Annotated in this window: 22 protein-coding genes (1 of these 22 only partly in view); 20 read left to right on the top strand and 2 right to left on the bottom strand. The window is 60.6% G+C overall.

Translation table 11 applies throughout. The annotated features are described in order from the left end of the window. Positions 1-9,046, bottom strand: a 9,046-nt coding sequence (locus FHT97_RS23990) for a peroxidase family protein (protein WP_183864479.1), incomplete at its 3' end; no start/stop codon positions are given. Between the two features lie 377 nt (positions 9,047-9,423). On the opposite strand from FHT97_RS23990, the gene FHT97_RS23985 reads away from it, so the two are divergent. The 15 genes from FHT97_RS23985 (at position 9,424) to FHT97_RS23915 (ending at position 33,636) form a co-directional block, all read left to right on the top strand. After that, positions 9,424-10,848, top strand: coding sequence for a histidine kinase (locus tag FHT97_RS23985; protein ID WP_183757396.1), 1,425 nt, complete (start codon positions 9,424-9,426; stop codon positions 10,846-10,848). Between the two features lie 124 nt (positions 10,849-10,972). Next, positions 10,973-11,722, top strand: coding sequence for a GntR family transcriptional regulator (locus FHT97_RS23980; RefSeq protein ID WP_183864478.1), 750 nt, complete (start codon positions 10,973-10,975; stop codon positions 11,720-11,722). Positions 11,723-11,790: 68 nt separating this feature from the next. Beyond that, positions 11,791-13,335, top strand: a complete 1,545-nt coding sequence (locus tag FHT97_RS23975; RefSeq protein ID WP_183864477.1) for a putative N-acetylmannosamine-6-phosphate 2-epimerase — start codon at positions 11,791-11,793, stop codon at positions 13,333-13,335. Positions 13,336-13,367: 32 nt separating this feature from the next. After that, positions 13,368-14,699, top strand: coding sequence for an extracellular solute-binding protein (locus FHT97_RS23970; RefSeq protein ID WP_183864484.1), 1,332 nt, complete (start codon positions 13,368-13,370; stop codon positions 14,697-14,699). A gap of 53 nt (positions 14,700-14,752) precedes the next feature. Next, positions 14,753-15,619, top strand: a complete 867-nt coding sequence (locus FHT97_RS23965; protein ID WP_183864476.1) for a sugar ABC transporter permease — start codon at positions 14,753-14,755, stop codon at positions 15,617-15,619. Positions 15,620-15,622: 3 nt separating this feature from the next. Beyond that, the gene (locus FHT97_RS23960) at positions 15,623-16,444 is read left to right on the top strand and encodes a carbohydrate ABC transporter permease (protein ID WP_183864475.1); all 822 of its coding nucleotides are present in this window, start codon (positions 15,623-15,625) and stop codon (positions 16,442-16,444) included. Between the two features lie 474 nt (positions 16,445-16,918). After that, positions 16,919-18,310 (top strand): nucleotide sugar dehydrogenase, encoded by a 1,392-nt coding sequence (locus tag FHT97_RS23955; protein WP_183757390.1) that lies wholly within the window; start codon positions 16,919-16,921, stop codon positions 18,308-18,310. 118 nt (positions 18,311-18,428) lie between these two features. Continuing rightward, complete coding sequence (locus FHT97_RS23950; protein WP_183864474.1) at positions 18,429-20,084, top strand: glycosyltransferase; 1,656 nt, start codon at positions 18,429-18,431, stop codon at positions 20,082-20,084. A 10-nt stretch (positions 20,085-20,094) separates the two neighbouring features. Continuing rightward, positions 20,095-21,225, top strand: a complete 1,131-nt coding sequence (locus tag FHT97_RS23945) for a PilZ domain-containing protein (protein WP_183864485.1) — start codon at positions 20,095-20,097, stop codon at positions 21,223-21,225. 78 nt (positions 21,226-21,303) lie between these two features. Beyond that, on the top strand, positions 21,304-25,035 hold the full coding sequence (locus tag FHT97_RS23940; protein WP_183864473.1) for a right-handed parallel beta-helix repeat-containing protein: 3,732 nt from the start codon (positions 21,304-21,306) through the stop codon (positions 25,033-25,035). Next, on the top strand, positions 25,032-26,204 hold the full coding sequence (locus FHT97_RS23935; protein WP_183864472.1) for an alginate lyase family protein: 1,173 nt from the start codon (positions 25,032-25,034) through the stop codon (positions 26,202-26,204). The genes FHT97_RS23940 and FHT97_RS23935 overlap by 4 nt, the downstream gene beginning before the upstream one ends. After that, complete coding sequence (locus FHT97_RS23930; RefSeq protein ID WP_183864471.1) at positions 26,201-29,176, top strand: SEL1-like repeat protein; 2,976 nt, start codon at positions 26,201-26,203, stop codon at positions 29,174-29,176. Before FHT97_RS23935 ends, FHT97_RS23930 begins: the two co-directional genes overlap by 4 nt. Beyond that, positions 29,160-29,438, top strand: coding sequence for a hypothetical protein (locus FHT97_RS23925; RefSeq protein ID WP_183757385.1), 279 nt, complete (start codon positions 29,160-29,162; stop codon positions 29,436-29,438). The genes FHT97_RS23930 and FHT97_RS23925 overlap by 17 nt, the downstream gene beginning before the upstream one ends. Positions 29,439-29,450: 12 nt before the next feature. Next, on the top strand, positions 29,451-32,321 hold the full coding sequence (locus FHT97_RS23920; protein ID WP_183864470.1) for an SEL1-like repeat protein: 2,871 nt from the start codon (positions 29,451-29,453) through the stop codon (positions 32,319-32,321). A 25-nt stretch (positions 32,322-32,346) separates the two neighbouring features. Beyond that, positions 32,347-33,636, top strand: coding sequence for an SEL1-like repeat protein (locus tag FHT97_RS23915; protein WP_183864469.1), 1,290 nt, complete (start codon positions 32,347-32,349; stop codon positions 33,634-33,636). A 32-nt stretch (positions 33,637-33,668) separates the two neighbouring features. On the opposite strand, the gene FHT97_RS23910 is transcribed toward FHT97_RS23915, so the two are convergent. Next, positions 33,669-34,709, bottom strand: coding sequence for a NosD domain-containing protein (locus FHT97_RS23910; protein WP_246712752.1), 1,041 nt, complete (start codon positions 34,707-34,709; stop codon positions 33,669-33,671). Between the two features lie 231 nt (positions 34,710-34,940). On the opposite strand from FHT97_RS23910, the gene FHT97_RS23905 reads away from it, so the two are divergent. The 5 genes from FHT97_RS23905 to rfbD form a co-directional block, all read left to right on the top strand. After that, a complete protein-coding gene (locus tag FHT97_RS23905) occupies positions 34,941-35,312 on the top strand; it encodes a hypothetical protein (protein WP_183864468.1) in 372 nt (123 codons plus the stop codon). Between the two features lie 512 nt (positions 35,313-35,824). Next, positions 35,825-38,215, top strand: a complete 2,391-nt coding sequence (locus FHT97_RS23900) for an arylsulfatase (RefSeq protein ID WP_183864467.1) — start codon at positions 35,825-35,827, stop codon at positions 38,213-38,215. Between the two features lie 457 nt (positions 38,216-38,672). Then, positions 38,673-40,109 (top strand): undecaprenyl-phosphate glucose phosphotransferase, encoded by a 1,437-nt coding sequence (locus FHT97_RS23895; protein WP_183757381.1) that lies wholly within the window; start codon positions 38,673-38,675, stop codon positions 40,107-40,109. A 47-nt stretch (positions 40,110-40,156) separates the two neighbouring features. Further along, positions 40,157-41,206, top strand: coding sequence for a dTDP-glucose 4,6-dehydratase (gene rfbB / locus FHT97_RS23890; protein ID WP_183757380.1), 1,050 nt, complete (start codon positions 40,157-40,159; stop codon positions 41,204-41,206). A gap of 52 nt (positions 41,207-41,258) precedes the next feature. Beyond that, positions 41,259-41,883: the 5' portion of a dTDP-4-dehydrorhamnose reductase gene (gene rfbD / locus FHT97_RS23885; protein WP_246712751.1), read on the top strand. It continues 215 nt past the right edge of the window; 625 of the gene's 840 nt are visible here — the first part of the coding sequence; the start codon lies at positions 41,259-41,261; the stop codon falls past the right edge of the window.

Genomic DNA, 41,883 nt, shown 5'->3' with positions numbered 1-41,883 from the left:
ACTGGTCGTCGCCGTCACCGGCAGAGGCGATCACCGTGTCGTCGCCGTCACCAGCCCAGACCTGATCCTCGCCGGCCCCGCCCTCGATGAAGTCGAAGCCCGCTTCGCCATGGATCATGTCCTTGCCGGCATTGCCGAACAGCATGTCGTCGCCGGCCCCGCCATGCAGCTCGTCGTCGCCGGCTCCACCAGTGACGCTGTCATTGCCGTCGCCGGCCGTCACCACGTCGTCGCCGTCCTCGCCGCGCAGGATGTCATTGCCCGCATCGCCGGCAACGATATCCCCACCACCACCGGCAAGGATCGTATCGGCACCAGCCGCGCCAATCAGAACATCCCCAGCAACAGTCCCGATCAACGTCCGTGCCGCGACAGGAAGCGGATCCGTGCCGCCGTCACCGTCGTCCCCGCCCGACGAGGAGTCATCGTCGTCGTCATCACCTCCCGAAGACGTGCCGTCATCATCATCGCCGCCTGATGGCGAATCATCGTCATCGTCGTCATCATCGTTGTCGTCGCCACCTCCAGGGCCGCTGTTGTCATCATCATCATCATGATCACCATCGTCGTCGTCGCCGCCCTGATCGTCATCGTCATCGTCAAGCGGCTCGGTTTCGAAGATGCTTTCGGAGAGGCTCGTTAGTCCGGTGTTGCGCGCCACGATGTCGGCGAACTCCTGCCCGTCGATGAAGTCCTCATAGAAGTCGAAGTTGTCGAAGCGGTTGAGGTAGTAGAAACGGTCGGCCTCCTGCAGGCGGTCAAACTGCTCCTGCAGCACGACCCAGAAGGTCTGACCCACCATGCCGCCATTGATGTGCTTCTCGGCAAGGCCGCCGACCCAGAGGTCGACACGGTCGATGCCCTTGACAAGGCCTGTACCATCGGCCTGGATCGCAACCTGAATGTCAGGGTTGATCGCCTGGAAGCTTGCTATGTCCCCGGCCTGCAGCACGAGGTCCGGATAGGCCTGACGGAATTGGTTGATCACTATGTCCGACAGGCCGTTGCGAGCCTGGAAGTCCTCCCAGGAGGTATAGGCCGAGAGGTTGCCGGCATAGCCGAGAGCCTCCCTGACATAGGGATCGGTTGATGCAGCCAGATCCATGCGCACCTGGTTCAGCGTACCGAGCCCGACATCCCAGGCGCGGGCAACGTTGAAGGAGAACAGGTCGGCATTGATGCGGACGAGATCGTTGCGCACCGCATCGACGATGTTGAAGTCCACTTCCTCCGCACTCTGGGTGACGATACCGCCAAGGATCGAATTGACCCCGAGCTGCCCGTATCCGGGTTGCGGCACATAGCCGGGAGGTAACGGACCCTTGAAGACACCGGGATCATTGCTCGGATTGAGGAAGGCGTCGTAGAGCGCCACCTGCCTCGGCTCGCCATCCGGCCCGATCACTGTCATCGTCTGGCCAATCAGAGAATGGCCAACGCGATAGACCGCTGCGGCAAACTCATGGGAGATCGCGGCCGTTGCATTGGGGTTGTATTCCTCGAAGCCATGATCGCCATCGCCCCTGATGCCGCCAATCAACATGTCGGCGAACTCGGTGAACACAACGCGCTGGTATTCCGCTTCATTCACCATCTTGGCGGCCTGGAACAGCTCCTCGGCCGTTCCCTGGAAGCCGGACTGCTCCAGAAGTTCCACGTGGTAGTTGTGATTGCGTGCCCAGATCGTGTGGATCGAGGTCAGCGCAAAGTTCTCGTTGCCGCGTCCATCGCCGACGACATAGTGATCGAGTGCGCTGATGAACGGGTTGGCGTCGAGAAGCAGCGCATGGCCACTGCCCATGAAGTTGGAGGTCATCTGAGGCAGCATCGTTTCATTGATATGACCGGTCGCATCGACCAGACCGGCGTAGTAATCACGGAAGCTGATCTGTCCGCCTGGCAACTCGGCATCACGGAAGATCGTGTTGGCCTGCCAGTGATGCGTGATCAGTTCACGCAGCGTCGGCAGTAACCGGAACTCCGTATTGGACGGATCCACCGCACCCTGAAGCAGGTGCGAACCGAAGCCCTGGTTTCCATCGCTTTCGCGGAGGAACTGACCGACCAGTTCATGCGAACCGTATGACTGGTTCTGGTCGACGAAAGGCGAGGTCTTGTTGAGATGCTGCGACACGCCATTCTCGTCGATGTCGTGGACGGTACCGCGCGTCAGATCCGCGGGATTGCCCGAACCGGGTGCACCGCTGCCGGGTGCGCCGATCTGGATCGTTCCGTTGCCACCCTTCGGCAGGAAGTCGAGCCCATGGTCGAAGTACTGACCGAACGCCATGAAGAAGATGTTGGCGTTGGACGCGTTCTTCGCGAGGTTGGCTTCTTGGGCGCCGAGCACGTTGCTGATGTTGCGTGGATTGAGCCCTTCGAAAATCGGGTTGATCTGGTTGTTGCCTGATCCGGCGTCGTATTCGCCATAGTGCGCATTGGTAATCCGGATGAACGGCTCGTCGGCGGCACCCCAGTCGGCATGCTGCTCGTTATTGCCGTGGCCGGACAGGCTGCGCACGCCACCGAAGCCTTCCGTATCGTCGTCATCCTCGAAGGCAGCAAGACCGTTCACGAGGTTCTTGAGGCCGGCGAGGTCAGCTGCGGTATAGGCGAACGGTCCCGAATTCGGGTCGTCGTCTTGAGGTACGAACTGCGGCGGAACGACACCCGTAAAGGTGATCGAATGCGTGCCGTTCGAGAGCGTCCGTGTGCCGTTTGTATTGTCGCTGAGCGTGTAGCCCGTGATCACGGATCCCGGGGCCAGTTCGACGACATCCTGTGGGCGCAGCGTGCCGACGATGGTGTCGTCGCCGCCATTGGAGCGGAAGACGATACGGTGCTGCGAGTCGAGGCCGGTGATGTCGACGGTGTCATCGCCGCTTGTGCCGTCGATGGTGATTGTGCTCGGATCGAGATCCGTGCCTGCGAAATCGCCCGAAACGACAAAGGTGTCGTTGCCGCCGCCGCCGTTGATATCGATCTCATCCATACCGGCCAGCTCTGCCACCACGATCGACGCCCCGGCACCGACGCTGCGGGAGACGACGATTTCGGTCGTCGCCTGGAGCGGGTCTGCCAGAAGACCGGTCCTTGCCAGATAGTCGGCTACATCCTCGACGAAGAACGTCTCGTCATTGTTGTCACCGCGTATGCGCAAACGATCCGTGCCGACTCCGCCGTCGATGATATCGCGTCCATCGCCGACCTCCCAGGCAATCGTGTCGTCGCCGGCGCCAGCATTGATCACGTCATTTCCGAGACCGCCGACGAGGTCATCGTCGCCACCAAGCGCGTTGATCGTGTCATTGCCGCCAAGCGCATCGATGGCGTCGGCGCCTTCGGTCCCGGTGATGGTGTCGGGGCCGTCTGTCGGGATGACATCCGGCAAGCCCGCCTGCACTTCGGCGAGCGTCACCGTCCCATCGTTGAACTGAAAGTTCTCGATGCTTATGACGGCATCTTCCTCATTCGTGCCAACCACCTCCAGCTGGCCTTCGGCATTGATCTCGAAGACGAAGTCGGCCAGGTTGCCGGCGAAGACAGCGGTATCGTCGCCGTCGCCGCCATCGAGAATGTCGTTGCCGTCACCGCCTGCGAGCGTATCGTCACCAAGCCCGCCGAAGATTTCGTCGTCGCCGGTTCCGCCTGTCAGGTCGTCATCGCCGGCAAGTCCGAAGATGATGTCATTACCACCAAGGCCATCGATGGTGTCATCACCGGGCGTTCCGACAAGGACGTCGTCACCTTCCGTTGCAACGAGGTTCGTTGCGGGAACGAGCGGATCTGTCGGCAGCGAAGCGACAGCATAGGGAATGCCGTTGGCGTCGGTATAGCGGACGATGGCGCGAACGCGGACATCTGCGCCGACTTCGAATTCGCCGTCCGTTGCCGGCGTAAACGACGGACCACGGAAGCCGGTATCGACGAAGACGCCGGGATCCGTTTCGATCTGCCATTCGATGATCAGCGGCGGGAAGATCTTTCCGCCATTCGGATTGTCCGCATCCGTTACGCCCGCGAGCGAGCCGTCGGAGGCCATCTGCACCTTGAGCAGCTGACCGATCTGCGCGAAGCCTTCTACCACCGGATTGCCGACCGGTGCTGCGTCATCGACCTCGACGAGCTCCACCGTCTGATCGGCGAATTGCAGGCGCTCGATGTTGCTGACCTTGTCGACGCCATCGTTGACCGCAACGCCGCCGACTGCCGTATTGACCAGGTGCCTAACGATCGTCTGTTCGTCGCCGTCATCGTCGAAATCAATGCCTTCGATCTCGTATTCACTGCGACTGCCGCGGAAGACCGCCGTGTCGATGTCACCGTCACCGTCGGCTGTGAGGACTTCACGCACGATGTGCATCTGATCCGGTCGGACAGTGCGGTCGACCAGAAGCTCGAAAAGCGATCTTCCGATCCAGGACGGCGCGGGGGCTTCGGCTGCGGTGAACACGTGCCGCATGCTGTCGACTGTTGCGATCTGATTGGCAGCTGAATTTTCCGAGCCGGATGTTATCCGGATCCGGACGTTGAGCCACCGGTCGCCGTCGATGATGTCGTCGCCGCCATTGCCTTGCAGCAGGTCGTGGCCGCCGCCACCAAGCAGGACGTTGCCGCTCTGGTAAAAACCCGAGGCATCGAGATCGACGATCTGATTGAGCCCGGCGATGCGGGCAAGCCCTTCGGCATCGAGACCGTCATTGAAGAAGATATTCTCCGTCGTTGCGACCGTGTCTCCGGGCGCAATTTCGCCAAAGGTGCGCTCATCACCAATGAGCGTGTCGTTGTGATCCCATCCTGAGAGAGCCTCAACCTTGTCGAACCGGTTGCGAAGAATGTCTTCCTGTTCGGTGGTGAAGATCGGAATGTTCATGTCGGCGTGCGCATCGCGTGCGACGCCCTTGAAGATTGCCCAGTCGAAACCGAACATGCCTTCATTGCGCATGACGCTTTCGCCCTGCACCATGATGTCGTCACCGGACTCGCCGTCGAAGTCGTTCTCTTCGTTGCCGGCGAACATCACGTCATGGCCCTTGATGACACTGTTGAAGAACAGCTCCGAATTGTCACCCGCCGTGGTGTCGAAACCGCCACCGCCTTCGATCCAGTCATCCCCTTCATTACCCATCAGCAGATCGACACCTTCGCCGCCGACGATAAAGTCATCGCCTTCGCCGCCGAAGACCTCCGTGTCATCGACACCGACAAAGATCGCGTCCTTGCCGATCCCACCCATCAGAATGTCGAGACCGTTTGAGTTGGCGATAACGTCGTTGCCCTCGTCACCCTTGATGAAGTCGCCGCTATCCCCACTGTCGGTGAGAATGTCGTCGCCCGCGCCGCCGTTGACGAGATCGACGCCGGCACCCGATTCGATCCGGTCATCGCCGGCATCGCCCCAGATTCCGTCATCGCCGAAATCCGTGATGATCGTATCGTTGCCACTCGTGCCGCCGGCAACGATGTGCTCGCCGCCGGTAAAGCGTAGATAGTTCACGTCCACACCCGGTGTACCGGGGTCGTCACGCGCAACCTTGCCGAGGCCCATGGCTTCAAGCGCTGCGTCGGTTCCCAGCGGATCAACGCCTGCCGCAGTACCGTTGTAGTCGGCCTGGTTGGCAGCGTTGACTTCGAGGACGAAGTCATAGTTGCCGAACGAATCCACGCCCATGTGGCGGTTGACGATGTCGTCTGCGGTGCCCCGGATACCGTCCGGGCCGGGCTGTGCGATATCGGTGTTCGCCATGATCATCTTGGCGAACGAGTTCTGTTCCAGCATGTTCAGGAAGTTCTGCCCCTGTGTGCGGGTCAGATAGTAAAGGCGATCGCCATCCTGCAGGTTCTCAAGTTGGGCTTCGAAGATCGCATTGAACGTCGAGCCGAGGAAGCCGCCAAAAGGCATCTTCTTTTCTGCAAGCCCGCCAATCCAGAGGTCGATCGCATTGAGGCCGCTGTTGGCCGCAGTCCATGTGCCGGTGCTGTTCAGGAAGGCCAACCTGTCCGCGTTGAACGCGTCAGCAGCTGCGCCCGTCAGGCTGTCGTCACCGAACACCAGGGCCCAGGCTGCATCCCGCTTGCCTGCCACGGTCGTTTGCCCGGTGATCGAAGTGTGGGTGCCGTAGGCGGCGATGAAGTTCACGACAGAGATCGGATTCTTCAGATTGGCCGCGAAATCGGTCCAGCTGTCATAGGGCGTCAGGAAGCTCGAGCCGGTTGCCGCATAGAGCTGTGTGCGCGCGTCGTTCAGTGTCGGAATACCGGTATCCCGACCTCTCGCGATGTTGATGGATGCGAGGTCGAGCGGCAGGCCGAGCAAGCTGTTTCGAAGCGCGCCGGTAATGAATTCGTCGATCTCGTTGCCGCGCTCGATGGTCATGCCGCGAACGATGGCGCCGGCGGCCTGATCCGCTGTCACCGTACCATCATTGTCGAAGGCGACCGGATTGAGGAAGGCCGTGATCAGCCCCATGTTGTCGGTGCTTGTCACAGCACCATTCGCGTCGATGAAGACGCGCGGCATGTTCTCCGTCAGCATCGAATGACCGAAGCGGTAGACGGTGTTGGCGAACTCCGAGAAGATCGACGGATTGATGTCGGTAATGTTGTTGAAGACAAATGGGTCGATCGCCGGCTGAATCTTGCGGGCAAACTCCTCGAAGACCAGATGCTGATATTGCATCTCCGTTGCAAACCGCGCACCCTGGAACAGGCGTTCACCGTCCCAATCGAGCGTATCGGCAACGGCGAGTTGCTGCAGTGCCGTCATGGAGGCAAAGCCGGCTGGCAGACCGGTGATGCCCTCGCCAACCAGCCATTCGTTGATGAAGTCAAGGTCGCCACTGTTCAGAATGGTCAGCTTCTGCGAGTCGATCTGGCGATTGTGTTCCGAGTGGAAGATATGGTGGACAGCGGTCAGACCGATGTTCTCGTTGCCGCGGCCATCGCCCGTAATGAAATGACGATCAAGGAGCTCGTCGTCGTATTGCGCGATGTTCGAGGTAAGCCTGACATCGTCGATGAGGATCTGCTGGCCCGTCCCACCACCATGGGTCACGACAATTCGAAGCTCCTGGCCGGCAGCACCGGCCGGAACAACACCTGAACTCAGGGTTACCGGCAGCCAGCCGCCCTCTCCAGGGATCGGCAGCACAAGGCTCGACAGGATCGCGCCACCTGCGGCAACGAGCTGAACCGTGCCTCCACCGAATGTCTGGTCGGTCCGGTCGCCGACATTGAGCGTCAGTGAATAGGTCCGACCGCCCTGCAAAAGGACACCCGTGTCATGCGTCAGGACAGCTGCGGAATCGAGGAACACGACATTGCCGCCCCCGTGTCCGGTTTCGGCGATAACAGTGGCCGTCGGGTCATAGACGCCACCGAAGCCTCCTGTGATGTCCCAGCCGGGAGGAGGTGTTTCGGTCCAGTTGCCGAGCGCGGCATCGACATTGACGCCAGGCGTACCATCCGTAAGGACGACCGCATCGAAGCCGTCAAGGACCGGCGGTGGCGTGCCGATACCGTCATCAGCATCCGCAGCCTTGAACTGGCCGGTCTGGCTGTCGAACGGGTTGGCCTGGTGGGCGATGTCATCAAGGAAGGCATGGCCGGTGCGAAGGGCACCGACACTGAACGTGTTCACAGGCGTGGCGAGATTGCCCTCAACAACGCTGTCGTCTTCGGTATTCGGAATATTGTCGGCCCCGATGCCGGTTATGATCAGGGGCAAGCCGTTGTCGCCGCGAATGAACTCGCCGTAGGCGTCGGTGCGTAGCAGCGGAAGGTTGATGACGTCACGATCGCTCAGCTCGATTCCGAGCAGCTCACGCGCCTGATCCTTGATGTCCTTCCAGGTCGGAAGTCCGTTTGCCGCACCGTCCAGCAGCTTTCCGGTGGCCACCGGCACATCGACCAGCTCGTCGTTGGGCCTCATGACATATTCACGCAGGAAGACCTGGTGGGAGGCGTGTGACGTATAGGTCTGGTTCTGGTCGACAAAGGATGTCGTCGTATTGGTCTGCGACCCGTCCGGCGTGGGTGCTGCGCGCGTCAGGACCATGAAATTTGTACTGCCTCCCGGCACGTAGAGCGGATCGTCGGGTTGCAGCGGAATGAAGACGGTGCCGTTGTTGCCTTTCGAGATGAGATCGAGGCCGTGGTCGAAGAACTGCCCGAAGAACGTCATCCAGGCATTGAAGGGAGCAGACAGGCCTTCATCCGGGGCAATGTTGGGGATAACGAGGGTACCTTGATCATTGACCGTCAGGCCGAGTTCTTCGGCGAACGCAACGAAAGCCGCGCTGGGATTGGCAGCAACAGCTGTCGCATGAGCGTGTGTTTCTTCGGCCACCGTGAGCGCTTCAGCCGCAGTCTGGATCGCGTCCAGTAATAGCGGATCCCCCGGCACATAAGCTGCGACCGCAGCATTGACCGCCGCCTCCGCAGTCGCAACTGCCGTCTGCGCCGTCGCAAGCGCGGCATCTGCCTCTGCCTGCGTGACCCGTGCGGCAAGCAACCGCTCGAGATCCGCTTGCGGATCCTCTGAGCCTGCATATGTCAGCGCCGCAAAAATCGCCGCCGGATTGTTGATGCTCATGTCAACGACGAGATTGGAAATAATGCGAGGATCGGCGTCAGCGACGTTGCCTGTATGTCCGCCGTTGACCGAAGGCAGGCTCGGCGAACCGACAACGCCATAGTCGTTGTTGGTGACAGCCGGCGATCCCGGAGGACCAAATGGCATTGTGTCGCCATCGGCGTCGTTGACGAAGCTGCCGTCCAGCAGCCTCGGCATCGACTGGTCGGCCGCACCCCAGGTCTCCCGGCCAGGCACAACGTTGTTGTAGGTCCCGTCGACCGTCCGAAGACCAGCCGGAACATGAGGATCTGGAATCGCAAGCAAGGCGCCCGGTGTCCCCGCGGGAACGACATTGCCCTCGGCATCGACATAGATTTCGGTCAGAGCCGTTCCGGCAGCATGTGCTTCGGCAATCTTGATCTGACGCAGAATGAAGATCATGTCCTGCAGATTCAGTGTAAATGCGGTCATTTCCCTCTCCCCTTAGAGCGCAAAATTCCCACCCGGCAGACAAGCGTGTATAGCCGGCCAGAATTTGTGTTATTGTCTGATTTTCTAGTTATATATTTTGGTTGACTATGCCGTCAGAGAACAAGGTCGAGCAAAAATCCAGACTATAGTATTCCAGTGAAAGCAACGAAGGTCGCACCATCACGATATACTCAGGGCCAGCAGAAGCTGTCCCATGGGACAGTCATCGCCCGTTCGCGAGGACAGTCGGGGCGCTTTTGTTTGATCGTCAGCTGGAATGATCGAAAGTGTGTTGCCAGCAGGAAAAATATTCGCAAACATGAATATAATCATCGGCGTCGAGTTTCGGGGGGAGCATGGCGTTTGCGCAGAGCGAAATGACAAAACGGGTATGGCCCGAGCGCCTGGCCGTCACATGGCGATGGATGAAGGACCGGGTGCGCAAGGCGCGCCTCGAGGTGAAATTCATTCTCATCGCGTCGCTGATCGTCCTTGCCCTGATGTTCCTGCTTGGACTCTGGACGACGAAAAGCATCGAGAGGGCGATCATGCAGGGGGCGGGCAGCGTCGGAGCGGCCTACCTCCAGACTTTCGTCGAGCCGCTTATTTCTGAACAGGATATCCGCTCCAAGAGCCTGTCACCCGAGGTCAAGGCCAAACTCGATCAGCTTCTCGGCGACAGCCCGCTTGGCCAGCATGTGCGTGAGATCAAGATCTGGAACACCGATGGCAGCCTATTCTATTCGACGGCGGGGCAGAAGTTCGACAGGGAAGAGGTCTTTGACGAGCTGAGGCGTGCGACGAAGGGCGAAGTCGTCGTATCGCGCACCATGATCGCAAAACACCACTACTCCGGAGACGAGCGAAAGTCCGAATACATCGAGGTCTATGCACCATTGGTGCAGGACGCGTCCGGCAAGACGATCCTCGTCGGCGAATTCTACGAACGACCCAACTATCTGCTTGCAGAAATTGCCGGCGCATGGCGCTCGACGCTGATGATCGTGCTCCTCGTTTCCGTTCCCATGCTCGCTCTTCTCTACATGATCGTCCGCAGCGGCAGCCGCACGATCGACGACCAGCACACGGCGCTGCGCGCAAGCCTCAGGCACGCGTTGGAGCTGTCGAACCAGAACCGGCGTCTGCGGCTCGAGGCCGAACGCGCAAGACGGGAGGCCGGCAAGCTCAACGAGAAGATCCTCGACCAGATCGGTGCAGACCTTCACGACGGCCCAATACAGGTACTGACCCTCATCAAGCTCAGATTGAGCGACATGAGGCCATCCCCCGCAGAGAGCGACGGCGTGGTGGTTTCTGCCGAAAGCATGGGCAAGCTGCAGCACTTCGTCTCGGCCGTGCTGGAAGACATCAGAAACATATCCTCCGGCCTCGTCCTGCCTGAGCTCGACAACCTTTCGCTCAACGAAACCATTCTGCTTGCCGTTCGCCGTCACACGGACCTGACCGGCAATCGTGTCGCTCTGAAGGGTAAGCTCGATGTCGATCCGAGCCGGGGACATCTGAATATCTGCGTCTATCGCTTCATCCAGGAAGCGCTGATGAATGCACACCGGCACGCGCCAGGAAACGTCCAGCAGCTGCGCTATGGCATGCGGCGCAATCGCATTGTCATTGCCATCGCCGATATCGGCAGTCCACCGAAGGCGCAGGCCATAGCCCCGCAGCGCATTCGCCTGGGCAAGCTGATGCAGAAGCGTCGCATCCGTGCCTTCGGCGGCAAACTCCGTACGATCCGCCGCAGCAATGGCACGCTCGTCATCGTCCTGCTGCCACTGGAGTAATTCTGATGCCGCGGTCCGCGGAACCGGGGCCTGTCATCGGCAATTGCGCGAAGATGATAATACCAGTATAGCTCCAGATACCGATTTTCAGGATCGTCGGGATCGATCCGTCGAAAGGAGCGCCATGTCCGAAATCAGCTTGATCGAACGTGTTGGCAGGGAGCTCGGCCAGAGCGCGCCCGACGTGCCCCTCTACAAACGGCTCAAGTCGGCGATCGAGACTGCCATTCGCTCCAACGCGGTGAAGCCCGGCGGCATGCTGCCGGGGGAACGGGTTCTGGCAGAGAACCTGTCGCTGTCACGCGTAACGGTTCGAAAGGCGCTGGCGTTGCTCGAGGAGGAAGGGCTCCTCAACCGGCGCCATGGCTTCAGGACGGAGGTCGGATCGCGTGTCGAAAAGTCGCTTGCGACGCTGACAAGCTTTTCTGAGGACATTCGCGCGCGCGGGATGGAACCTGGATGCGTCTGGCTTTCCAAACAGATAAGCCGACCATCACCAGCCGAAATGATGGCCCTTGGTCTTTCCGCCAGCGCCATGGTCGTCCGTATGAAACGCGTCCGCACGGCAGACGGGCAGCCGATTGCGGTCGAGAGTTCAACGGTGCCGACGCGCTTTGTTCCTTCACCGGATCTCGTTCGCGACTCGCTCTACGAGGCGCTTGCCGCGCGCGGTTTCATGCCACAGCGGGCGATCCAGCGGATGCGATCGAGAGCCGCCTCCAGCGAGGATGCCGCGCATCTCCATTGCGAGGCCGGCGCGCCATTGCTGGTGACCGAAAGACGCTGCTTCCTGCCCGACGAACAGATCGTCGAATATTGTGAGACCCGCTACAAGGGCGAGGTCTACGACTTCGTGTTCGAACTGCAGCGATAAGACCAGTTATAAACTGGTTGTATTCTGGTATTTTCCATCTATCGTGATGCCGAAATGGAGTGTCGCGGGTGCAACGGGAAGACATCAGGAATAGCCTCATCGTATCCTGCCAGCCGGTTCCGGATGGACCGATGGACGAGGCCGCGTTCGTCACGGGCTTCGCAAGAGCGGCTCTGAGTGCCGGGGCGAGCGCACTGCGGATCGAATCGGTTGCCTATGTCAAAGCCGTGCGGGCCGCCGTCACCGCCCCGATCGTCGGGATCGTCAAACGCGATCTTAGAGACAGTCCGGTGCGCATCACTCCGTTCCTGTCCGATGCGGAAGCGCTCGCCGATGCCGGAGCCGATATCGTCGCCTTCGATGCCACTGATCGCGTCCGCCCGGCATCCGTGGAAGCGCTGGTGCGCGCGATAAAGGCCAAGGGCAAGCTGACAATGGCGGACTGCTCTTCGCTTGAGGATGCAGGGCGCGCCCTTGCTGCCGGCGTCGATTTTGTCGGCACCACGCTCTCCGGCTATGTTGGCGGCCCGGAACCCGTCGACCCTGACATCGAGCTGATATCAGCCATGCGTCGGCTCACACCTTTCGTCATTGCCGAGGGACGTATCCGCTTTCCCGAGCAGGCGGTATCAGCGGCAAGGGCCGGGGCATTTGCCGTGGTCGTCGGCTCCGCGATTACCCGCACCGAGCACGTGACAGGCTGGTTCAGCCAAGCGATCGGCGAAGCCTATCGGGCACCGTCTTCAACGGGAGACGGCACTGTCCTTTCGATCGACATCGGCGGCACCAAGACAATGGCAGCGCTTGTCAGCGGCGACAGGGTTGTCGAGGAGGTCGTGGTTGCGACCGAACGCGGCGCCGGACCTGATGCCTGGCTCTCGACTGTGTTTCAATCGACCGCCGGCTGGGCGGACCGCTATGCCAGGATCGGTATCGCCGTCACCGGCGTGATCGAGGATGGATCCTGGTCGGCCCTCAATCCGGCAACGCTTCAAATCCCTGACCGCTACCCTCTCATCGACCGTGTCACGCGGATGTTCGGCAAGCCGGCTACTGCCGTCAACGATGCGCAGGCTGCGGCCTGGGGCGAGTACCGGTTCGGGGCAGGAGCGGGCGCCCGGCGCCTCGTCTTTCTCACGATCTCGACCGGCATTGGCGGCGGGGTCGTCATCGACGGCAGGCCGCTTCTCGGTCTTGCCGGACATTTCGGGCTGATCCGCTCACCTTCCGAGGGACAGTCACCGTTCGAGGACCAGACATCGGGCCGGTGGATTGCCAGCGAAGCCTCGCAGAACGGCCACCCGGTCGATGCCGTCGAAGTCTTCGAGCGCGCCAGAAACGGCGAAAGCTGGGCGGCAGACATCGTCTCCGGCTCTGCCTTTCGCGCAGCAACGCTCTGCCGGGACATCCAGCTGATGCTCGATCCCGACGGGATCGTCATCGGCGGCGGCATCGGCCTCGCTCAGGGCTATATCGACCTCATGGAAAACCATTTCAAGGGATTGTCGCCGAGGCTTGCACCACGTCTCGTGGCGGCAAGGCTCGGCCGGCATGCCGGTATCATCGGCGCTGCGGATCTTGCTGGAGGAAGCCCGGCTGCAGCGGGGAAATAACGACGTAAAACCAAACAAGAAAGGGAACGATGATGACATACAAAAACACGTCACTTGCACTTGCGGCAACGCTTCTTGCGGGCGTCGCCCTGCCTGGCATCGCAAATGCCACCGTCACGGTGCTTGGCTGGCCGGGCGGCTCGGAGGAAACGGCGCTGCGCGCCACGGTCGAAGCCTATAATGGCCAGGCCGGTATCAGCGATGCCGACAAGGTCGAGCTGCTGTTCTTCAACCGCGACGGCTTCTTCGACAAGCTGCAGGCCGACATGGCCGCCGGCTCCAATGCGTTCGACGTCAATCTTGTCGCCACCTATTCGATCGGTCGTTACGCATCCTACATGGATCCCATCGACCTTGGTCCGGATGCCGCGAAGGTCTTTGGCGAATCCGTCCTCAAGACGATGCAGTTCAACGGCAAGCAATATGGTGTCCCAACCGACCTTTCCCTGCATTTCATGTACTACCGCAAGGACCTGGTGGATGCGCTTCTGAAGGACGATGCGGCAAAGAAGACCTACGGGGAGATCGCCAAGAAATTCCTCGGCAAGGAGCTCCAACCGAAGGATCCCGACAGCTGGACCTGGGACGACTGGGCGGCAACGTCCCTCTACTTCAGCAAGCAGGCAAATTCGGCAAGCCCCGTGCGTTACGGCACCGTCCTGCAGATGAAGAACCTTCTCTTCAACATGATGGTCTTCCAGTCGCTGCCGCGATCCTACGGCGGTGAATGGATGGACAAGGACGGCAAGATCACCGTCGACTCCAACGCCTACAGAACGGGTCTCGAGCTCTACAAGAAGCTCTATGACGCCGGCGCCTCGCCAAAGGACTCGCTGAGCTACGAATACGCCGAAACCAACGCCGCCTTCGGCTCGGGCCAGGCCGCGACAGCACTGCAGTGGAACGCCGCAGCGGCAGACCTGACCAATGCCGAAAAAACTCCGGCTGTCGCGGAGGTGACCGGCATCGTTGCTCCCCCCGCCGGTCCGGACGGACGCGCCGACCACATTCACGGCCTTGGCCTTGGCCTCAACAAGAATGCCAAGAACAAGGAAGGCGCGGTCAAGTTCCTGAAGTGGCTGGCGAGTGAAGATGCGGCATTGCTCTATGCCAAGAGCGGCGGCTCCCCGGCACTATCGCCTGATGTCGTCGCCAAGGTCGCCAAGGAACGTCCCGATCTCGTCAAGCTTGGCGAATTTGCCAGCAAGTATGGCTACGTCATGAATGGCGCAACCTCCGCCAACGCGCTTTCGGTCTACGAGCTGCAGGCGAAGGAATTCACCGGATACTGGTCCGGCCAGCAGGGGCTCGACGACGCGCTTGCCCATGTGCAGACCGGCATGCAGGATCTCCTGAAGAAATAGGACAAAGCCGGCGTCAGCCCTTTGGCTGTCGCCGGCATTCCCGGCGGATGATGATGGCTACCGTAAAACATGCCGAGGGCAGGGCCTACCTGACGCCGCTTGTGGCGTTCCTGCTTCTGTTTCTCGGCTTTCCCTCTCTCGTCAACCTGATCTATTCGGTCTCGACGGTCAGTTTCGAAAACCTGCGCAGTCCAAGCCTCACCGGTCTTGGCAATTACACCTCGGTGCTGGCCGATGGGGAGTTCTGGCAGGCCGTATCCTTTTCCATGCGGTTCGGCACCCTGACCGCACTGATGGAATGCCTGATCGGGCTGTTCCTCGCGATCTTCCTTGCGCCGCTTCTGGCCAGGCGGTCCTTCCTGATGGCACCATTGATGCTGCCGTTGATGGTTGCACCGGCGATGGTCGGCCTGATGTACCGTCTCGTCCTGCACGAGTTTGCCGGACCGGTGCCCTATTATCTGTTCCTGTGGTTCGGGGACAGCCCGGCATTCCTCGATGTGACCAACGCCTTCCGCACACTTGTCGTCGTCGAGACGCTGCAATGGACGCCCTTCGCCTTCCTGCTCTTCTACATGGCCTACGTGGCGATCCCGCGTGATGTCCGGGAGGCCGCCGCACTCGACGGAGCACCCTGGTACAAGATCCTCTGGTGGATCGAGCTTCCGCTGATGGCGCCGACCCTCGTCATCGCCTTCTTCATCCGCTTCATCGATGGCTTTCGCGTCTTCGACAACGTCTATGCGCTGACCGGAAGCGGCGCCGGCGGATCGACGACATCGCTCTCGATCTACATCTACCAGGCATTTTTCAAGCAGGGGGCAATCGGAAAGGCCGTCGCGGCGTCGGTCGTGCTGTTCATCGCATCACTGGCCGTGCTCTACGGCCTGAACTGGCTTGCCGCCCGCAGGAGGACTTAGGCGATGCTCAATGCTGCTCGCTGGATCGTTTTTGCTGTCGCCGCCTTTGCCATGAACTTCCCGGTGATCGTCACGCTCGTCACCTCGCTGAAGAGCACGCGGGAACTGTCGATGAATGCCGGCCTGCTCGTCAGCCAACCGACGCTCGAGAACTACCTTCGCGTCCTGACAAACACGGATCGTTTCAACATCTACTCCTATCTTTTCAACAGCACGATCGCATCCCTGATCGGCACGGGCCTTGCCATCGTGCTGGCGTTTCCGGCTGCCTACGCCATTGCCCGAAGCGAGGCAGGCAAACGAACACTCCTGCCTGTCATCATCAACCTGCGGGCCGTGCCGCTGATCATCTTCGCCATCCCGCTCTACATGATGTATCAATGGCTGGGGCTTCTCGACACGCAGCTCGGGCTCGGGCTCATCCTGACGATCGTCAATACGCCGCTCGCACTCGTCATCATGGTCAACGCGATTTCCGACGTCCCGCTGGAGCTCGACGAGGCTGCGAAGGTTGATGGTGCGACCTCCCTTGAGATCATGCTCCTGATCATTCGGCCGGTCGTGCGGCCGGCACTCGTGACCACGTTCATCTTCGGCTTCATCACCGCCTGGAACGAGTTCCTGTTCGGCCTTATGTTGACAACCAGTCGAGCCGTTCCGATGACGGTCGGCGCTTCGTTTTTCTTTGCAGCCAGTGGCGGCGGTGTCCAGTGGGGAACGGCTTCGGCCGTGATGATACTTGGCGCATTGCCGCCGGCCGTGCTTGGACTTCTCATGTACAGGCAGATTTCCGGCTCGATGACCGCCGGCGCCGTCAAGGGATAGGTCTTCCGGCGGCCTCTCGGGTGGCCTTGACCGGTCTCTTGCGCGCTCCGGGCCTCGAAGATCCAGTTTTCCGGACAGCGAGAAAAACGGCCGGATCGCTACTTGGCATCGAAAGTATAAAACATGCTTCCGCAATATTTACGCATCTTGCCTCAATATACATTCTACCGAGCCAAATCCTGCCCCAATGCTTGCATGATATACTTTTTGTTTCGACTGAACAAATTCGATCACAGGGACTTAATTGCCTGATTTTCCTGATTTAATTCAATATAGGATTTGGCCGCAAAAAATTATATTATCGCAAATATGTTTTTACTGTTGCATGCGGAGTTATTTGCGCCTAGCATGTAATGACCGCGATACCAAGGACGATCAATAATACGTCCGGGTGGGGTTTCCTTAAACTGCAAGAATTCATTCCGTAGAAGTCATTCCTCGGAAGGTTTAACTACGCGCAGACAGAGGTCGCCCATGGAACTTGATCTTCATTCCATTCACCATGCCTCCACGCAAAAAGTTGCTCTTCTCGACGCCTACTATCCGGGCACGGAGACGCGCACCCATCGGGTCAGTGTCTTCGGTGCCGGCTATGTTGGTTGCGTATCTTCCGCATGTCTCTGCAATGACGGTTTCCCCGTCGTCGCAGTCGATCCCGATCCCTTCAAGGTCGACCATCTCGCCGACGGTCAGGCTCCGATCGTGGAGCCGGGTCTGGACGAGTTGCTTCACAACGCCCATGACGGCGCACTGCTAAATGCCACGCAATCGGCAGCCGATGCCATCAACGACACGGATATCTCGTTCTGCTGTGTCGGTACGCCAAGTCTTCCCGATGGAACGCTCGATACCAGCCATGTGCGGCAGGTTTGCGAGGATATCGGCAAGGCACTTCGGCACAAGAACGAGTTCCACATCGTCGTCATGCGGTCGACCATCCTGCCCGGTACGATGGAAGAGATCGTCATCCCGACACTGGAGACTGCTTCCGGCAAGGTTGCTGGACGTGATTTCGGCATTGCCTACTATCCGGAGTTTCTTCGTGAAAGCACGGCGATTGCTGACTACTACAAACCAGGCGCGATCGTGTTTGGACAGTATGGGGACGATACCCGTTCGATCGACGCCCTCAGGGACCTTGTCAGCGGCATCGACGTGACACCGCACGTCATCCCGATGCGAAGCGCCGAAATCGTCAAATACGCCAACAACTGCTGGCATGCCGTGAAAATCAGCTTCTCCAACGAGATCGGCAACATCTGCAAGGCCAAGGATATCGACAGCCATGTGGTGATGGACGTGCTCTGCTCGGACACCCGCCTGAATATTTCCCGGGCCTACATGAAGCCCGGTTTTGCCTTTGGCGGCTCCTGCCTTCCCAAGGATCTCAGGGCATTGACGGCACTCGGCCGGTCGATGAACGTTCCGACACCGCTTCTGGATGCGGCCAGGCTTGCCAACACCGTCCAGATCGATCACGCGCGTTCGCTCGTCGATGCGGCACCGCACGAAAAAATCGGCTTCATCGGCGTGACCTTCAAGGCAGACACCGATGATCTCAGGGAAAGCCCGCTCCTCGAACTGGTCGAGGGTTTCCTTGGCAAGGGCAAGGAGGTGACGATCTACGATCCACACGTTGCCAGGGATGCCAGCCAGGGCCGCAACTACCTCAGGCATATCGCCGTCCATTTGCGCGACAGCATGGACGAGGTCATTGCGTCCTCCGAGGTCATCGTCGTCGGCAACAAGTATCCCGGCCTGAAGGATGCACTCGAAGCCGCCGGCATGCCGGTTACGGTGATCGATCTCGCCCGCATCGAACGGCCGCAGAACGGGAACGTCACCTACCACGGTTTGTGCTGGTGATTGTTCTGCGCCGGCCGCGGCAGGTGGCCGGCGCATCCATCCGGTGCGGGTGGAGGGAAAGCCCGGGGGCTTCCCGATTTCTGTCAGCTCTTTGTTCATGATCAATAAGGCAGGAACCATGGCGGGGATACCGTACGCCGATCACGCAAGACCTGTTGCGACACCAGTGGACCGTCTGCCTGCTGTGTCGACGTTCGGCCGCGAGGGTCGTGCCGCCGCGCGCTTTGTTGCCTGGAGCGAGACATTCGAGGCGCATCTGGCCTATATCGTCCTTGTCGTCGGCATCGCCTGCATCACCCCGATCGACAGTCTTGCAAGCGCCCACTCGGGAGCGCTGTTCGGCCTCGGCCTACTTGCGATCTGGCGCTATGGCTGGGGACTGACACATTTCGTGCGGTCCAACATCTATCGCTTTCTTGTCTTTCCAAAAATGCGCAAGGTCGCCGATGACTGCATGCGCGCCAGTGATGGCAGCGCGAGCAAACAGCGTGCCTTTCTGCTCGTGACCAGCTACCGCATCGACAGCGATACGACGGCCGCCGTCTATCGCGCCGCATTCGAGGCGGCAAAACGCGCGCCCTGCGAAACAACAGTCGTGGCATCCATTGTCGAGCTCGGCGACCAGCGGCTGATCAAGCTGGTTCATCGGCTGATCTGTGGCAATAACACGAAGGTGTCGCTGATCATCACCCGCATTGCCGGCAGTGGAAAACGCGACGCGCTCGCCTATGCCTTCCGGGCAATCTCCCGGCAGGACCCAGGAGAGGACGACGTCGTCGCCGTCATCGACGGAGATTCGATCGTACCACCCGATCTCATCGGCAGATGCCTCGGCTTTTTCCGTGCCAGCAGCCGGGTCGGGGCGCTGACGACCGACGAGGTTTCCCGGGTGCACGGCAAGGCGAAGTTCCATATCTGGTACAGCCTGCGTTTTGCCCAGCGGCACATTCTCATGTCGTCGAACGGGCTGTCCCGCAAGGTGCTCACCCTGACGGGGCGCATGTCGATGTTCCGGGCATCGATCGTCTGCAATCCCGACTTCGTAAGACAGGTCGAGTCTGATTACGTCGATCACTGGCGCTTCGGCCGCCTGAAATTCCTAACTGGTGACGACAAGTCGAGCTGGTTCTGGCTTCTGCGCAACGGCTACCAGATGCTCTACGTTCCCGATGTCGTCGTCGCAACCGTTGAGGAACCTCCGTCGAAACGGTTTTTCCCGGCGGCGACGCAGTTGATGGTGCGCTGGTTCGGCAACATGCTGCGCACCAATTCGCGGGCACTGAGGCTCGGACCGCGCAAGGTCGGCTACTTCACCTGGTGGACAATCTTCGATCAGCGCGTGTCGATGTGGACCTCCCTTGCCGGACTGGCAATGGTGTGTCTGGTCGGGCTGTTCGAAACGCCATTCGCGTTCCTGATCTACGTTCTCTGGGTTCTGGTTACCCGCTACGTATTGACGCTGATGCTGTTCAATTCCAGACCGCGGGTGTCTGCCCTCTATCCGTTTTTCATCTACTTCAACCAGATCTACGGATCGATCATCAAGACCTACATCTTCTTCCATCTCAACAAGCAGCGCTGGACCCGCCAGAAGACAACGCTTGCAGATGGTCGTACCCGTTTCGCCGGGCGGCTTCGCGAAGCGTCCTCCGCTTTCGTGCAGGTCACCGCGGTCATGGTTTTCATCACACTCGTCGCTCTCGTGCTGGGGCAATTGGCTGTCCCGGACGCATCCATACTTGCAATGGCCTACGGACTGGACCCGATAGATTGAGGAAGCGGATATGAACGTCGTCAAATTCGAAGCCGATGTACAGCGCCAGCATCCACGTTTTAAGCTTCCCTTGAAATGCATCATCGAGGGCTACCGCTATGAGTGCCTCGACTGGTCGGTCGGCGGTATCGGCGTCGCGACCGGCAAGACCCGATTACAGGAGTTCGGGACGTTTCCGGTCGACCTGGAATTCCCCTTCGACGGCTTTGTCTTCACCCTGAGAGTGACCGCGCAGGTTCGCTACAACGATCCGGTCAAGGGACGTACCGGATTCCAGTACATGTCCCTGACCGAAGAACAACTTCGCTTCCTCCGTTATGTCAGGGATGCGCATCTGACCGGTGAGGTTGTCACCCTCAACGACCTTCTCGATCTAACGAGCCGGTCGATCGAGCACCACACCCGCAAGAAGGAAGCCGAACCTCTGGAACCCTCGGGACGCCATCGCTATGCGGCGCTCGCCGAGCGGTCGCTTCGCATTGGGTTGCTCGGAACTCTCTGCCTGGCGGTCGTCCTGTTCCTGTGGGGCGCGCTCTATCAGAAACTCTGGACCTTCCGCGCTGACGAGTCGCTCGTGACGATCGATTCAGCGCCCGTGATTGCGCCGTCCGACGGGGTCCTCACCAACGTCGTGACTGAAGGGGCGGTCAAGGCGGGCGATCCGGTAGCGACGATATTGCCGACGGCCAACAACAAGAGCATCAGCGTGCTCGCCCGCTGTGACTGCATTGTCCAGGACGTTCAGGTGGAACTGGACAGCCAGGTGAGGGCAGGTCAGCGGCTTCTTTCCCTGCGTATGGCCAATGCCAAGCCGCATGTCGTGGCGATGGTCGACTACACCGAGGCGCAGCGCCTCTTCAGGGGCGCGCGGGTGCTCGTCGATCTTCCGCATGGAGCGCGGATCCCGAACGCATCGATCCGGGACCTGCCGAAGCTGACAACCACCGACCTTGAATCCGGCGACCGGATCCCGATCAACATCGACGTCGGCGATGCCGACCTGTCGTCCTTCGTCGGAACGCCCGTGACCGTCCGCTTCGTGCAACTGCCTTGGACGGGGCTTCCGCTCACCGAAGCCGTAAGCGAGGCGGTCGGGGCAATCGATACCGGGAGCACGCCACCTGCACAGCCGAAAGGGTGAGACGCGCCCCGCGTGCAACAGCACGTCAAGCGAGTTCGACAGTCTGCAATGACGAGGAAACGGACGGAGTCCATGCGTATGACCTGCACAAAGCGATCCCTCGCAGAATTGACGGCCCCGGTTCTGGCTGTCGTCGTCCTCGCCATCGGCCTGGCCCCGGCATGCGCGCGGGCCGCTGATAGCGCCGACGAGATCATCGACAGGATCCACCAGTCCATCCTTGACGTCGACAAGGCCAAGGCGCCAGCCGATCGCGTCAAGGCCTATGACCGCGCCCGCGACGAGCTGACCGCATTGAAACAGGCGGCAGAGAGCGGTGACGAGGCAGCGCGAACGGGCATAGACGGATTGAAGACGGATGGCATCACGCCCGATGTCGTGACGTCCGGATCGCTGAGCGCGATCTTGTCCAGCCTGACGGACAAGGGCGTCGATCCCGACGAGCGCATCGCCACGCGGGTGAAGATCGACGAGCTGATTGAAGAACTCTCGGCGCCGGCGCTGAAGGTCTCCGCTCTCGCCTATTATGCCCGCCAGATCGCAAGCGATCACGATGCGGCTCTTGCCCTTCTCGAGCGGGCCATCGGCGAGACCGCCAAATTGACCTCGGCCCAGGAAAAGAACGCAGCGCTGAACGACATCGCCCAAGTCGGCGCATATGTCGAACCGATGCTGACCTCGAAGATCATCAACAGGGCGGTCAGCAGCATGTGGCCGACACGGATGCGAGGGTTTGCGCGCTACGACGTTGCCCTTCGTATCCTCGGCGATCGGAAAGTCGGCAAGACGGATGTCAGGGACGCCAAGTTCGACGATCTCTCCGCCGCAATCGAAACCGAACTCTCCGCCGGCCGGATCGAGCAGGCCCTGCTTCTCGCCCTCGCGGTCGATCCGGAATCGTCGAAACATCGCGCGCAAGCGATGAATGAGGTGCTCGATGCCGCGCTCAAGGCAAATGCCGTAAACCTGTTTCCGGTGCTGTCCACGAGCCTGGCCGACAGGAGCGACCAGGAAGACCTGATCGTCCGCATCGTGAAGAACCGTGTCGATGCCAATCGCCTGATCGACGCGACCGCAATGACCGAAGCGATGGAGACCGGTCCGGGACTTGCGGAGATCGACTTCATCCTGGCGACCGAACTTGACGATCGCGGCCTGACCAAGATGGCCCTCGAACAATATCAGCGAGGCACGACCATCGCCAAGGCGTTGAGCGGCGAGGCGAAGGAAGCAGCCCTTATTGCGGCGATCAGCGGTGCTACCGATCTGAAGCGCTTTGACGATGCCAGCGCCTTTGCAGGCCAGCTGACGGACATGGCGGGAGCGTCAAGTGCGCTTGGCAATCTTGCAAAGGCATTCGCAGACAGCGACGACCTCACCAAGGCTGAAGCGCTTCTGCCGAAAATTGCCGAACAGAAGGACCGCGAACAGGCCCTTTCAGGCATTGGTCGTGCGAAGGCAAGGGCAGGCGATCTCAATGCGGCAGCGAGCATTGCAAACGAGATCGCAAACGATGAGGACAAGGGTCGCGTGCAGTCGGAAATCGTCCGGGTCTTTGCCCGCAGCGGCAGGATCGACGATGCGCTCGGCCTTGCAACGTCGATCAAGGAGCCGGAGTATCGCGTTGAAGCCCTGCTGCGCCTCGCCAAGGAAATGTCCGGAAAGAGCGGGGCTGACCGCGCCCGCGATGTCGTCGGTCAGGCCATCAGCTTCACCGGCGGCATAGGCAAGGCGCAACAGCGTGACGACCTCTATTTGGACATCATCGACTACCTGTCAAAGTCCAATCAGATCGACCTTGCCAAATCGCTCGTCGGAAAGATTTCAGACGAGAAGCTGAAGGCCAAGGCAGCCGGACGCATCGCAAGCCGCGCCGCCCTGTCCGGCGATGCCAAGAGTGCGTTTGCCTATCTCGACAGCCAGCTCTCGGCGGGCGAGGAGGCCATCAGGGCCGAGGTGCTTGTCGCAGCCGCGAGCGATCCGGCCTATGTCAAGACAGCTGTCCTTTCCACCCGTGACATTCGCGATCCGATGTTGCGCGTGAAGACGTTTCGGGCCATCGCTGAAGTGCAACTCTCCCATCTCGACCGCCTCGGTTTCGGGATGGGCAGGGGCGAGCCTGCGGACTACGTGATGCCAGTGAGCGGGGCGCAGGACAAGGACCAAACCACCGCAGGCGTGTCCAAGTCGATCTTCAGCGACGGCAGGATGTCGATCCATACGACGTCGATGTCGACGCCGCCGCTTGCCCAGGGCTATCCAGATATCAGCAAGACCGCAGCGACCACGCGCGCGATGATTCCGCTGCCTGTCGCGGGGCGTGTCTCGATAACGCTTGGAAACCTCAGTCCCTATGAGAGCAAGTTCATGGAAGATCTCGCCGGCGGATCGACCGGCCTCTCCCATGCGGCACGGGCGCAGGGCCTGCTTTACCCGCGGATCATTGTTGTCCAGAGCGGCATCTATACGCTTGGCAGTCTGGCGATGCAGCTCGGCAGCGTCGGCGACACGCCGCTCATCGAACGGGACGGTGATGTCGTGACCCTTCGCGCTCCCTTGCTCGTCGGCGAGGAAGCAAGCCTGATTCTGTCCGGCCAGGAGGCCTCCGTCTATCGCCTGTCGGCAACCGGCGGTGCCTTCATGGCGATTGCCGGCAAACTCTACATCCAGGACACGACGGTGACATCGTGGGACGAGACGCTGAACGAGCCGAGGAGCTCCAGCAAGGCCACGCGCGGATCCTTCCGCCCGTTCATTGTCGGCTGGAGCAATTCAGAAATGTATATTGGCGGATCGGTCATGGATTCGCTGGGCTATGCAGCCTCGAAGTCATTCGGGCTGACTTTTTCGGCCGGTCCGAAGGCCATCGCCAAGGCCCGCGATGCCTTGAAAAACCCGACCGGCATTGTCGTCGAGAACTACTTCCACAATTTCGAATACGGCTTCTACTCCTATGAAGCCGATGACATCTCCCTTGTTGGCAACGAGTACGCGAACAATGTTCTGTACGCGGTCGATCCGCACGACCGCTCGCAGCGGCTGCTGATCGCGCTCAACACCGCCCACGACACCATCGTGAAGCATGGGATCATCATCTCGCGCGGCGTCGACGCCAGCTGGAAGGTCGGCAACGTCGTTTTCCACAACAAGGGCTCCGGCCTCATGCTGGACCGCGACAGCGTCGACAACCTTCTCTATGGCAACTTCTCCTTCGAAAACGACCAGGACGGACTGACCTTCTTCGAAAGCAGTTGCAATCTTGCGGTCGCAAATGCCTTCATCGACAACGGCCGGTCCGGGATCAGGCTTCGCAACAGCTGGGATGTCGCCGTCAGGGACAATACGATCGTTCGCAACAAGCTCGAGGCGATCAGCGGTTACATCAGCGACCTGTCTTCCGCGCAAGACGAGCACAGGCGCGATCTTGTCATGGATCCCTATGTGCCGCTGACAACCTTCACAGCGACGGGCAACCTGATTTCCGCCAACGGCAAGGGCATCAAGGCGGACGGTGCTTCCGGCGTGACGCTTGCGCAAAACGAATTCCAGAGCCAGGAAGGACGCCTGCTCGACGGCGACGCCCGTCCCTTCGAGGGACATGTCCTGCGCTTCAACGGGCATGAACCTGTCGCAATCGCCTCCACATGCCGGCCGCTGCGCCCGGTCAACTATGAATGTGCGTTCCGCAAGGCCGGACTGGTCGGGGAAAACGATGCCCTCTTCTTCGACAGCAAAGCAGAAGGCAACTGCACGGACACGCATGGCTCGGTCCAGTTCGATGGCTTCCACGCAAAAGGAGACAGCACGTGAAAAAAGCGGCTCCCATGTTCATGGCCGTGCGCCACGGGCTCGCCTTCCTGGCCCTCCTATCAACTGTGGCAGTATCGCCCCTTGAGACGCTGGCGGCGGCTTCAGAGACGACCGACAGCGCTTCCTATCAGGGCCTCTTCGACGTCGCAGCCCGCAGGGCATTCCTCGCGCAGAAATCATCGTCCGACGCACGCAAGGCATGCCTGTCGGTCGACGCCGATCCAAAGTGGATGGACATCGAGATTGTCAAGGGCCTGACGACCACCGAAGGCTACGGAACCGACGGGTCCGGCAACCAGTATGCGTTTGCTGTCATGGTGCTCTCTGGCCGCGCACTCGCGGGCGACAAGCGTGCGGAGGACATGCTGAAGCGGTTCCTGCTGAAATGGGCGGACGCCGGCGCATTTTCTAAGACCGAGAAAATCCACGACGCCTATTACGCCCTGAAGCGGCTGATGCTGCCGACCGTTGTTGCCTTTTCGATCATTCGCGACGGGCTCAGCGATGAAGACAAGCAGAAGCTCACTGCCTGGATCGATCCGCTGGTTCGGCGCACCGACCAGATGTTCGAGGGAAGTGTCGACTACAACAATCACCGGTATCTCGCCGACAGCGTGCTGATGGCCTGGGGCAGCCTGACCGGCGACCGGGCGCTCTATCAGAAGGGTATCGACCGCTTCCGCGTCATCCTTGACGATGCGCGCGCCGACGGCAGCCTGCCTCTCGAAACCCGCCGCGGTGCGCGCTCCCTCTGGTACATGCGCCAGTCGCTGACGAGCATGACCGTCATGGCTGAAATCGCCAGGGGCGCAGGCGACGATCTGTTCGACGCCACGGCCACATCAGACGGTGCCAAAAAATCGATGTGGACGGTGCTGTCCTACTGGATGAACGGCATGACCAACCCGATCCTGGTCAACGCCTACGCGGCGGAGAACTATATTCCAGGTCCGGAGGAGGATTTCATGAAGCCCGATTTCGGCTTCCTGGAAAACCGCGGCAACGGACGGCACTATCTCGCCTTCCTCGAAGCCATCGCAGTGCGCGAGCCGGAGAACTTCCCGGGCAGGCGGGCAGGGGCCCTCCTCGAGCGGGAAGGTGCGAACGAACGTCCTCTCATCGATGAGTTCGCCGGTGGCAACGCCACCTGCTTCTGGAGGCAAGGATGACCCGTTGCCGGAACCGCCGCCACTCTGTTCTTGTCGCAGCCATGTGCCTCGCTTTGTCGACGCCTGTCCTGGCAGCCGACGAAGCGGCGTCAGAACTGGTGGTAGAACCGGCACAGCAGGTCGATCTCCTCATTCAGCGCCACGACAGCGACGGTCTGGTCAAGCTCGCCAGACAATTGCAAGGTGGGGATGCGGTCTCGGTCGACAATCCGCTGCGGGTTCCGGATTTTCCAAAGGCGCGCCAGGCGTTTGAAGCTGCCGTGACGATTCCGGGTCCAAGACAGGGCGAAGCAAAGCTCTTTCTCGCCAAGATGATGCTGAGCGGGGAGGGGGGACCGGTCGATGTCGACCGCGCGCTGTCCCTGCTTGAGGATGTCATCAAGGCAGGCAACGCCGAAGCCGCATTTCTTCGCGGGCAAAGGCTGGCATCGCGTCCAGACCGGATCGCGCAGGCGCGTGATGACCTCAATCTTGCCCTTCGCCTTGGCGACGCGGCGGCAGCATTCGAGCTTGCCAAGCTTCCCGGCTCGACCCCTGAACAGGCGGCCGCCATGACGCAATTCGGCATCAACCTCCTTGGCCAGCGAGCCGCGCGCGGCGACGCCAACGCCGCATTCGATCTTGGTGGCTACTATCGCAGGCTATCGGCCAAACCGGAGGATCAGGAAAAGGCACTCTCCTGGTACCGCAAGTCGGCGGAACTCGGACAGGCGACGGCCACCTTGTGGGTCGCCCGCCTGCTCGCAAATCCGGACTCCCCGCTGTTTGATCCCGCCGCCGCAGTCAAGCAGTACGAGGCGGCCGCGCGCGAGGGGTCGATCGAGGCTGCACAGGAGCTGGTCCGCGATTTTGCCGATGCCGGCAAGCTTTCCGTGCCACCTGCAGTCTATGACACCTGGATCGGAAAGCTGATCGACGCCAAGGACGCCACGGCGGTCCTCTACTATTCGCAGGCATTGCAGGAGACGGCCGAGCAGCGCAGGACGTCGTCGGACGCCCTTTACGAGGCGACGATGTCCGGCCGGGTGGCTCCCGAGGACCTGGTCCGGATCGGCGAGAGCTTCCGGGACGGCGCCGGCGTCGTCATCGATCAGACCCGCGCGGCAAACATTTTCAGGCTTGGCGTCGAAAACGGATCGGGCGCGGCGCTGACACGGTTCGCCCATATCGTCATCGATGTCCCGTCACTGCGCAGCCATGAAAATGTGGCGCTTGCCGCCGCCAAGCTGTCTGAGCTTTCCTCAAAAGGCAGCGTGACCGGGGAAATGCTGCTTGGCGACATGTATGCGAAAGGCGTCCTTGGCGCCGTCGACGAGACGAAAGCCATCGATCACTATCTCAAGGCTCTTGCACATGCAGAATCGGTCGAGGTCCTCAATCGCGTTGCCGACGTCTACCTTTCCTCCCCCGACAACGATACGCAGAGGAAGGCCTTTCCCTTCATCGAGCGCGCATCGAGCGCCGGCAGCGAAAGCGCCATGCTCAAGGAGGCCCAGGCTTACGCCGATGGCAAGCTCGTCCGCCAGGACTTCGACAAGGCTGTGACCCTCTACAGGAAGGCAATCGCGCTTGGTGCCACCGACGCACTGGTAAACCTTGCCAACCTCTACCTCTCGCGTGGCGGAGACAGCGCGTTCAAGGACGCGCATGAAGCCTTCTCCAGTGCGATTGCAGCGGGAAACCGCGAAGCGCCGGTGGAAATGGCAAGGTTCCTCAAGGCCAACGGCAAGCTCGACGAAGCGATCAGCCGATTGACCACGGCCGCCCGGAAGAAGAACAGCCCGGCTGCCGTCGAACTTTACCAGTACCTTTCGGAGCGGGCCCAGAATCCTGATGTCGGCATCCAATGGCTGCGTCTTGCACTGAAGACCGTCAGCGATATCCCACGCGAGAAAGTACGTCTGGCAAGCGCCATGCTGCTGCCTTCCGACGTCAGGCTGAACGGTCAGGCTGCCTTCATGCTGCGTGAACTTGCCGGCGCGAATATTCCAGGTGCCGCCGTTGCCCTCGCCAATGTCTACATCGAGGGGAAAGGGGACGCGAAGGATGTTCCGGCCGGCCTGGAGCTGCTCGAACAGGCATCGCAGAAGGGTGAGATCGATGCCCTTACGAAACTCGGCGATCTCTACATGGATGGCCAGTTTGTCGAGGGCGACGAGCCGCGGGCCGTCGGCTACTACCGTGCCGCGCTGGTGATCCATCCGACAGATCCGTCCGCTAACATGCGCCTGGCGCGAGCCTATCGCGAGGGCCGCGGTGTCAAGCGCGATCTCGCGGTCGCGGCGACCAACCTGAAGACGGCCTCCGATGCTGGCAATCCGATGGCGACACGCGAACTTGGCCTCGCCTACATGTGGGGCAGCGGTGTCGAAAAGAAGGAAGACAAGGGCCTTCAGCTGCTGCGCTCGGCGGCCGACCATGGCTATGCATTTGCCTGGCACGACCTTGCCGAAACCTATGGTTCAGCCGTCGGACCCGGTGTCGATGCATCGCAAGCATTCCGGATGAACATGCGCGGCGCAAAGGAAGGTCACGTCTCCGCGATGATCGGGGCCGGCATCGCGCTTCTGTCCGGCTTCGGCACCCAACGCGATCCCGAGGCTGGCATTCTCTGGCTGGAACGGGCGTCTGCGAGCACCGGATGGGATGCCTCCGACGCCATGTACCGTCTGGCCGAGGTCTATCAATACGGCATCGGTGTCGACAGGAACCTTGAAAAGGCACGGGAATGGGAGCTTCGTGCCGCCAATGCGGGAAGCACCACGGCAATGTTTCATCTCGCCCTGCAACTCGAAGCCGACAATACGGACGCAAGCAGGGCCGAGGCCATCAAATGGTTGGAGAGCGCCCGGGCGCTGAAGCATGTCCAGGCCGCCAAGAAGCTCAGGACGATGCAGGCGGGAGACGGCACGGCCGCATCCTCGCCAGGGGCAGAAGACAAAGGGGTGGAAGACAATGGTGTGGAAGAGTGAGCGCCAACGCAGCGTCACGTTTCGCAAGCGTCTGCCGCGTCCGCCGCTCAGCGGCGTGAACCTGCAAGGAACCCCCGAGAGCAGTTGGCGGGTGCTGGCGTGCACCGCGCTGATTGTTCCGGCACGTGGCGATCGCGATCACGGCCCATCCAATGACTGGGTCGTTCTGGTGAGAGACGAAATCCTCTCGCAAGCGCGCCAGCGCCTGCACCGGAGAGGAAAGGCCACCCGCAGCAAGAACGACGACGACCGGAAGCAGTAAGGTGATGTTGGCATGGCGAACGGAAACAGCAGATTGAATGCGGTAGAGGCTCGAAACGGCCGGCCACTTTTCGGACTGGCCGTGACTGCCATGCTTGCCCTATACGCGCCGATCCTTTCGACCGGGGCGATCGCCGCCCCGGGCACGTTGATCCCGTTGAGCCCCGATTTCGACTACTCGCATATCTGCGTCACGCCGCCCGCCGCGCCTGCACCGCGAAACTGGAGCAGCTGGAACGGCAAAAGCGCCGGCACGATGTCACCGGACGACATGCTGAGAGATGCCCAGACGCTCTTCAATCCCTATAGCCGCTTCACAAGAAGCCCGGCCACCGCCGAACGTATTGCCCGCTACCTCACAGAGGTTCCCTTTGCGGGATCAGGACGGGCACTGCACCTTTATGGCCGTATCCTTGCAGACAAGGATGATGCTTCTCTTCACGGCGATGAGATCGTCAAGGTCGAGACTGAGGCAATCAGGCGCGGCACGATCGAGGCGGGAACTTTCCTTGGCAGGCTCTATCGCGAAGGGTCCGTCATCCCTGCCGACGCCGCCAAGGCGCTGAGCTACCTGACAGCGGCAGCAAATGCCGGCGATCCGGCCGCCGACCTCGAGCTTGCCCGTCTCTATTTCCGCAATCCCCAATTGTCGAGCAATCCGGATGAAAGCCGTGTCTATCTTAATCGCGCCGTGGCAAAGCTGTCGGAAAGGCTGGGAACGGGCGATTGTAGCGTCCTGACTGCATTCGCCGACATCATGACCGATGCCGATCTCGGGCTCGATGACCGGGCGGGATCCGCACAATGGCTGCAGGCCGCGGTGAAACTCGGCGACGTCAGGGCCATGTCGACACTTGCGCGGCGCTATCTGCAGGAGACCGATGACGCGAGCAGGCAACAGGCGACCGACTTGCTGAGACAGGCGTCGGCGCTTGGCCATTCCGCAAGCCGGCTTGCCCTTGCCGACCTTCTGCTTTCGACCTCGCCTGACGGCAGCGGCCGGACCGAGGCATTCAACCTGCTTGCCGCGGAGGCAGAGCGCAACAACCCGCGCGCCTATGAAATGAAGGCCGCCTACTATCGCGGCGGCTACGGCGCCGGCGTCGATACCGGGCTGGAGCAGCAGAATCTCGAGAAGGCGGCGGCACTGCCCGATGCCAATCTGAAGACGCTGGAACGGCTCGGCACGCTCTATGCCGGAGGCTCTGCCAGTGCCGCCGACTTCCAGCGCGCCAGGAAGGTGCTCATGAAGGCTGTCGATCGCGGATCGTCCCTTTCGGCCTTCGAGCTCTACAAGCTTTCGTCTGGAGACAAGCCATCGATCAAGCTCGACGAAGATCCGCTCGCCTATCTCAAGACGGCTGCGGACCGGGGCCTTGGGGTCGCGATGAGCGAACTTTCTTCGCTTTATTCCTGTGGCGCCGGCGTCGAGAGGAACCCTGAGATCGCCCATGCCTGGCTCGAAAAGGCCGCAGCCGCCGGCAATGTGGCAAGCCTCCTTGCATTGGCGGATGAAGCGGCAGCCAAACGAACAGATGCAGGAAGCGCCGCATCGCTCGACTTTCTCAAGCAGGCGGCCGAACAGGGCGACGTCGAGGCCATGATGCGCATCAGCCTGTCCTATCGCGACGGGCGCGGCACGCAAAAGGACGGCGAGGCAGCCGAAGCCTGGCACAAGCGCGCCGTGACATCCGACCCCGGCGTTGCAGCGGTGACCGAGGCACGCTCGCTTCTGTCGCCCGATGCTCCCGAAAAACGCGATGCCGTCAAGGCACGCGCAATCCTCGAGACAGCGGCCGCGACAGGCAACCCGGACCTGCTCTTCGAACTGGCGAGGCTTTATGCCGATCCCGATCCGACACTCGAGCCCGATCCCCGGAAAGCAACATCGCTGTTTGCGGCGGCAGCCGCCAAGGGAAGCGTTCCGGCCATGCTGCGGCTGGTGGACATGAGGGTCGCAGCCGCGGATGGTGCTGGCATGGAATGGCAGCAATGGCTCGGCCGGGCGAGCGCCACAGGCGATCTGCGCGCCACCCTCGTGCAGGCCGACGTCGAGGGCCGCGACGACCGGAAGGCCGCCATTCTGAAGTCTGTGCTCGACCGGCCACTCTGCTCGGAGAAGGAACAGGTGCAGGCTGCCCTGGCGATGCGGTCCGTGCCGCAGTTCAGGCAGAATTATTTCGATCTGTTCGACAGGGTCATGGCAGCGCCGATGCGGGACCCGACCACGCAGTATCAGGTCGCAAGGTTCCTTCTCAATGAGCGCCCGGCCGACAAGCCAAGAGCGATCGAGCTGATGAAGACCGCCGCGGAAGGCGGAAAGCGCGAGGCCATGCGCGAGATCGGCCGGATGTACGGAGCCGGCGATGGGCTGCCGCTCGACGAAAAGAACAGCTACATCTGGCTCCTGAGAAGCGCTCGACTCGGTGACGAGGGCGCCCTGGAAAGCCTGGTCAAGGAGATTCTGTCCGAGCAAAGCTCGCTCAATGATCCGACAAGCGGCGACGCAAAGATCGATATCCTGCTACGTGATCTCGCGGCCGAGAATTCCGCCCAGGTCGCCAGTCTTTTGTCCAGGCTTTATCTGAGGCTCGCCGAAGGAAGCCCGGCCTTTGCGCCGGCGGCAAAGACCTGGACCCTGAAGGCTGCCTCGCTCGGAAGCGGGCCGGCCATGCTCAACGTCTCCGATTTTTATGCCGCCGGCACGCACGGGTTCGAACATTCCGACAGCATGAGTACCGAATGGCTCGCCAAAGCGGCGCACGCCGGATACCGCGGGGCATTCGAGAAGTACGCGATCGCGCTGCAGATCGGGTTCGGCACGAAGCCCGATGCAGAAGAAGCGCAGCGCTGGCTTGGCCGGTCGACCGACCAGGCAAGATGAAGAGATGAAGGCAGGAGCAGGCGTCATGAAGAGCACCCTTTGCATAATACTGACCGCTCTGATGGCAACAGTTGTCGCCATGCCGGCGTCGGCCAAGGTTGTGAAGCCGACGCCGAAGCCCGTAGTCGAGACCTACGCAAACTTCGAGGCGATGCGGATCGCAAAGGGATGGCCTGACGCCGCCGCAGCAGCGAGGCTTCCCCTGCCGAAACGGCTGCTGATTGCAACGGCAGCTCTGACCACCAAGGACAGGTTGGTGCGTGATCCCGATTACGGCTTCGCGCTTCTGCTCGCCCAGCCGACGTCGCGGGACGCCACCAGGCTTCTCGCCAAGGGCGTACTGATGAACGACTATAGCTTCGGGGAGAGGACGCCGGCTGTCCTTCGCTCGCTTGCAACCGAAGCGATGCGCGGATGCAAGAGCTGTGTGGCGGCCTATGGATTGATCCACTTCGAAGGCCAGGACATCCCCCGGAATGACGCGGTCGCCTATAAATGGTATCGCTGGGCGGCGGTCGTGGGAAATGCAAAGGGTATCGAGGCATTGTCCCTTGCGCTTGTCGAAGGACGCGGTACGCCGAAGAATATTGTCGAGGCCAAGAAGTGGGCCGCCCGCCTCGAACCGGCGCGCCGGGCAAAGCTCTACACCGAAATGGCGAAGCGGGTCGTGCTGAGCAACAGCCAGGAGGACATGGCGGCAAGCTCCGACCTCCTTTTGCAATCGATGGCACTCAATCCCGCCGATGCCGGCCGGCCGGCAAAGCAGCTTCTCAATCTCGACTACGCTCCGGAAGCGCAGGACAAGGCAATGGCGGCGATCCGGGCCGCCGGGCCAAAGGCTGATCCAAATGCGCTGAAGATCATGGCAGAAGTACTTTGGAAGAGGGGAACACCTGAGGCGGTTGCCGAAGCCGTCTCGATGTTCCAGACATTGGCCCAGGGCGGCGATCCCGAGGCCGTCGACTACCTGTCCAAGGCGCTCGCCCGCTCGGATCTCGACAAGGACAAGAAAGACAAGATCATCGCAAGTCTGACCCTTGCGGCAGACAGTGGTTACGCACAGGCCTCGAAGGCACTTGGCAATGCCTACTACTACGGAACCGGGGTCGATGCCTCGCTCGAAAAGGCCGAAAGCTACCGCGAGCGTGCTGCCAGGCAGAATGATCCCGAGGCCCAGTATCTACTTGGCATGATGCTGCTGCAGTCGACGAGCGATAGACAGAATGACGAAAAGGGCCGGCAATGGCTGGAGAAGTCCGCGACAGGTGGATATCCACTGGCACGGGCCGCGCTCCAGAAGCTGTCGTCGAATTGAGCTCCGCAGCAGGGTGCCTGCCTCATAAAGGATCAGCAGTCGCGCAGCGGCTCCAGCTTTGTCTTTCCCGCCTTTGTCTTCCTGGCGTCGCCATCAAACGTGTTACCGCAGACCTTGCCCTGCGGGCCACGCTGCGCCTTGACGACGCCGACACCCACTTTCCGGAAGGTGTTGCCGTAGACGTCATTGTTGATGCCATCCGTATCGCTGTCGCCGCCGAGGCGCACACCCGCCCCCCTCACGTCGCTGACGGTGTTGTAGCGGAACACGTTGTTGTTCCCGCGAGAATCAAAACCGGCGGAATTCTTGTCCCTCTGGCCACTGCACTGGTTGTGTTCGACGATGTTGCGGCTCGATCCCTCCTTGATGTCGACGCATTCATTGCCGTTCGTATCGATGACATTGTGATGCACGTGGTTGCCGTCGGAAGCATCGACGGCGCGGTCGGGTGCTCCATGGGCGCCGCGCTGCTCGGGCGCGGTGCCGATATAGATTCCTTCACCGTTCTTGCCGCCGCCCCTGAAGGCGAAATCATAGAGGCCGCAATTGCCGATCGTGGAATAGGCAATCTCGTTTTGACGCGTCTGGTAGCGCAGCCTGATGCATTCGCCACCGGCATTCCTGACCGACATGTTCACGATGCGAAGACCCGTCACGCCATCCCCGGGCCTTTTGCCGACCGCATAGATCAGCTTGTCCCTGTAACTGCCCTTGTCGTGGCGGGCGCCGAATTTTCCATCGACCGTGAAGCCCCGCAATTCGAGATAATCATGATTGATCTCGATCACCCTTGCTGCACCGCCGCCCTTGACGACCGCAGAGCGCGGACCGGTGATGATGATCGGCTTGCCGGGCCTGCCGTCGCGGACCGTCTTGAAGTCCTGGTAGTAGATCCCCGGCTTCAACCGGATCACGTCGCCTGGCGCAGCTCTTTCAAGCGCGGACTGGATCGTCCTGCCTCCGGATGGCGTAACGTCAATCGTCGCCGAAAGCCCGGGGCTGGCGAAGGCCGTGCATGCACAGATCACCGTCACAAGGACGGCGTAATGACGGGACGGGAATGCAGGGGCCATTGCATGTCTCTCGCGTTTCATCGACGGATTGAGGCGGGCAGTGCAAGCAGGCTTTCCAATGGCAGATGTTTCGACATTCAGCCAACGGCCAACCATGTGGAATTAACGCAAGACTTTGTCAAATCATGGATAGGAGACAGACTTCCATCACCCCTTGCCTCGTGAAACGTGACGCCCGTCGATTTCAGACGCGATATCGCCTTTCGAGATCGACATCGAAGGAGAAAAACCATGTTGAAACTCGTCCTTGTCGCCTCCGCCGTCCTGTCACTGTCCGCACCGGTTGTCCTTGCCGACAGCCCCTGGTACCGGATCGTTCCGGTGCCGAACGCGCCAGGCTGCAAGGTCCTTGCCGACCCGAGCGGCCGACCGATCCAGCAGCGATACGAAAGCGGTGGCGCCCGTATCTATGCCATAGGGGGCAAGGCCTGCCCTGAACGGTTCCCCGGCGACAATTACGCCACGATCTCGACGGCTCGCTCGATCACGACAGACGGGAACTTTGCCCGGATCACTACGAAGACGCGCAAGCTCGTCGTGACCCGCGGCGGCACCGGGAGCAACTATACCTTTGCAATCAACAAGCTCGACGTTCCGAGATAAACACAATACGATGGGGGCAGGGCTGCCCTCGACCAACCGGACCAGGACCAGCCACGAACGTAAATGTGGTATCGTTCCCACATGTTCAGCGATACGCCCTCAGTTTGTTTGGGGGTATTGCTCATGCTTCGATTGCCTCTTGGCTTCCAGGAAGCCGAGACCCAACTTCGCCAAAAACGGGGCGGTAGGCTGCGACAACGGGCCCGTTCGAATGTCCGCTTGCTGCGCGCCCGGGCGCGCCTGCGCCGGCGTTACAATCAAGGCTTCCGTCCTGTACTTCATTGGCCGCGCAGCCAAGCGTGTGCTAATATGAACGGAGAGGGCAGAGTGATACCGGTGTAGAGGATATCTTTCCGGTACATATCGTTGTTTCCAATCCGTTTGACCTTTGTGGAGTTGGTTGGGCTTCAGCTCCAACCCATGCGTCTGATGCCCTCGTTCGACTCGCGTTTCCCTCAATGCTGATGTGACCGTTTCAATCTGATGGTAGTGACAAGGAGGGTACCATGCGAATGAAATTGGCTTTCTTGACGCAGGTCGCTGCAGCGGCCTTGACATGTTCAGCCTGGGCCGCAAGCGCCCAGGAAATCACAGGGACACCGGGTGCACCGGACGCGACGACGACCCTTGACGGGCGATACCTTCCCAATCCGCCGACGCCGTTTGGTGGTGAAATCGGGCTGAGCGCCAAGGACTCAAAACCCTATTGGCCGCCGCAGGTCGTCCCTCCCAAGGGCGCCCCCAATATCCTTTTGATCATGACCGACGATGCCGGTTACGGGGTCGCCGGTACATTCGGCGGTGTTGTCCCGACTCCGGCGCTCGATCGGGTGGCGCAGGCGGGCCTCCGCTACACGCAGTTCCACTCGACGGCGCTCTGTTCGCCCACGCGGGCGGCGCTAATCACCGGACGCAACCATCATTCGACCGGCTTCGGTGTGATTTCCGAGCAGGCGACCGGTTATCCTGGATACGATTCCGTCCTAGGCGTGGACAATGCAACGATTGGCAACATTCTCAAACAGAACGGCTATTCAACATCATGGTTCGGCAAGAACCACAACACGCCATCGTTCCAGTACAGCAGCGCTGGTCCCTTCGACCAATGGCCGTCGGGCATGGGCTTCGACTACTTTTATGGATTCATGGGCGGTGACAGCAACCAGTGGCAGCCCTATCTCTTTCAGGATCACACGCAGATTTTCCCATGGGTCGGGAGGCCCCGCTACAATCTGATTACCGACGAGGCCGACAACGCCATCGACTATATCAAGCAGTTGAACGCGGCTGCGCCTGACAAACCCTTCTTCGTCTACTACGTACCCGGCGCCACACACGCGCCGCACCATCCCACGCCGGAATGGATCGAGAAGTTCAAGGGCAAGTTCGACATGGGCTGGAATGCCATGCGCGACCAAATCTTCGCGAACCAGAAGCGCCTCGGCGTCATCCCGCAAAATGCGCAACTTACCCCCTGGCCCGATGACCTGCCGAAGTGGGACACGCTCGATGTCGACAGCAAGAAGCTGTTTGCCCGCCAGGCCGAGGTGTTCGCAGCATACGTCGCCTATTCCGACCATGAGATCGGGCGCGTGATTCAGGCGGTAGACGACATGGGCAAGCTGGACAACACGCTCGTCATCTACATCGAGGGTGACAACGGCACGAGCGCGGAAGGGAGCACGCTCGGCACTCCGAGCGAGGTGATCACCATCGAGGGCCTTCAGATTCCGGTCGCCGACCAGCTGAAATACTATGATGCCTGGGGTTCCGACCAGACCTACCCGCACATGTCTGTGGCGTGGTCATGGGCTTTCGACACGCCGTTCAGGTGGACCAAGCAGGTCGCCTCGCATTTCGGTGGCACACGGCAAGGCATGGCAATGGCGTGGCCCGCCCGCATCAAGGATGCCGGCGGCATCCGCAGCCAGTTCCATCACGTTATCGACATCGTGCCGACGATCCTCGAGGCGACCGGGATCCCGGCGCCGGCCATGGTCAACGGCGTGGCGCAGAAACCGATCGAAGGCGTCAGCATGGCCTACACGTGGGATAAGGCGAATGCCAATGCCCCGTCGATGCGCCACACCCAGTACTTCGAGATGTTTGGCAACCGCGGTATCTACCACGACGGCTGGTACGCATGCACCACGCCGCCGGCAGCGCCCTGGCTGATGGGCACTGCGCCGATGCCGGAAGTGGTCAACGGCTACAAGTGGGAGCTCTATAATCTCAACGAGGATTATTCGCAGGCTATCGACCTCGCGCAGAGCAATCCTGACAAGCTGCATCAGTTGCAGGAACTGTTCCTGCTCGAAGCCGCAAAATACAACGTCTTCCCGCTCGACAATTCGATCCTGGAGCGCCTCATCACTCCGCGGCCGAGCGCGACCGCCGGACGGAAGCTCTTCACCTATTCAGGCGTCGTTTCCGGTGTGCCCGGAGGCAACGCGCCCAACATCCTGAACAAGTCCTACACGATCACCGCTGAGATCGAGATCCCGGCGGATGGGGCGGACGGCATGCTCGCGACCACCGGCGGCCGTTTTGGCGGCTTCGGCCTATACATCTTGAAGCAAAAGCCCGTGTTTCTCTACAATTTCGTGGACATCGAGCGTTTCCGGTGGGAGGGGCCCGACACGCTGCCCCCCGGTAAGCATACCGTCGAGTTCGACTTCACATCGGACAGCCACAACATGGGCAGCGGCGGTACGGGCATCCTCAAGGTGGATGGCAAGGAAGTCGCCAACCAGAAAATTCCGCACACTGTCCCAGCTCTTATGCCATGGGACGAGACCTTCGATGTCGGTGTTGATACTCGCACCGGTGTCGACGACAAGGACTACCAGGTGCCGTTCGCCTTTACCGGGACGATCGACAAGCTGACGGTCCAGTTGAACTGAGACCGTGCTGCGGCCTCTGCACAGTCCTGGGGCCCGGCAACAACGCCGGTTCCCGGGACGTTCAACACCTGGAGGTTGATACCGTGGAGAACAGCCAGGACGACTGGACCTTTCAGGCACCAGGAGCCGACATTCACGTCACCCCACGAAGGGCAGTTCTTCAAGTGTGGCCGGGGATCAGGACCGGGCGCAGCTTTTGTGCGCCGAGCCAATCCCGCTCTGTAAAGGCTGGCATGTCGGCTGAGATGATGCCGAAATGCATACAGAGTCCAAAGCAACGCGATCAAGTAAATACGCTTGGTTGCGTCATTGCATTTATAATATCTCAAGTATTATTGCTGTAATTAGCCCCGCTATTTCAATAGATTTTAGATTTACCCAATAAGGCGTATCGGGGGTGAATTGTTGCGCGCGTTAATCCCATGCTAACTATACGGCAGGGTTGAGGACGTGCACTATGACTATTCCGGTCGAATACAACTGGAGCCCGAATCATTCCGTCAGAAGCGACCGGAAATGGCTCGGTTTCAACGCCATTGCGATTTCCTGCATCGCCGCTTCGTGCGACTTTGTCGCCCTGATCGGGGCAAGTGCTGCCGGCCATCTGCTTTATCAGCAGATCGGCACGGGCACCGCTGCGGATATGTCGCTCTATGTCGGGGTTGGGCTTTTCGTCGCGACGGTTTTCGTTCTGGCGATGTTTGGCGTGCATGGCTATCGTCCCCGCGAAATCCTGTCGTTCCGCCGTCAGCTGCTGATGATCCTGACCCTCCTGCCGGCAGCGATCCTCTTGTTCATCGCCGTTGCGCTGTTCCTGAAGGTCGGGACGACCATGTCCAGGGGCTCCCTGATCACGACGGCTGGTCTTTCTGTCGCCGGTCTCGTGGCACTGCGATTGTGCTGGCGCCAGGTCGGCGATGCCTTTTCTCGTGCGCAGTTTCCCTCCCGCACGGTACTTCTGATCTGCCCAGGCTCGATGCAGGTCGAACCGGTCATCCAGAGGGCAACTCAGAGCGGGCTTTCCGTCAATCACATCATGAAGATTGCCGAGAATGACCTTTCGCTTGGATGGATGGGGGAAGTCTACCAGGAACACGGCATCGACGACGTCGATGAGGTCCTGGTCGCCTGGAGCGACTATGGCAATCTTCGTGCCCTGGAAAAGTGCCTTTCCGACCTTCGCCAGTTCTGCGTGCCGGTCAGCGTCATGTTCGGTGGCGTGGTTGGCGAGGTTGTCGAGGGCTTCGCGCAGACGGTCGGCGAGCGGCGCGCCTTCCAGATTCATCGGCCGCCACTCGATTTTTACCAGCGCGCCCTGAAACGCGCCTTCGACATCCTGTTTTCGATCGCCGCCCTCTTCGTGATGTTTCCGATCTGCCTGATGGTCGCAATCGCGGTCAAGCTCGACAGCCCGGGCCCGATTTTCTTTGCCCAGTCACGCAAGGGCTACAACGGCCGCGCTTTCCGCATCCTCAAGTTCCGCAGCATGACGGTCTTGGAAGATGGTGGCAACGTCCGCCAGGCGACGCGCAACGATCCCCGGGTCACCCGGGTGGGCGGCTTCATACGGTCGACGAGCCTCGATGAACTGCCGCAATTCTGGAACGTCCTTCGTGGCGACATGTCCGTCGTCGGACCGCGCCCGCATGCAATGGCACATGACGATCTCTACGGCACGCTGATTGCCCAATATGCAACGCGGCGAAACGTCAAGCCGGGCCTTACCGGCTGGGCCCAGATCAGCGGATGCCGCGGCGAAACGCCGACATTGGACCGGATGGCCGACCGGGTTCAACACGATCTCTGGTATATCAACAACTGGTCATTCTGGCTTGATGTGAAAATAGTATTGCTGACCATGCGCACGATGTTAGATCGGAGCAATGTTTACTAGAGGGCAATCGCTGTTTAGTGTTGCGTTGCAACAGGGGTGTCTCGACAATGATATTGGTGACTGGCGGAGCCGGTTTTATCGGCTCGAACTTCATTCTGGACTGGTTGGCAAACAGCAAAGAGCCTGTCGTCAATCTCGATGCGCTCACCTACGCTGGCAACATCCGCAACCTCGACGCGCTCGCCGATGACGAAAGGCACATTTTCGTGCATGGCAGCATCGCGGATACGGCACTGGTTGCGAGCCTTCTCGAGCGCCACAAGCCACGCGCCATCATCAACTTCGCGGCCGAGAGCCATGTCGACCGATCCATCCATGGTCCGGAAGATTTCGTCCAGACGAACATCGTCGGGACATTCCGGCTGCTCGAAGCGGCCCGCGCCTACTTTGCAAAGCTGCCCGATCGCCAGGGCTTCCGCTTCCTGCAGATATCGACCGATGAAGTATTCGGCACGCTCGGCCCGGACGATCCGGCATTCGACGAACAGACGCAGTACCAGCCGAACAGCCCGTACTCTGCCAGCAAGGCGGCAGGCGACCATCTGGTGCGCGCCTACCACCATACCTACGGCTTGCCGGTTCTGACGACGAACTGCTCCAACAACTACGGTCCCTATCATTTCCCAGAGAAGCTCATCCCGCTTGTCATTCACAATGCCTTGCAGGGCCGCCCGTTGCCGCTCTACGGCGATGGCCAGCAGATCCGCGACTGGCTCTATGTGAACGATCACTGCAGCGCCGTGCGCCGTGTCCTCGAAGCGGGCCGTCCCGGAGAGACCTACAATATCGGCGGCTGGAACGAGCGCACCAATCTCGACCTCGTCAACCTCCTTTGCGAAGTCCTCGACGAAATGGCGCCAAAGGCCGACGGAACCTCGTACAACACCCAGATCACCTTTGTCACCGATCGTCCCGGCCATGACAGGCGCTATGCCATCAATGCCGGCAGGATGGAAACGGATCTCGGCTGGCGCCCCGTGGAGACGCTGGAGAGCGGCATCAGGAAGACGGTGCGCTGGTATCTCGACAATGCCGAGTGGGTGACGGGCGTCACCTCGGGAAGCTATCGAAACTGGATCGCCAAGCAGTACGCATGAACATCCTTCTCCTCGGAAAGAACGGCAGGTCGGCCAGGAACTCCAGCGCACATTGCTGCCGTTCGGCGCGGTGACCGCGCTTGGTCGTGACGGGCTCGACATCGAAGCAACAGACCGGCTCGCCGAAACGGTCAGCGCGCACGCACCCGATATCATCGTCAATGCGGCGGCGTGGACGAAGGTCGACCTGGCGGAGGCCGAATCCGAGAGGGCCTTTCGTGTCAATGCCGAGGCTGTCGCGGTCCTTGCGGAGATCGCTCTCGAACGCAAGGCAACGCTTGTCCACTACTCCACGGACTACGTCTTCGATGGCAGCAAGCCATCGGCCTACCGTGAAGGCGATGTGACAAATCCGTTGAATGCCTATGGCCGATCGAAGCTTGCGGGCGAGGAAGCGATCCTGTCCAGCGGATGCGATGCGATCGTGCTCAGGACGAGCTGGGTCTTTTCCGCACACGGCGCCAATTTCATAAAGACCATCCTTCGCCTCGCCAGAGAACGGAAAAGCCTGCGGGTGGTGGCGGATCAATTCGGCGCCCCGACCTCGGCGGAACTGATCGCCGACGTCACGGCGCTCGCGCTTGCCGCCCATCGCCGCCGCGAGCTTCCAGGTGGCGTTTACCACCTGACGGCGCGCGGCAGGACGAGCTGGCACGAGCTTGCCTGCTATGTCGTCG

Source organism: Rhizobium sp. BK399, assembly GCF_014194695.1.
In the GTDB taxonomy this organism is placed as follows: Bacteria; Pseudomonadota; Alphaproteobacteria; order Rhizobiales; family Rhizobiaceae; genus Rhizobium.
The sequence above is the reverse complement of the archived record's forward strand: the minus strand, read 5'-3'. Positions and strand labels throughout refer to the sequence as shown.

What these genes read in the sequence shown, in the direction of transcription:
- FHT97_RS23985 (WP_183757396.1), top strand. Translation starts at nt 9,424, where the DNA reads ATGACAAAACGGGTATGGCCCGAGCGCCTGGCCGTCACATGGCGATGG.
- FHT97_RS23980 (WP_183864478.1), top strand. Translation starts at nt 10,973, where the DNA reads ATGTCCGAAATCAGCTTGATCGAACGTGTTGGCAGGGAGCTCGGCCAG.
- FHT97_RS23970 (WP_183864484.1), top strand. Translation starts at nt 13,368, where the DNA reads ATGACATACAAAAACACGTCACTTGCACTTGCGGCAACGCTTCTTGCG.
- FHT97_RS23965 (WP_183864476.1), top strand. Translation starts at nt 14,753, where the DNA reads ATGGCTACCGTAAAACATGCCGAGGGCAGGGCCTACCTGACGCCGCTT.
- FHT97_RS23960 (WP_183864475.1), top strand. Translation starts at nt 15,623, where the DNA reads ATGCTCAATGCTGCTCGCTGGATCGTTTTTGCTGTCGCCGCCTTTGCC.
- FHT97_RS23955 (WP_183757390.1), top strand. Translation starts at nt 16,919, where the DNA reads ATGGAACTTGATCTTCATTCCATTCACCATGCCTCCACGCAAAAAGTT.
- FHT97_RS23950 (WP_183864474.1), top strand. Translation starts at nt 18,429, where the DNA reads ATGGCGGGGATACCGTACGCCGATCACGCAAGACCTGTTGCGACACCA.
- FHT97_RS23945 (WP_183864485.1), top strand. Translation starts at nt 20,095, where the DNA reads ATGAACGTCGTCAAATTCGAAGCCGATGTACAGCGCCAGCATCCACGT.
- FHT97_RS23940 (WP_183864473.1), top strand. Translation starts at nt 21,304, where the DNA reads ATGACCTGCACAAAGCGATCCCTCGCAGAATTGACGGCCCCGGTTCTG.
- FHT97_RS23930 (WP_183864471.1), top strand. Translation starts at nt 26,201, where the DNA reads ATGACCCGTTGCCGGAACCGCCGCCACTCTGTTCTTGTCGCAGCCATG.
- FHT97_RS23925 (WP_183757385.1), top strand. Translation starts at nt 29,160, where the DNA reads ATGGTGTGGAAGAGTGAGCGCCAACGCAGCGTCACGTTTCGCAAGCGT.
- FHT97_RS23920 (WP_183864470.1), top strand. Translation starts at nt 29,451, where the DNA reads ATGGCGAACGGAAACAGCAGATTGAATGCGGTAGAGGCTCGAAACGGC.
- FHT97_RS23915 (WP_183864469.1), top strand. Translation starts at nt 32,347, where the DNA reads ATGAAGAGCACCCTTTGCATAATACTGACCGCTCTGATGGCAACAGTT.
- FHT97_RS23910 (WP_246712752.1), bottom strand. Translation starts at nt 34,709, where the DNA reads ATGGCCCCTGCATTCCCGTCCCGTCATTACGCCGTCCTTGTGACGGTG.
- FHT97_RS23905 (WP_183864468.1), top strand. Translation starts at nt 34,941, where the DNA reads ATGTTGAAACTCGTCCTTGTCGCCTCCGCCGTCCTGTCACTGTCCGCA.
- FHT97_RS23900 (WP_183864467.1), top strand. Translation starts at nt 35,825, where the DNA reads ATGAAATTGGCTTTCTTGACGCAGGTCGCTGCAGCGGCCTTGACATGT.
- FHT97_RS23895 (WP_183757381.1), top strand. Translation starts at nt 38,673, where the DNA reads ATGACTATTCCGGTCGAATACAACTGGAGCCCGAATCATTCCGTCAGA.
- rfbB (WP_183757380.1), top strand. Translation starts at nt 40,157, where the DNA reads ATGATATTGGTGACTGGCGGAGCCGGTTTTATCGGCTCGAACTTCATT.